General features: G+C 68.5%; 49 protein-coding genes, 2 pseudogenes and 3 riboswitches (1 of these 54 cut by a window edge). Of the genes and pseudogenes, 32 read left to right on the top strand and 19 right to left on the bottom strand.

Features of this window, described 5'->3' with window-relative positions:
• The 8 genes and pseudogenes from FFS49_RS24630 to FFS49_RS43075 form a co-directional block, all read left to right on the top strand.
• Positions 1-1,277: the 3' portion of a non-ribosomal peptide synthetase gene (locus FFS49_RS24630; RefSeq protein ID WP_105815837.1), read on the top strand. It extends 3,724 nt beyond the left edge of the window; 1,277 of the gene's 5,001 nt are visible here — the last part of the coding sequence; its start codon lies beyond the left edge, outside the window; its stop codon occupies positions 1,275-1,277.
• Positions 1,267-2,301 carry a GNAT family N-acetyltransferase gene (locus FFS49_RS24625; RefSeq protein WP_105815836.1) on the top strand — a complete coding sequence of 345 codons (1,035 nt, stop codon included), beginning with the start codon at positions 1,267-1,269 and terminating at the stop codon, positions 2,299-2,301. Before FFS49_RS24630 ends, FFS49_RS24625 begins: the two co-directional genes overlap by 11 nt.
• 32 nt (positions 2,302-2,333) lie before the next feature.
• Positions 2,334-3,710: a lysine N(6)-hydroxylase/L-ornithine N(5)-oxygenase family protein gene (locus FFS49_RS24620; protein ID WP_105815835.1), complete on the top strand. Its 1,377-nt coding sequence runs from the start codon at positions 2,334-2,336 to the stop codon at positions 3,708-3,710.
• A gap of 22 nt (positions 3,711-3,732) precedes the next feature.
• Entirely contained in the window at positions 3,733-5,985 is a 2,253-nt protein-coding gene (locus FFS49_RS24615) for a TonB-dependent siderophore receptor (RefSeq protein WP_105815834.1), read from the top strand.
• 86 nt (positions 5,986-6,071) lie between these two features.
• A complete protein-coding gene (locus FFS49_RS24610; protein ID WP_105815917.1) occupies positions 6,072-6,911 on the top strand; it encodes a formyltransferase family protein in 840 nt (279 codons plus the stop codon).
• Positions 6,911-7,927, top strand: a complete 1,017-nt coding sequence (locus tag FFS49_RS24605; RefSeq protein WP_105815833.1) for a GNAT family N-acetyltransferase — start codon at positions 6,911-6,913, stop codon at positions 7,925-7,927. The genes FFS49_RS24610 and FFS49_RS24605 overlap by 1 nt, the downstream gene beginning before the upstream one ends.
• 249 nt (positions 7,928-8,176) lie before the next feature.
• Entirely contained in the window at positions 8,177-8,443 is a 267-nt protein-coding gene (gene vapB / locus FFS49_RS24600) for a type II toxin-antitoxin system VapB family antitoxin (protein ID WP_105815832.1), read from the top strand.
• Positions 8,440-8,856: pseudogene (locus FFS49_RS43075) on the top strand (PIN domain-containing protein). Before vapB ends, FFS49_RS43075 begins: the two are co-directional and overlap by 4 nt.
• A gap of 48 nt (positions 8,857-8,904) precedes the next feature.
• Here the strand turns inward: FFS49_RS43075 and FFS49_RS24590 are convergent.
• Together FFS49_RS24590 and FFS49_RS24585 are read right to left on the bottom strand one after the other, a co-directional pair.
• A pseudogene (locus tag FFS49_RS24590) lies at positions 8,905-9,144 on the bottom strand (nucleotidyltransferase); the annotation flags it as partial.
• 13 nt (positions 9,145-9,157) lie between these two features.
• Positions 9,158-10,228, bottom strand: a complete 1,071-nt coding sequence (locus tag FFS49_RS24585; protein ID WP_105815831.1) for a type IV toxin-antitoxin system AbiEi family antitoxin — start codon at positions 10,226-10,228, stop codon at positions 9,158-9,160.
• 341 nt (positions 10,229-10,569) lie between these two features.
• Between FFS49_RS24585 and FFS49_RS24580 the strand changes: the two genes are divergently transcribed.
• Together FFS49_RS24580 and FFS49_RS24575 are read left to right on the top strand one after the other, a co-directional pair.
• Positions 10,570-11,733 (top strand): M20 aminoacylase family protein, encoded by a 1,164-nt coding sequence (locus FFS49_RS24580; RefSeq protein WP_039358627.1) that lies wholly within the window; start codon positions 10,570-10,572, stop codon positions 11,731-11,733.
• 25 nt (positions 11,734-11,758) lie between these two features.
• Positions 11,759-11,926, top strand: a complete 168-nt coding sequence (locus tag FFS49_RS24575) for a type II toxin-antitoxin system RelE/ParE family toxin (RefSeq protein ID WP_105815830.1) — start codon at positions 11,759-11,761, stop codon at positions 11,924-11,926.
• Between the two features lie 70 nt (positions 11,927-11,996).
• On the opposite strand, the gene FFS49_RS24570 is transcribed toward FFS49_RS24575, so the two are convergent.
• The 4 genes from FFS49_RS24570 to cobA are packed head-to-tail and all read right to left on the bottom strand — an operon-like array spanning position 11,997 to position 15,067.
• Complete coding sequence (locus tag FFS49_RS24570; protein ID WP_105815829.1) at positions 11,997-13,301, bottom strand: cobyrinate a,c-diamide synthase; 1,305 nt, start codon at positions 13,299-13,301, stop codon at positions 11,997-11,999.
• Between the two features lie 2 nt (positions 13,302-13,303).
• On the bottom strand, positions 13,304-13,906 hold the full coding sequence (gene cobO / locus FFS49_RS24565) for a cob(I)yrinic acid a,c-diamide adenosyltransferase (protein WP_071334446.1): 603 nt from the start codon (positions 13,904-13,906) through the stop codon (positions 13,304-13,306).
• Between the two features lie 37 nt (positions 13,907-13,943).
• Positions 13,944-14,321: a cobalamin biosynthesis protein gene (locus tag FFS49_RS24560; protein ID WP_105815828.1), complete on the bottom strand. Its 378-nt coding sequence runs from the start codon at positions 14,319-14,321 to the stop codon at positions 13,944-13,946.
• On the bottom strand, positions 14,318-15,067 hold the full coding sequence (gene cobA / locus FFS49_RS24555) for a uroporphyrinogen-III C-methyltransferase (RefSeq protein ID WP_105815827.1): 750 nt from the start codon (positions 15,065-15,067) through the stop codon (positions 14,318-14,320). Before cobA ends, FFS49_RS24560 begins: the two co-directional genes overlap by 4 nt.
• Positions 15,068-15,236: 169 nt before the next feature.
• Positions 15,237-15,474: riboswitch (cobalamin riboswitch) on the bottom strand.
• A gap of 297 nt (positions 15,475-15,771) precedes the next feature.
• On the opposite strand from cobA, the gene FFS49_RS42095 reads away from it, so the two are divergent.
• From FFS49_RS42095 to FFS49_RS24510, 10 genes are all read left to right on the top strand, one after another.
• Positions 15,772-16,686 carry a CSS-motif domain-containing protein gene (locus FFS49_RS42095; RefSeq protein WP_171026827.1) on the top strand — a complete coding sequence of 305 codons (915 nt, stop codon included), beginning with the start codon at positions 15,772-15,774 and terminating at the stop codon, positions 16,684-16,686.
• Positions 16,683-17,267, top strand: a complete 585-nt coding sequence (locus FFS49_RS42090) for an EAL domain-containing protein (protein ID WP_232357078.1) — start codon at positions 16,683-16,685, stop codon at positions 17,265-17,267. The genes FFS49_RS42095 and FFS49_RS42090 overlap by 4 nt, the downstream gene beginning before the upstream one ends.
• 82 nt (positions 17,268-17,349) lie before the next feature.
• A riboswitch (cobalamin riboswitch) is annotated at positions 17,350-17,613 on the top strand.
• A 182-nt stretch (positions 17,614-17,795) separates the two neighbouring features.
• Entirely contained in the window at positions 17,796-18,854 is a 1,059-nt protein-coding gene (locus tag FFS49_RS24545; protein WP_105815916.1) for a HoxN/HupN/NixA family nickel/cobalt transporter, read from the top strand.
• Positions 18,855-18,880: 26 nt separating this feature from the next.
• Positions 18,881-19,969, top strand: coding sequence for a cobalamin biosynthesis protein CobW (gene cobW / locus FFS49_RS24540; protein ID WP_105815826.1), 1,089 nt, complete (start codon positions 18,881-18,883; stop codon positions 19,967-19,969).
• 6 nt (positions 19,970-19,975) lie between these two features.
• Entirely contained in the window at positions 19,976-23,785 is a 3,810-nt protein-coding gene (gene cobN, locus FFS49_RS24535; protein WP_105815825.1) for a cobaltochelatase subunit CobN, read from the top strand.
• Positions 23,782-24,867, top strand: a complete 1,086-nt coding sequence (locus FFS49_RS24530; RefSeq protein WP_105815824.1) for an ATP-binding protein — start codon at positions 23,782-23,784, stop codon at positions 24,865-24,867. Before cobN ends, FFS49_RS24530 begins: the two co-directional genes overlap by 4 nt.
• A 68-nt stretch (positions 24,868-24,935) precedes the next feature.
• A complete protein-coding gene (locus FFS49_RS24525) occupies positions 24,936-25,544 on the top strand; it encodes a VWA domain-containing protein (RefSeq protein ID WP_105815823.1) in 609 nt (202 codons plus the stop codon).
• A 61-nt stretch (positions 25,545-25,605) separates the two neighbouring features.
• Positions 25,606-26,058, top strand: coding sequence for a YaiI/YqxD family protein (locus FFS49_RS24520; protein ID WP_071334453.1), 453 nt, complete (start codon positions 25,606-25,608; stop codon positions 26,056-26,058).
• Between the two features lie 174 nt (positions 26,059-26,232).
• Positions 26,233-26,805: a DUF1993 domain-containing protein gene (locus FFS49_RS24515; RefSeq protein WP_105815822.1), complete on the top strand. Its 573-nt coding sequence runs from the start codon at positions 26,233-26,235 to the stop codon at positions 26,803-26,805.
• 31 nt (positions 26,806-26,836) lie between these two features.
• Positions 26,837-27,163, top strand: a complete 327-nt coding sequence (locus tag FFS49_RS24510; protein ID WP_105815821.1) for a low molecular weight protein tyrosine phosphatase family protein — start codon at positions 26,837-26,839, stop codon at positions 27,161-27,163.
• A gap of 21 nt (positions 27,164-27,184) precedes the next feature.
• On the opposite strand, the gene FFS49_RS24505 is transcribed toward FFS49_RS24510, so the two are convergent.
• Together FFS49_RS24505 and FFS49_RS24500 are read right to left on the bottom strand one after the other, a co-directional pair.
• Positions 27,185-27,607 carry an NUDIX domain-containing protein gene (locus FFS49_RS24505; protein ID WP_039358584.1) on the bottom strand — a complete coding sequence of 141 codons (423 nt, stop codon included), beginning with the start codon at positions 27,605-27,607 and terminating at the stop codon, positions 27,185-27,187.
• 150 nt (positions 27,608-27,757) lie between these two features.
• A complete protein-coding gene (locus FFS49_RS24500) occupies positions 27,758-28,018 on the bottom strand; it encodes a hypothetical protein (RefSeq protein WP_046545702.1) in 261 nt (86 codons plus the stop codon).
• 274 nt (positions 28,019-28,292) lie between these two features.
• Here FFS49_RS24500 and FFS49_RS24495 point away from each other — a divergent pair, with 274 nt between their 5' ends.
• The 3 genes from FFS49_RS24495 to FFS49_RS24485 are packed head-to-tail and all read left to right on the top strand — an operon-like array spanning position 28,293 to position 31,446.
• Positions 28,293-29,456, top strand: coding sequence for a CoA transferase (locus tag FFS49_RS24495; protein WP_105815820.1), 1,164 nt, complete (start codon positions 28,293-28,295; stop codon positions 29,454-29,456).
• Positions 29,457-29,475: 19 nt separating this feature from the next.
• Positions 29,476-30,642 carry an acyl-CoA dehydrogenase family protein gene (locus FFS49_RS24490; protein ID WP_105815819.1) on the top strand — a complete coding sequence of 389 codons (1,167 nt, stop codon included), beginning with the start codon at positions 29,476-29,478 and terminating at the stop codon, positions 30,640-30,642.
• A 60-nt stretch (positions 30,643-30,702) separates the two neighbouring features.
• On the top strand, positions 30,703-31,446 hold the full coding sequence (locus FFS49_RS24485) for an IclR family transcriptional regulator (RefSeq protein ID WP_105815818.1): 744 nt from the start codon (positions 30,703-30,705) through the stop codon (positions 31,444-31,446).
• 93 nt (positions 31,447-31,539) lie between these two features.
• On the opposite strand, the gene FFS49_RS24480 is transcribed toward FFS49_RS24485, so the two are convergent.
• Together FFS49_RS24480 and FFS49_RS24475 are read right to left on the bottom strand one after the other, a co-directional pair.
• Positions 31,540-32,895: a chitinase gene (locus FFS49_RS24480; RefSeq protein ID WP_137910443.1), complete on the bottom strand. Its 1,356-nt coding sequence runs from the start codon at positions 32,893-32,895 to the stop codon at positions 31,540-31,542.
• Between the two features lie 259 nt (positions 32,896-33,154).
• On the bottom strand, positions 33,155-34,057 hold the full coding sequence (locus FFS49_RS24475) for a LysR substrate-binding domain-containing protein (RefSeq protein ID WP_105816159.1): 903 nt from the start codon (positions 34,055-34,057) through the stop codon (positions 33,155-33,157).
• Positions 34,058-34,151: 94 nt separating this feature from the next.
• Here FFS49_RS24475 and FFS49_RS24470 point away from each other — a divergent pair, with 94 nt between their 5' ends.
• Entirely contained in the window at positions 34,152-35,360 is a 1,209-nt protein-coding gene (locus FFS49_RS24470) for an MFS transporter (RefSeq protein ID WP_224756033.1), read from the top strand.
• Positions 35,361-35,366: 6 nt separating this feature from the next.
• Here the strand turns inward: FFS49_RS24470 and cobJ are convergent, their stop codons facing one another.
• From cobJ to cobG, 4 genes are read right to left on the bottom strand one after another with little or no spacing between them, the layout of a single operon-like run.
• Entirely contained in the window at positions 35,367-37,094 is a 1,728-nt protein-coding gene (gene cobJ, locus FFS49_RS24465) for a precorrin-3B C(17)-methyltransferase (protein ID WP_105816158.1), read from the bottom strand.
• Complete coding sequence (locus tag FFS49_RS24460; RefSeq protein ID WP_105816157.1) at positions 37,091-37,825, bottom strand: precorrin-2 C(20)-methyltransferase; 735 nt, start codon at positions 37,823-37,825, stop codon at positions 37,091-37,093. The genes cobJ and FFS49_RS24460 overlap by 4 nt, the downstream gene beginning before the upstream one ends.
• On the bottom strand, positions 37,822-38,448 hold the full coding sequence (locus tag FFS49_RS24455; protein ID WP_046545711.1) for a precorrin-8X methylmutase: 627 nt from the start codon (positions 38,446-38,448) through the stop codon (positions 37,822-37,824). Before FFS49_RS24455 ends, FFS49_RS24460 begins: the two co-directional genes overlap by 4 nt.
• Complete coding sequence (cobG, locus tag FFS49_RS24450) at positions 38,441-39,805, bottom strand: precorrin-3B synthase (protein ID WP_224756034.1); 1,365 nt, start codon at positions 39,803-39,805, stop codon at positions 38,441-38,443. The genes FFS49_RS24455 and cobG overlap by 8 nt, the downstream gene beginning before the upstream one ends.
• A gap of 106 nt (positions 39,806-39,911) precedes the next feature.
• A riboswitch (cobalamin riboswitch) is annotated at positions 39,912-40,103 on the bottom strand.
• A gap of 263 nt (positions 40,104-40,366) precedes the next feature.
• On the opposite strand from cobG, the gene cbiE reads away from it, so the two are divergent.
• The 4 genes from cbiE to cobM are packed head-to-tail and all read left to right on the top strand — an operon-like array spanning position 40,367 to position 44,217.
• Entirely contained in the window at positions 40,367-41,629 is a 1,263-nt protein-coding gene (gene cbiE, locus FFS49_RS24445; protein ID WP_105816155.1) for a precorrin-6y C5,15-methyltransferase (decarboxylating) subunit CbiE, read from the top strand.
• A complete protein-coding gene (locus tag FFS49_RS24440; protein ID WP_105816154.1) occupies positions 41,629-42,717 on the top strand; it encodes a cobalt-precorrin-5B (C(1))-methyltransferase in 1,089 nt (362 codons plus the stop codon). Before cbiE ends, FFS49_RS24440 begins: the two co-directional genes overlap by 1 nt.
• Positions 42,714-43,445, top strand: coding sequence for a cobalt-precorrin-6A reductase (locus FFS49_RS24435; protein ID WP_137951022.1), 732 nt, complete (start codon positions 42,714-42,716; stop codon positions 43,443-43,445). Before FFS49_RS24440 ends, FFS49_RS24435 begins: the two co-directional genes overlap by 4 nt.
• Positions 43,446-43,488: 43 nt before the next feature.
• Positions 43,489-44,217, top strand: coding sequence for a precorrin-4 C(11)-methyltransferase (gene cobM, locus FFS49_RS24430; protein WP_105816152.1), 729 nt, complete (start codon positions 43,489-43,491; stop codon positions 44,215-44,217).
• A gap of 220 nt (positions 44,218-44,437) precedes the next feature.
• On the opposite strand, the gene FFS49_RS24425 is transcribed toward cobM, so the two are convergent.
• A complete protein-coding gene (locus FFS49_RS24425) occupies positions 44,438-45,616 on the bottom strand; it encodes an MFS transporter (protein WP_105816151.1) in 1,179 nt (392 codons plus the stop codon).
• Between the two features lie 130 nt (positions 45,617-45,746).
• Here FFS49_RS24425 and FFS49_RS24420 point away from each other — a divergent pair, with 130 nt between their 5' ends.
• From FFS49_RS24420 to FFS49_RS24405, 4 genes are all read left to right on the top strand, one after another.
• Positions 45,747-46,262: a MarR family transcriptional regulator gene (locus tag FFS49_RS24420; protein WP_105816150.1), complete on the top strand. Its 516-nt coding sequence runs from the start codon at positions 45,747-45,749 to the stop codon at positions 46,260-46,262.
• A gap of 185 nt (positions 46,263-46,447) precedes the next feature.
• Positions 46,448-47,608, top strand: coding sequence for an IS30 family transposase (locus FFS49_RS24415; RefSeq protein ID WP_105816149.1), 1,161 nt, complete (start codon positions 46,448-46,450; stop codon positions 47,606-47,608).
• A gap of 239 nt (positions 47,609-47,847) precedes the next feature.
• A complete protein-coding gene (locus FFS49_RS24410) occupies positions 47,848-49,560 on the top strand; it encodes a hypothetical protein (protein ID WP_224756005.1) in 1,713 nt (570 codons plus the stop codon).
• A 405-nt stretch (positions 49,561-49,965) separates the two neighbouring features.
• Positions 49,966-50,775 carry a DUF6602 domain-containing protein gene (locus tag FFS49_RS24405; protein WP_105816148.1) on the top strand — a complete coding sequence of 270 codons (810 nt, stop codon included), beginning with the start codon at positions 49,966-49,968 and terminating at the stop codon, positions 50,773-50,775.
• Between the two features lie 164 nt (positions 50,776-50,939).
• Here the strand turns inward: FFS49_RS24405 and FFS49_RS24400 are convergent, their stop codons facing one another.
• The 4 genes from FFS49_RS24400 to FFS49_RS24385 all read right to left on the bottom strand — a co-directional run.
• Positions 50,940-52,091, bottom strand: coding sequence for an IS30 family transposase (locus FFS49_RS24400; RefSeq protein WP_105816147.1), 1,152 nt, complete (start codon positions 52,089-52,091; stop codon positions 50,940-50,942).
• 185 nt (positions 52,092-52,276) lie between these two features.
• Positions 52,277-52,981 carry a glutathione binding-like protein gene (locus FFS49_RS24395; RefSeq protein WP_039355004.1) on the bottom strand — a complete coding sequence of 235 codons (705 nt, stop codon included), beginning with the start codon at positions 52,979-52,981 and terminating at the stop codon, positions 52,277-52,279.
• Positions 52,982-53,153: 172 nt separating this feature from the next.
• Positions 53,154-54,278, bottom strand: a complete 1,125-nt coding sequence (locus FFS49_RS24390) for a porin (protein ID WP_105815944.1) — start codon at positions 54,276-54,278, stop codon at positions 53,154-53,156.
• A gap of 223 nt (positions 54,279-54,501) precedes the next feature.
• A partial coding sequence (locus tag FFS49_RS24385; protein WP_137951021.1) for a LuxR C-terminal-related transcriptional regulator occupies positions 54,502-57,124 on the bottom strand: 2,623 nt, incomplete at its 5' end.

Here is a 57,124-nt window from a genome sequence, read left to right as displayed (position 1 = left end):
GCGTGCTGCGGCTCGACGCGGACGACCATGTGCTGTCGATGACGATTCATCACATCGTGTCGGACGGCGAATCGATCGAGCTGTGGCTCGATGCGGTTCGTGCGCGCTATGTTGCGCGTGTGCAGGGCGGCGCCGGCGCCGTGCCGGCCGACGAGGCCGTCCAACCGGCCGCCCGACCGCTCGTGCTGCCCGCACCGTGCCATCCGGCCCGCGTCGCCTACTGGCGTGACGCGCTGGCCGATCTGCCGGCGCGCGTGCTGCCGCAGCGCGCGGACGCGCCGGCCGTGCCGCAATGGCGCGCGGCCCGCATCGCGTTCGAATTCGACGGCGCGCTGATCCGCGCCGCACGCGACACGGCGTCGGCCGCGCACGCGACGCTGCCGATGCTGCTGCACGCGGCGCTCAACACCGCGCTGTTCCGCGCGACGGGCGCGGCCGACCAGCCGGTCGGCGTGCTTGCGTCGACGCGCGAGTTGACGGGCGATGCGGCCCGCGACGCGCTTGGCCTCTTCATCAATTCGGTCGTCGTGCGCACGCGGATCGACCCGGCCGCGCGTCGCGCGGACGTGCTCGCACAAGTGCGCGATACGGCGCTCATGGCCTACGCGCACGCCGACGTGCCGTTCGCGGACGTCGTCGCGGCGCTGCGCGCGCCGCGTGCCGCGCAGGCCAATCCGCTGTTCCAGGTGATGTTCAACTACCTGCGCCCGACGGGTGCCGCGGCGCGCGACTGGGCCGGCCTGTCGCTGGCCGGGTTCGACGACGTTCGCCATCGCGTCGTGTTTACGCTGGAGCTGGACGTCGTCGAGCATCCGGATGGCCGCGTGAGCGCCGCGTTCTCGTATGCGGACGAACTCCTCGATCGCGGCTTCGTCGATGCGCTCGTCGATCTCTATCACGACGAAGTCGCGCGTTTCGCCGGCGCGTCGGAAGCGGTGCTCGGTGCGCCCGACACGCGTGCCGTTGCGCAGGCGTCGCATCGCGCACGGACCGGAAGCAATGCACGCGCCGCAACGCCGCGCCGTGCGCCGCATGCGGCTGCCTTGCTCGCGGCACTGTGGTCCGACACGTTCGCAACGGCTGCGCCTGAACCCGATGCCGACCTGTTCGAAGCCGGTGCGACGTCGTTCGACGTCGTGCGCTTCGTCGACGCGGCCAGCCGCGCCGGCCACGCGCTGACGGTCGCCGACGTGTTCGCGTCGCCGACGCTCGCCGAACTCGGCGCGCGGCTCGATGCGCACATGGAAACGGGGCGGGAGGCGCGCCATGCTGGCTGAAGTGCGTCCGGACGGATTCACGATGCTCGATACCTACCGCCTCGCGTTCGCGGACGGCCTGTTCGCCGTGCGTGACGGCGTGGAGATCCGCGTCGCGCAGGGCGACGGCATCGGCGCGCAGTTGCTGCGCGCGCAACTCGGCGACGACGGCGCGCTGCGCCTCGTCGCATACAACCATCGCGCGGCACCGGCCGACCAGCGGCGTGCGCTGCTGGCGGCCCTGGCCGCGGCGTTTTGCGACAGCGCGGGCCACGCGGCGATCCGGCTCGACCCGGCCGCGTGGCCCGCAGTCGCGCTCGATGCGCTGCGCGCGAGCGGCGTGCTCGCCGACGGCGGCCGCTGCATGCGTGAAGGCTGGGCGCAGCAGGCCGATCTGTGGCGCGTCGGCCCGCATCTGCCGTGCGCGACGTTGCCGACGTTCACCGACGGCCGCCGTCACCCGCGCCGGCCGCCGGCGCCGCGCGGCGACGTCTACGCGCGCGACCTGCCGGCGCTCGGCGTGCGCTTCACGCTGCGCGGCTGGCAGCCGGCCGAGGACACCGCGCGACTCGCGCGCTGGTTCGACGAACCGCGCGTGCGCGACGGCTGGCCGGGCACGCAGCCCGGCACGGACGGCACGCAGGGCACCGCGCCCGGCACCGATCCGCACGTGATTCCGCTCGTCGGCTGCTTCGACGGCGAACCGTTCGCGTATGTCGAGGCGTACTGGCTGAAGGAAGACGCGCTCGCGCCGCACGTCGCGGCACGCGACTACGACCGCGGGCTGCGGATGCTGGTCGGCGAGTCGCGCTGGCGCGGCCCGCATTGCGTGGCGGGCTGGCTGCCGTCCGTCGTGCATTACCTGTTTCTCGACGACCCGCGTACCGAAGCGGTCGGCTGTGCCGTACCGGCCGGCCACGCGCGGGTTGCCGACCATCTCGCGCGGCACGGCTTCGCACGGCAGCGCCGTCTCGCGCTGGCCGACGCGCAGCCGCTGTGGATGCGCACGCTGCGCGAGACGTTCTTCTCCGGCCGTCACGTCTGACGCGCCGGATTCACCGACAAGGGAGCTGAGACATGCAGAGAGAAACCGTATTCGACCTGATCGGCGTCGGCTTCGGGCCGTCGAATCTGGCGCTGGCCATCCGCCTCGAGGAGCGGCGCGCGGCGCGCCCGCTCGCCCATTGCTTCGTCGAGCGCCAGCCTGAATTCGGCTGGCATCGCGGCATGCTGCTCGACGATTGCCGGATGCAGATCTCGTTTCTGAAGGATCTCGTCACGATGCGCGATCCGAAAAGCCGCTACACGTTCATCAACTACCTGTTCGAACGCGGCCGGCTGAACGAATTCGTCAACCTGAAGAACTTCTATCCGACCCGCGTCGAATTCCACGACTACCTGAGCTGGGTGGCCGAGGCGTTCGACGATCGCGTCCATTACAGCGAGACCGTCCTCGCGATCGAACCGGTGCGCGGCGACGGTGCGAGGATCGACGCGCTGCGCGTGCTGTCGCGCGACGCCGGCGGTCACGAGCGCCAGCGCGTCACGCGCGCGCTGTCGGTCGGCGTCGGCGGCACGCCGGCGGTGCCGGACGCGTTCGCCGCGCTCGGCCGCGACCGCGTGATCCATTCGTCGTCCTACCTGACCGACATCGACCGGCTCGTCGCGTCGCCGGACGGCGAGCGCCGCCGCGTCGCCGTGATCGGCGCGGGGCAGAGCGCGGCCGAGGTGTTCATCGATCTCGCGCGCCGCTTCCCGCACGTCGACGCGAGCCTCGTGATGCGCGCCGGCGCGCTGAAGCCGGCGGACGACAGCCCGTTCGTCAACGAGATCTTCAGCCCCGAGTTCACCGATGTCGTCTATGCGCAGCCGCACGACGCGCGCCGCGCGCTGCTCGAGCGCTATCGCGACACGAACTACGCGGTGGTCGACCGGCCGCTGATCGAACAGATCTACGAAATGCTGTACCTGCAGCGCATCGACGGCACGCCGCGCCATGCGCTGCTCGCGAACAGCGCGATCGAGGCCGCGGTGCGCACCGCCGACGGCCGCATCGAGCTGACGCTGCGCGACCGGATGAGCGGCGACACGCGCGTCGAGCGCTTCGACGCGCTCGTGCTGGCCACCGGCTACCGCCGCGACACGCATTCGGCGCTGCTCGAAGGGCTCGCGCCGCATCTGGGCGACGCGCTGGCACGCGGCGACGTTACGCGCGACTACCTGCTCGCGACGCCCGAGCACTTCGCGCCGCGCATCTACCTGCAAGGCTGCTGCGAAGACAGCCACGGCCTGTCCGACACGCTGCTGTCGGTGCTGGCGCGCCGCGCGGACGAAATCTGCGCGTCGCTCGAAGACGGGATCGCACCCGCCCATGAAGAAGGCGCGGCCCGGACAACACAGGAAAAACGGCAGGAAAACGGGGCGAGCGCGAGCCGGATGGCTTTCGCTCTTTGACAAAGGCGCGGTCGGAGACCGCATGAAAAAAGTGGAGCAGAGAACGATGGAGTGGGCAACAGGCACGCGTTTGCGTGCGATCGCAGCCGCGGCGAGCGTGGCGTTCGGTGTGGCGGCAGGGCAGGCACATGCCCAGACGGCGCCGGCCGTGAACGCAGGCGCAGCGGCGTCGGCCAGCAGTGCGCAGAACGGTGCGGCGGCGAGTGCGGCGGCCGGCACGCTGCCGACGATCAGCGTCAACGCGGCCTCGGAAGGGGACGGCGCAGTCGGCCTCGTCGCGAAGCGCAGCCGCACCGGCACGAAGACCAATACGTCGATCAACGAGATCCCGCAGACGATCAACGTCGTCACCGCGCAGCAGATCGAGATGACCGGCGCGACCGACGTGAACGCGGCGCTGCGCTACGTGCCGGGCTTCTCGTCGTACGGCTCGGACAACCGTTCCGACTGGTACGCGGCGCTACGCGGCTTCACGCCGACCGCGTACGTGAACGGGCTGCAGGTGCCGAACACGCTGAACCTGTCGAGCTGGCGCGTCGATCCGTACATGATCGACAGCATCAGCGTGCTGCGCGGGCCGACCTCGGTGCTGTACGGCGCGGGCGACCCGGGCGCGATCGTCGACGTGCAGACCAAGCTCGCCGACGGCGAGCGCGTGCGCGAGGCCGGCGTGCAGATCGGCAACTACGCGCGCAAGCAGTTCATGATCGACGTCGGCGACAAGCTCGACCCGGACGGCAAGTATGCGTACCGCTTCGTCGGCGTCGCACGCGACGGCAACGCGCTGACCGGCCCGAACAACGACCAGCGCGTCGCGCTCGCGCCGTCGTTCCGCTGGCGCCCGAACGCGGATACATCGCTGACGCTGTCGGCCACCTATCTGCAGGACTGGGGCGACATCTCGTCGAACTTCCTCCCCGCGCAGGGCACGGTGCTGCCGAACCCGAACGGTCAGATCAACAAGGACGTGTACGAAGGCGATCCGAGCTTCAACTACTACCGCAAGAAGCAGTGGTCGGTCGGCTATCAGTTCGAGCGGAACCTGACGCCGGCGTGGACGTTCCGCCAGAACACGCGCCTGATGCACCTGTCGCTCGACAACGGTTCGGTATTCGGCAACGGCTTCGTCGACGGCAGCACGACCGACGTGTCGCGCTGGGCGGGCGTGTTCCAGACGAACTACAGCCGCTTCGACATCGACAACAACCTCGAAGGCCGCTTCGCGACGGGCCCGCTGCAGCACACGCTGCTGCTCGGCTTCCAGTACAACCGCCAGACCGCGACCGACAGCGAATGGCTCGCCGCCGCGCCGCCGCTGAACATCTACAACCCGGTCTACACGCCGGTGAGCACGGCCGTGTTCTCCGATCCGAACGCCACGTTCCGCACCAACACGTACACGACGATGAACACGTTCGGCCTGTACGCGCAGGACCAGATCAAGTGGAACCGCTGGACGCTGACGCTCGGCGGCCGCGAGGACTGGGTCAACATGCGGATGGACGACCGTGCGGCCGGCACGTCGACGAAGGCGGACGTCACGGCGTTCACCGGCCGCGTCGGCCTCACGTACCAGGGCGACTACGGGCTGTCGCCGTACGTCAGCTACGCGACGTCGTTCAACCCGCTGATCGGCGTGAACCTGGTCGGCGGCGGGCTGCCGCAGCCGACGCGCGGCAAGCAGATCGAGGCCGGCCTGCGCTGGCAGCCGCCCGGCAAGAACCTGATGCTGAACGCGGCGATCTACCAGATCAACCAGACCAACGTGCTCACGTCGGCGCTGCCGAGCCAGGACCCGACCGGCACGAAGTCGGTGCAGACCGGCGAAGTACGTTCGCGCGGGATCGAGCTGAGCGCGACCGGCAAGGTCACGCGCAACCTGTCGGTGATCGCGTCGTACGTGTATCAGGACGTGAAGAACGTGAAGGCCAACGACGCGTCGCTGAACAACTGGCCGGTCGACATTCCGCGCCCGCGCCAGATGGCGTCGCTGTGGACCGACTGGACGTGGCACACGGGGCCGCTCGCGGGCTTCGGCCTGGGCGGCGGCATTCGTTACCAGAGCGCATCGGCCGGTGCGGCCGACAACTCGCTGACGGTATCGAGCGTCACGCTGTTCGACGCGGGCGTGCATTACGACACGCGTAACTGGCGCTTCGCCGTGAACGGAACGAACCTGGCCAACCGTCACTACATCAGCGGTTGCCAGTCGGCGAACGTCTGTGTGTTCGGCACCGACCGTACCGTGATCGCGACCGCGAAATACAACTGGTGACGATGCGCGCCGCGGCGCGCCGGCCGGCCTTCGTGGCCGGCGCGGGCGGGCCGCGGCGCCTTCGTCCGCTTTTCCACGACGCATCCATGCCGAAGAAAAATCTCGTCTACATCCAGTCGCTGCGCAACGGCGCGGCCGATCGTGCCGGCCAGCCGGTCGCTTATCAGGGCGGCACGCGCTACATGAAGGCGCCGCTCGAATATCTCGTCGAACGCCTGAACGATTCGCCGCTCGGCGAGCGCTACACGCTCAAGGGCGTGATCGTCGATGACGACGACGGTTCGCCGGCCGACCGCGCGAAAGTCGCCGACTACGGCTTCGCCCGCACGCCGGGCCGCCCGTGGATCCTGCCGGAAGGGTTGACGGTGCAGGGCCGGCCGGTCGACGACCTGTTCTGCACGATTGCGTCGACGTACCGGCGGCTGCCGCGCGACGCGCGCGAGCGCGTGGCCGGCAAGCAGGCGTTCGAGCGCCGCCTGCTCGAGCGCCTGCTCGAACTCGACGCCGACGTCGTCGTGCTCGACGGGCTGCTCGTGATCCTCGACGAACTCGTGCGGCCCGGCGCGCGCTTTCACCGGCGCATCGCCAACATCCACCCGGGCATCACGGCCGTCGGTTCGCCGTACCAGCGGCGCGGCGCGTGGGCGACGCTCGACGCGCTGCACGGCGCGCGCGGCGAACGGGTCGACTGGTCGAACGGCACGACGTCGTCCGTCGAGCCGGTGATGATGACGGGCGCGTCGTTTCACTATGTCGACAACGGCATCGATTCCGGCGAGGTGATCTGCGACGTGCTCGACACGCCGATCGCGCCGGATGACACGATTCTCGAACTGCGCTGGAACAACTTCCAGCGCAGCCTGTTTCCGGCACTCGAGCGGGGGCTGCATGTCCTTGCCGATCGCCACGACGCGGGAGCACTGTGATGCAGGACACGCTGACGAAACCGGCCGGCGCCGCGGACGCCGTCGAAGGTGAAGTGGCCGCCGCGCTCGACGGCGCCTCGCACGGGCAGGCGATGGCCGTCGCCGAGCACACGCTCGACGCGTGGCGGCCCGACGACTCGCCGGACGAACTGCTCGCGGCATTCGTCGCGCTGTTCAACACCGACACGCGCTACGACGCGGCGACGATCACGGTGCCGCTCGGCGGCGCCGATGCGGCAGCCGTTGCGGCGTACGTCGCGCGCGCGGTACGCGAGGGCGTGATCGACGGCGCGCAGGTTGCCGGCGACGCGCTGCGCTTCACCGTGTCGCGCGCGACGTTCTGGCAGAACCCGCGGCCGTGGCTGAAGGCGCCCGCATCGGGTGGAATGCCGCTGCGCCATGTGATCACGAACGGCCACCGTCACCCGGTGCGGCCGCCGTCACCGGCCGGCGAGATCTATGCACGCTACATGCCGCAGGTCGGGATGACGTTCAGCCTGCGCACCGTCGACGTCGACGCGCACGCGGACCTGTTCAGCGGCTGGATGAACCTCGATCGCGTCGCGCATTTCTGGGACCAGCGCGGCACGCGCGACGAGCACGCGGCATATCTCGCCGAGCGGCTCGCCGATCCGCACATGCACCCGATGATCGGCTATTTCGACGACACGCCGTTCGGCTATTTCGAGTTCTACTGGGCGAAGGAGGACCGCCTCGCGCCGTTCTACGACGCGCACGACTACGATCGCGGGCTGCACCTGCTGATCGGCGATTCGCGCTTCCAGAGCGCCGGCAAGCTGCATGCGTGGTGGAGCGGGGTGCTGCACTACATGTTCGTCGACGAACCGCGCACGCAGCGGCTCGTGGGCGAACCGCGCGTCGATCACGTGCGGCACATCGCGTACATGCACCGGCTCGGGTTCTACACGCTGAAGGAATTCGACTTCCCGCACAAGCGCGCGGCGCTCACGGTGATCGAGCGCGATACATTCTTCGACACTTTCAAATTGCCGTAACGGAGCGGGTGCGCGGTGCGGCGCGAGGTTGCGCGCGGCGCCGTGGCTCGCGGGCATCGGCCGTCCGGGATATGGACCGCGCGGCCTGCGTCGTGAAGAATGGATCGCTCTCCTCATCGACGACAGGCCCACGACATGGCAAAAACATCCGCGACGGCATGGGGCGCGGCATCCGTGTTGCGTGCCCCGAAATTGACATATGCCGGCATATGTCCAGAATGGGCGCATCATACTCCCATGGAGTGGCTCATGCGCACCGTTTCCATTTTCAAGAATGCTCGTAACCAGGCAATCCGCATCCCGAAGGACATGGAGTTCGAGGGGGTGACCGAACTCGAGATTCGCCGCGAGGGCGACACGCTGCTGCTGCGGCCGGTGCGGCCCACATGGCTCTCGTTCGCGAGCGAACCGCCGGCCGACGCCGACTTCCTCGCCGAACGCCCGGCCGTCATCGAGCCCGGCCGCTTCGACCTGTCCGACGGTGGCGGCGCCGCACCGACGGAGTCCGGCCAGTGACCACACTCTACATGCTCGATACGAGCATCTGTTCGTTCATCATGCGCGAGCGGCCGCCCGTGGTGCTGTCCCGGTTGCAATCGTGCGTCAATGCGCAGCACCGGATCGTCGTCTCGGCAATTACCTATGCCGAAATGCGATTCGGCGCGGCCGGCTAGAAGGCATCGCCGAAGCATGCGGAACTCGTGACGGCCTTTGTGTCGCGGCTGGATGGCGTGCTGTCGTGGGACACGGCGGCCGTCGATGCAACGGCCGCGATCCGTGCCGATCTCGCCGCGCGCGGCACGCCGATCGGCGCGAACGACGCATCGATCGCCGGCCAGGCGATCGCGGCCGGTGCGGTGCTCGTCACGCACAACAGCCGCGAGTTCGGTCGTGTGGCCGGGTTGTCGCTCGAAGACTGGGCGGCCTGAGCGCCGTTCGGGATCTGTTCGGTCGCTCGGCTGTTGCGCATCGGCGCGTCAAGCGCGTGACGCGGGTTCGTCTGCGAGAAAGGCGTTGCGGAATGCGTCGAGATACCGGTCGGCGTCATCGCTGAATTCACCGGGCAACAGCGCAAATGCACGTGCCAACAGATCCTGGCCGAGCACGGCACAAGTTGCTTCGTCCGACAACAGCGCACGGATCGCGTCACGCGTTTGCGGCGAAGCGATGCGTTTCGCCTGTCGCGCGAGCAGCGCGGCAGCGGCGAATCCCGGCCGGCGTGCGTCGACCTCAAGCGGGCGGTTGGGCGAGGTATCGGCCATGGATGCGATCGGCGATGGCGAGATTGCGGCTGTCGCCGGACGAGACGAGATCCGCGTAGATCAGCAGCGGCGGCACGACCGGGACTTCCTGCTCGCGCCAGTCGAGTGCGGCAGACGGCGGCCAGAACGCTTCGACGAGTTCGACCTCGCCGCGCTCGTCCGGACGCAGGCGGCCCTGGAGCAGCAGCCGATTCGACGCGGTACCGTGCGTATAGACGGTGATCGCCGCCGGCTTCAGGTCGTGCGTCAACAGGTCGGCCGCCGGCTCGCCGCCGAGCCGCGCATCGAATGCCGCGAAATCGAAGCTGCGCCACCAGTCGGGCGCGAGGCTGGCAAACCGGCGGCTCGGCAGTTTCGCGCGCAAGCGGCTCGGATAGAGCGCGACCCATTCCTGTACGAGGCGCGGCCAGTCGGGCATCAGGCGCTCGCCGTTGCGGCGTTGCCCGACGAGGCCACGCGCGATCAGGTCGTCCATCGCAAGATTGACCGTGCCGAGCGCGACGTCCGACGCGGCGGCGATCGCCCGATACGGTTGCGCGACCAGGCCCGGCTGCGTCGCGAGTGCGAACATCACGGCCAGCCCCTTCGGCGTCGTCGCGCGCGACGCCTGTCGGCGTGGCGTGCGTGCGGGCTTCGGCCGGCCCGCGATCATCACGGTCGCCTCCGGTTCGATCAGGCATGCGTTGCCGGCGGTATCGAGAAACGGGATGCCCTGGTCGGTCAGGCCGGCGGCCAGTTCCGCCGAAAGATACGGGGCGACCAGCATCAGCGACCGTTCACCGGGCGCTGCGGTGTCGCCGCGGCGGCGCAATTCCGCGAGCGCGCACGCCAGCGATTCGACGCGCAGGCTCACGGCGACCGGCATCTCGAATGCCTGCCCGGCAACGTCGAAGCGGATCATGGCGTCGGCGCGCGCCTTCCAGGCGGCCGACACACGCACGGGCCGGGCACGAAAGCGCCGGGTCGCGCTTTCGAACGCGGCGCAGGCTTCGTCGAGCACGTGCTGTTCCGACACGGAGAGGGAGGTGTTCACGGGCATCAAAGGGAGTCGCTTGTTCACTTTTTTATCAGCGTACACAAAAAATGTACAAGCGTCAAAAAGTGAACAATCATTCGCAAGATATTGATGCGTATTAACTATTTGATGATTCTGAACGATAGTCACCGCGGCCCTCACACGCAAGAAATCGATGGATGGCACACAGTGTTGCGCGTTCGGCTCCTGGGCGGCAGTCGTCCGGATGACCAGCTTGCGCGCCTCGCGCATCGTTCTCAGTATGGCAACTGCCGGTTGCTACCGTGACGACTTTCCATCTGCCCGGTTGCCGTCGAACCCACTATCCTTGCCTGCACATTCCCCCCAGGACAGGAGACGACACCGTGACGCACAGCGTGATTCCCGCAGGCCTCGCCGACGAAATGATCGAGATCCGGCACCGCATCCATGCCCACCCCGAGCTCGGCTTCGAGGAATTCGCGACGAGCGACCTCGTCGCGGAGCAATTGCAGTCGTGGGGCTACACGGTGCACCGCGGGCTCGGCGGCACGGGCGTCGTCGCGCAGTTGAAGGTCGGCGAAGGCACGCAGCGACTCGGCCTGCGCGCCGACATGGACGCGCTGCCGATCCACGAGGCCACGGGCCTGCCGTACGAGAGCAGGATCGCCGGCAAGATGCACGCGTGCGGCCACGACGGCCACACGGCGATGCTGCTCGCGGCCGCGAAGCATCTTGCGCGCGAGCGCCGCTTCTCGGGCACGCTGAACCTGATTTTCCAGCCGGCCGAGGAAGGGCTCGGCGGCGCGAAGAAGATGCTCGACGAAGGGCTGTTCGAGCTGTTCCCGTGCGACGCGATCTTCGCGATGCACAACATGCCCGGCTTCCCGACGGGCAAGTTCGGCTTCCTGCCGGGGTCGTTCATGGCGTCGTCGGATACGGTGATCGTCGACGTGCAGGGCCGGGGCGGCCACGGCGCGGTGCCGCACAAGGCGGTCGATTCGGTGGTGGTCTGCGCGCAGATCGTCATCGCGCTGCAGACGATCGTGTCGCGCAACGTGTCGCCGCTCGACATGGCGATCGTCACGGTCGGCGCGATCCACGCGGGCGAGGCGCCGAACGTGATTCCCGATCGCGCGCAGATGCGCCTGTCGGTGCGCGCGCTGAAGCCGGAGGTGCGCGACCTGCTCGAGACGCGCATCAAGGAAGTCGTGCATGCGCAGGCGGCCGTGTTCGGCGCGACCGCGACGATCGACTACCAGCGCCGCTACCCGGTGCTCGTCAACGATGCGGAAATGACCGCGTTCGCGCGCAACGTCGCCCGCGAATGGGTGGGCGACGCGAACCTGATCGACGGGATGGTGCCGCTCACCGGCAGCGAGGATTTCGCGTTCCTGCTCGAAAAGCGGCCGGGCTGCTACCTGATCATCGGTAACGGCGACGGGGAGGGCGGCTGCATGGTGCACAACCCCGGCTACGACTTCAACGACGCGGCGCTGCCGACCGGCGCGTCGTACTGGGTGAAGCTGGCGGAGACGTTTCTGGTTTGACGTCGGAGACGATCTGATCGGAACAATGGAAGCGCTGGCGCGCGGTGAAAAGGCCGGCCGAACTTGCATTGTTCGCGATGGATATTTCCGGTACGCAGTGGGCTCCCACGGCGTGTTCTATCGCGAAACGGAATACACGATCGATGTGATTCGGGTCCTGCACCAACGAATCGACATCGAACAACATCTGTAGTCGCACAAAGCGGGCGGGTGATCGTCGCGAAGGCGCCCGCATTCCCCGTACGGCTTGAGCCACCCCAAGGCTAGAACACTTCCCCGCTGAACATCGCCACGACCACATTCGGATTCGACGGCCAGTACATGTGCATGTACGTGGCGACGATCGCATCGCGTCGATAGACGGCTTCGCCGCTGCCCGATGCGCCGTCGGGACGCACGGCTCTGGCGACCGGTTCGAGCGGCGTCGCGAGCCGCGAGTAGTGGAAAGTATGGCCGCGCATTGGACCGGTACGTGTATCGAGCTGCTGCATCCCCAGCGCCGCGAACCGGCGCTGCATCGTCGCGTGACCCGGCAACAGCCCGAGCATCGGCGTCGTCACGCCGTCCACGTCGGTCAGCGATTCGCACAGATACACCATCCCCCCGCATTCCGCGACGATCGGCCGGCCGGCCGAGGCGTGCGCGCGAATCGTTCGCGCGGTCGCGGCATTCGCCGCGAGTGTCGCCGCATGCAGTTCCGGATAGCCGCCCGGCAGGAACAGTGCGTCGCAATCGTCCGGCAAGGGTTCGTCGGCGAGCGGCGAGAAGAACCGCAATTGCGCACCGAGCGCGTCGAGCAACGCAAGATTCGCCGGATAGATGAACGAAAAAGCCCCGTCGCGCGCCACCGCGATCCGCTTGCCGGCGAGCGCACGCGGCAGCGGCGCCGTTGCATCCGGTTCCGCGAACGCAACGGCCGGCGGCAACTCGGCAAGCGCCGTCTGTGCGAGCACGTCGGCCGCGCGATCGAGCCGCGCATCGAGATCGTCGATGTCGTTCGGCTGGTGCAGGCCGAGATGCCGCTCCGGCAGCGCGATGCCCGCATCGGCCGGCACGTGCCCGAGCCAGCGCAAATCGTCGGGCATCGCCTGTTGCAGCAGTTCCGCGTGTCGGGCCGACCCGACGCGATTCGCCAGCACGCCGTGAAACGGCAGTCCCGGCCGGAACCGCGCGAGCCCGAACGCGATCGCGGCGAACGTCTGCGCCATCGACTTCGCGGAAATCACCGCGACGACCGGCACGCCGAACGCGGCCGCGAGGTCGGCGCTGCTCGGCGTGCCGTCGAACAGTCCCATCACGCCTTCGATCAGGATCAGGTCCGCATCGCGCGCGGCATCGGCCAGCAGCGCACGGCAGCCGGCCTCGCCGACCATCCCGAGATCGAGCGCATGCACGGGCGCGCCGCTCGCGCATTCGAGCAGCATCGGATCGAGAAAATCGGGCCCGGTCTTGAACACGCGCACGCGCCGGCCGAGCCGGCGGTGCAGCCGTGCCAGGCCAGCCGTCACCGACGTCTTGCCCTGACCCGACGCGGGCGCACTGACGAACAGCGCAGGGCAGGCGGGCATGCTCAGAACTCCACGCCGCGCTGCGCCTTCACGCCTTGCTCCTTGTACGGATGCTTGACGAGCCGCATTTCGGTGACGAGGTCGGCCGCGTCGATCAGCGCATCGGGCGCATGCCGCCCGGTCACGACGACGTGCACCGAATCGGGACGCGCGGCGAGCGTCGCGAGCACTTCGTCGAGCGGCAGGTATTCGTACTTCAGCACGGTGTTCAGCTCGTCGAGGATCACCATCCGGTAATCGCCGCTCTCGATCATCCGGCGCGCCTCGTCCCAGCCCTTGCGCGCGGTCGCGATGTCGGCGTCGCGGTCCTGCGTGTTCCACGTATAGCCGTCGCCCATCGTCACGAAATCGCATTCGGCCACCGCGCCGAGGAAGTCGCGCTCGGACGTGTGCAGCGCACCCTTGATGAACTGCACGACACCGAGCCGCATGCCGTGGCCGAGCACGCGCACGGCCATGCCGAAGGCGGCCGTGCTCTTGCCCTTGCCGTTGCCGGTGTTGACGATCAGCAGGCCCTTTTCGTTGACGGCGGCGGCCTGCTTCTTCTCGTGGCCCGCACGGCGGCGTTCGGTCATCCGTTGATGGGATTCGGCGTCGGTTTTCATCGGATTCGTCCTGTCAAAAGAAAGCGAAACAAAGAGTTCAGAGCGGGCCGGCGAGTGCGACCGTCACGCCGTCCCGGATGGATTTGGGGCCCAGCAGCCGGCCGTACGGCGCCGCGAGCTGTGCGCAAGGCTCGGCCACGCCCGCGACGCCGAAGCGGGCAAGCGCGGCATCCGACGGGCCGCTCGCGGCCAGCTCCGGGCGGCTCGCGAGTTGCGCCGCATCGAACGCGACGAGCGGCCAGCCGCGTCGCGCGCACAGCGTGCGCAGCGCACGGGCGCGCGCCTTGTCGGCGAGCGTGGCCACGAGCGCCGGTTCGGCGGCCGGGTACGGCATCAGCGCCGCGCGGATCGCGGCATCGAGTTGCGCGGCCGTCACGCCGGCACGGAAACCGATGCCGAGTGCGACACGCATCATGCGCCGCCGCCGAGCGCGGCACGTACCGCGGGATCGTCGGCGAACGCCGCGACGCGGCCGATCACGACGATCGCGGGCGAACCGATGCCGGTGGCGTCGATACGTTCGACGAGCGTGTCGAGCGTGGCGAGCACGTGCCGTTGTTCGACGCGCGTCGCGTTCTCGATCGCCGCGCACGGCGTCTCGCCGGGCAGGCCGCCATCGCGCAGCGCGGTTGCGATCGCGTCGAGCCGGCGGATGCCCATGTAGATGACGATCGTCATGCGCGTGGCCGCGAGTGCGCGCCAGTCGGGTTCGTCGGCGCCCGCGCCGTGGCCCGTGACGAAGATCACGCCCTGCGCATCGCCGCGCTGCGTGACCGGGATGCCGATGGCAGCCGGCGCGGCGATGCCCGCGGTAACGCCGTTCACGACCTCGACCGGGAATCCCGCCGCGCCGATCGCGGCCAGCTCCTCGCCGCCGCGGCCGAACACGAACGGATCGCCGCCCTTGAGCCGCGCGACGCTGCGGCCCGCGCGCAGATGCGCGAGCATCGCGGCGACGATCGTCTCCTGCGGCGTCGATGCATGGCCGCCGCGCTTGCCGACGTGCTCGACGTGCGCATCGGCGCGCGCATGGCGCAGCACGTCGGGATTCACGAGATCGTCGACGAGCAGCACGTCCGCCGCGCCGATCGCGTGGGCGGCCTTGAGCGTCAGCAGGTCGGCGTCGCCCGGGCCGGCGCCGATGAGCCAGGCGCGGCTCATCGGGCACGGCACGGCGCGCACCGTGTCGTAACGGGGGAAAGGGGCAGGCGGGCGGTCCGGCGGCGGCCGGCGGACAGGTGAACCATGACGAATCGAACGAAGCTCGCGCGGACGCGGGCGGAATGCGCACCTCATCCGTCCCCCGCGGATCGGGCGTTCGGCGAGCGTCGCGCTCGCCCCTTGCGTCGGCCGGTATCCGGGCTGGCCGCTTGCCGGGCCGCAGCCTTCCCGCCCGGCTGAAGGGCAGTGGCATCGAGGGCGGCCTGGGCGCGTGCGCGGGGAAGCGCGTCGCGCGGGCGGCGTACCGTTGCGGGGACAGCACAGGCCGGGCGGTGGTCCGCCTCCTGTTTCCCGTTTAACTGCACGCGCGGAATGCGCATGCGAGCACCGAACGCGGCGCTACGATAGCACAGCGCACATTGGGCACGGCGCCGACGAACCGGGCCCGTATCCGTTCGGTACTCGATCCGGCGGCGCCGCGTTGTCCGGCCGTAATATTGGTGTGCGATCCTCTGGCCAACGTCACGACCAAGGCGCGGGCTTCGGGCCCCCGGTCGCACGAGGCTGACGAAATCCATACCAAAATCGGCTCGCTCTGCCGGACCTGCAGGGCGATGACCACTACATCGCAAAGCGCTGCACCTATGCCGAACGTACGCAGGTGGACAACCTCCCATGGGGCCGGCCATGCACTCGCTATCTGCGTGCTGGTCGTTTCGGCAGGACTGGCGTTGGCAGTGTGGCCACAGGTCACGAAGATCGTGCTGGCGCGATCGGTTGCCGCGCTGGGGATGCAAGTCGTCCAGCAGATCGACGTTGTATTCGACTCGGCGGCCAGGACGCTTGCCGACGTCGATGCCTCGCCGTACGCCGCCTGCTCGCCCCAGGATCGGCGCCTGTTGCGATCGGCTTCCGTGCAGTCGAAGTACATCAAGGACGTCGGACGCCTGTCGGGCCCCGATCTGCTCTGCACGACGATGCTGGGCGTGCTGCCCAGGCCCTTTGCGCCGAAGCGGCAGCCATTCCGGCTGACCGACGCGATGTCGGCCTTCTGGACTGTGCCGTTGTTGTCGAGCCCCGACACGCTGGGGCTGGTGGTCGCCGGGGGGAGGGCGAACCTGCTGATGGATCTGGACGCCTTCAGGGTGCCGCCGCCGCCGGGCCTGCACTACGTGATCGAACTCAAGGACCACCCGGCCGCGCTCGTCATCGGACTCGACAAGCGCGGCGTCCCGGCGTACGTCGATGCCGGCCAGGTGCCGGGGTTTCGGGACGGCAAACCATTCTGCTCGGCGCGGGTGCCGCTGTGCACCGTCGTCGTCGTGACGCCGCAGGCGCTCGCGAACGCGAGTCGGCGCGCCGGCTGGCTGCTGGGGATCGCCGCCGGCGCGGCGGGCTGCTGTCTGGGGCTCGGCGCGCGGGTGCTGCACCGGCGCTGGGCCGCGCTCCCGGCGCAGATACGTCGAGCGCTGGCAAACGGGCAATTCGTCCTGCGCTATCAGCCGATCGTTGCGCTGGGCGCGTCATCGCGAATCGTCTCCGCCGAAGCGCTGATCCGCTGGACCGGCGGGCCAGCCGCCCCGACGTGTTCATTGCCGAGGCCGAACGCGCGGGCATGATCGTCGACGTCACGGCGTTCGTCGTGCGCACGGTCCTGCGGGAGATGCGCGTGCTGTTCGACAGCAGGCCGGACTTTTGCGTCACCATCAACGCCAGCGCGCCCGAATTGCGGGACGGCAGCCTGATGGCGACGCTGAACGGCTGCTGGCCGGCCGGATTGCCGCGCCGGCATGTCGGCGTCGAACTGACCGAACGGTCGACCGTGGAACTGCCGGAAATCGTGCCGGCACTGCGGCAATTGCGCGAGCTCGGGCATCCCGTCTACATCGACGATTTTGGCACCGGCTACTCCAGCCTGAGCCTGCTGCAGCATCTTCCGATCGACTACATCAAGGTCGACCGTTCGCTGCTGCCGGTCGCGCCGCAGCATGACGGCACTTCGTTCATTCCGGAGATCCTGGCGATCGCCCGCCGGCTCGGGGCCGGCCTGGTCTTCGAGGGCGTCGAGACCCGTGAGCAGGCGGACATGCTCGACATCCCCGGGCAGTCGATCCGTGCACAGGGCTGGTATTTCGGGCGTCCCGATACCGTCGAAGCGCTGCGCCACGCGATCGCGGCGCAGTCGCCGGAAACCGGCTGAGCCGCTGGACCGAAAAGCCGGCCGCGACGCGCGCTCGCACGGGCTCGCGGGCCGTCGTCTTGACGCTCTCGGCCCACCCGCCTACACTCGCACGCGTTTTGGTGCTCGCGCGTGCCGCTCCGGCGCGCGCAGTTAAACGGGAAACAGGGAGCCTGCCTGCACCGCAGTCGAGCCAACCTGTGCTGCCCCCGCAACGGTAAGCGAACGCGTCGTGCCTGCCACGACGCAGCGCCGCTTCGCCGCATGCCTGCCGCATGCGGACGACCGCCACTGGATGCCGCGCATCCGGGAAGGCGAAGCGGCGTGTTCGTCAGCCCGGATACCGGCCAGGACGTTGGATCCAGCGCCGCGGGGAGGCGGCGCATCGTCCACGGCCGCAGTACGCCCAGACGTCCGAGTGTTTCCCGCTTCCTCCGCCGAACCGTCCGCTGCATGCGCGCGCCGGCGTGGCGTGCGGCGGGCGGCACGGGCAGGGCACGCGGCAGCCGTGTTGGCATTCACCCTGTCGACCGTTCGCAAGGGAGCATCATGCTCGACTCGTTCCTCCGCCTGTTCAACGACAGCCCGTCCGGGCTGCGCGGAAAAATCGCCGCGATCTACTCGCTGCTCGTCGCGTTTAACGTCGCCGCGTGGATCTGGGCGTTCGTCGCGTTCCGCGACCAGCCCGTGCTGCTGGGCACCGCGCTGCTCGCGTACGTGTTCGGGCTGCGCCACGCGGTCGATGCCGACCATATCGCCGCGATCGACAACGTCACGCGCAAGCTGATGCAGGGAGGCCGCAGCCCGCTCGGCGCGGGCCTGTTCTTCTCGCTCGGCCACTCGACCGTGGTGATCGTGATGTCGGCGGCGGTCGCGCTGACCGCGGCGTCGCTCGCGCGCTTCGAGAGCGTGAAGACCTGGGGCGGCGTGATCAGCACGAGCGTGTCGGCATTCTTCCTGCTGGTGCTCGCGGCCGCGAACCTGCTGATCCTGATCTCCGTGTACCGCACGTTTCGCGCGGCCCGCCGCGGCGAGGCGATCGTCGATGCCGATCTCGACATGCTGATGAACCAGCGCGGCGTGCTCGCGCGCCTGTTCCGGCCGCTGTTCCGCCTCGTGTCGCGCAGCTGGCACCTGTATCCGGTCGGCTTCCTGTTCGGCCTCGGCTTCGATACCGCGACCGAGATCGCGCTGTTCGGCATTTCCGCGACGCAGGTGCAGGGCGGCATGTCGTTCTGGTCGGTGATGGTGCTGCCGGCGCTGTTCACCGCGGGCATGACGCTCGTCGACACGACCGACGGGATCCTGATGATGGGCGCGTACCGCTGGGCGTACGTGCGGCCGATCCGCAAGATCTACTACAACATGACGATCACGTTCGTGTCGGTGCTGGTCGCCGCGCTGATCGGCGGCATCGAGGTGCTCGCGCTGCTCGCCGAAAAACTCTCGCTGCAGGGCCCCGTCTGGGCATTCTCGACGCTGGTCGCCTCGCATTTCGGGATGCTCGGCTACGTCGTGATCGGCCTGTTCCTCGCGTGCTGGATCGTATCGGCCGCGATCTACCGCCTCAAACGATACGACGAGATCGACGTGACGCTCTCGGCCTGACTCCCTCATTCGACACAGGACCTACCATGACCCTACGCAAGCTTCCCGTCACGATCGTCACGGGCTTTCTCGGCAGCGGCAAGACCACGCTGATGCGCCACATCCTGCAGCACGCCGAAGGCCGCCGCATCGCGGTGATCGTCAACGAATTCGGCGAGCTCGGCATCGACGGCGAAATCCTCAAGGGCTGCGGCATCGGCTGCGAGGATGCCGACGGCGCGCAGGGCGAAGCGGCGGGCCAGCTCTACGAGCTCGCGAACGGCTGCCTGTGCTGCACCGTGCAGGAAGAGTTCTATCCGGTGATGGAAGCGCTCGTCGAGCGCCGCGCGGACATCGACCACGTGCTGATCGAGACGTCCGGCCTCGCGCTGCCGAAGCCGCTCGTGCAGGCGTTCAACTGGCCGACGATCCGCAACAGCTTCACGGTCGACGCGGTCGTGACCGTGGTCGACGGGCCGGCCGCCGCCAGCGGCCAGTTCGCGGAAAACCCGCAGGCCGTCGACGCGCAGCGCCGCGCCGATCCGAACCTCGACCACGAATCGCCGCTGCACGAGCTGTTCGCCGATCAGCTGTCGTCCGCCGATCTCGTGATCGTGAACAAGGCCGATCTCGTCGGCGACGCGGAATTCGCGCAGATCGAAACCGCGATCCGCGACGAGATCCCGCCGCAGGTGAAGATCGTGCGCGCGACGCGCGGCGAGCTCGACCTCGCGATGCTGCTCGGCCTCGAATCGGCATCGGAAGAAACGATCCACCTGCGTCACGACCATCACGGCTCGGCCGACGACGGCGATCACGATCACCATCACGACGATTTCGACTCGGTGGTCGTGTCGGGCGATGCGGGTACGCGCGAAGCGACGATCGCCGCGTTGCAGCGCGTCGTCGAGGCGCACACGATCTACCGCGCGAAAGGCTTCGCCGCGCTGCCCGGCGCGCCGATGCGGCTCGTGATCCAGGGCGTCGGCCGCCGCTTCGACAGCTATTTCGACCGTCGCTGGCAGGACGGCGAAACGCGTGCGAGCCGCTTCGTGCTGATCGGCGAGGATCTCGACGCGGCCGCGCTGCAACGCGCGTTCGACGCCGCATGCGCGGCCGAGCCGCAACAGGCGTAACGCACGATGCATCTGCTGCGCACCACGCCGGGCGGCTTCGTCGACGATACGCAGGGCGTCGTCCGGATCGACCAGCAACCGGCCGACATCGTGATCCTCAGTTCGGCCGACACGACGCTGTCGCTCCTCGCGAGCGTCGTGCCGCGCCTGCCGGCCGGGTTCCCGAGCGTGCGGCTCGCGAACGTCACGTTCCTGCGGCAGCCGGCGTCGGTCGATTTCTACGTCGACGACGTGCTGCAGCATGCGAAGTCGGTCGTGATCGATCATCTCGGCGGCGAGGCGTACTGGCCGTACGGGATCGAGCAGGCCGTGTCGCTCGCGTCGAAGCGCGGGCAGCAGCTCGCGATGTTCTCGGGCGACCTGCAGGAAGACCCGAACCTCGTCGCGAAAAGCACCGTCGCGCCCGACCTGTGCCGGCTGTGGTGGCGCTACCTGCGTGAGGGTGGCGTGCACAACGCCGAGGCGCTGTTGCGCAGCATTGCCTTCCACACGCTCGGCTTCGGCGACGAACCCGAGCCGCCGCGCCCGCTGCCGGCCGCCGCGCTGTATCACCCGGCGCGCGACCGCGCGAGCGTCGACGACTGGCGGCCGCGCTGGACACCCGGCGCGCCCGTCGTCGCGATCCTGTTCTATCGCGCGCACTGGCAGGCGGCAAACACGGCCGTGTTCGATGCACTGGCCGACGCGCTCGTCGACGAAGGGCTGAATCCGCTGCCGATCGCGGTCACGTCGTTGAAGGACGCGGTCAGCCGCGAAGTCATCACGCAGCTCTGCGACACGCACGGCGTCGCGCTCGTGCTGAACACGACCGCATTCGCGGCGGGCTCAATCGACAGCCCCGAGCACGACGTGCTCGCCGGCGACGCGCCGGTATTGCAGGTGATCCTGTCCGGCGGCAATCGCGACGCGTGGATGGCCGACAACCAGGGCCTGCATGCGCGCGACATCGCGATGCACATCGCGCTGCCCGAGGTCGACGGACGCATCGTCACGCGCGCGGTGAGCTTCAAGGGGCTCGCGTACCGCTGCCCGCACACCGAGGTCGACGTCGTGCGCTACCAGCCGGATGCCGAGCGGATCGCGTTCGTCGCGGCGCTTGCGCGCGGCTGGTGCCGGCTGCGCACGCTCGACCACGCCGACAAGCGCGTCGCGCTGATTCTCGCGAACTATCCGCAAAGCGAAGGGCGCATCGGCAACGGCGTTGGGCTCGACACGCCGGCGTCCGCGCTGCGCGTGCTCGCGGCGCTGCGCGACGCGGGCTACACGGTGGCCGACCTGCCGCCCGACGGCGACGCGCTGATCGCGCGGCTCACCGAAGGCGTGACCAACGACGCGGCCGTGCATGCGTTGCGCCCCGCATTCCAGAGCTTCCCGCTGGCCGACTACGTCGCGCGTTTCGCGCGGCTGCCGGCGGCCGTGCGCGATGCGCTGAACGAACGCTGGGGTCCGCCCGACGCCGACCCGACGCTGCGGCAAGGGCGCTTCACGATCGCCGGCTGGCGCGCGGGCAACGTGTTCGTCGGCATCCAGCCGTCGCGCTCGCGCGGCGAGAACGACTACGCGAGCTATCACGACGCGGATCTCGTGCCGCCGCATGCGTATCTCGCGTTCTATTTCTGGCTGCGCGATGCGTATCGCATCGACGCGGTCATCCACCTCGGCAAGCACGGCAACCTCGAATGGCTGCCGGGCAAGAGCGTCGCGCTGTCCGACGCGTGCTGGCCCGACCTGACGCTCGGGCCGCTGCCGCACCTGTATCCGTTCATCGTCAACGATCCGGGCGAGGGCAGCCAGGCGAAGCGCCGCGCGCAGGCCGTGATCGTCGATCACCTGATGCCGCCGCTCACCCGCGCGGAAAACTACGGTCCGTTGCAGGATCTCGAACGGCAGGTCGACGAATACTACGAAGCGCTGATGGTCGATGCGCGGCGCGCGAAGCTGCTGCGCAAGACGATCCTCGCGACGATCGCCGAGCATCGGCTGCACGACGAACTGAGCGTGTCGCCGCCGCGCGACGCGGGCGACGAGGATGCGCTGCTCACGCGCGTCGACGCGTGGCTGTGCGAACTGAAGGAGGCGCAGATCCGCGACGGGCTGCACGTGTTCGGCGAATCGCCGGCCGAGCGCCAGCGTCGCGACACGCTGCTCGCGCTCGCGCGTTTTCCGGTCGGCGACGGCAAGGGGGCGCGCGCCGGGCTGATCGGCGCGCTCGCACGCGATCTCGCGCTCGGCGACGACTTCGATCCGCTCGCGGCCGACTGGGCCGCGCCGTGGGTTGGCCCGCGCCCGGCGGTCCTGCAGGCGCTCGACGCATCGCCGTGGCGCCATGCGGGCGATACGCGCGAGCGGCTCGAACGGCTCGCGCAGCAATGGCTCGACGGGCTGTGCGCAGCCGACGGCCGCGACACGTGCACCGGCACGCCGCCGCCCGGCGACTGGCCGCATACGCTCGCCGTCATCGAACGCGTCCGCGCGACGCTGTTGCCCGCGCTCGACGCGTGCGGCGGCGAGGAAATGCGCCAGCTGCTGCGCGGGCTCGACGGCCGCTTCGTGCCGCCGGGGCCGAGCGGCTCGCCGTCGCGCGGCCGCCCCGACGTACTGCCGACCGGCCGCAATTTCTACTCGGTCGACACGCGTGCGGTGCCGACGCAGGCCGCGTGGTCGCTCGGCCTGAAATCCGCGCAGCAGCTGATCGAGCGCCATCTGCAGGATCACGGCGACTATCCGCGCGCGATCGGGCTGTCGGTCTGGGGCACGGCCACGATGCGCACCGGCGGCGACGACATCGCGCAGGCGTTCGCGCTGCTCGGCGTGCGGCCGAAATGGGCGCACGGCAGCCACCGCGTGACCGACTTCGAGATCCTGCCGATCGAGATCTTCGACCGGCCGCGCATCGACGTGACGCTGCGCGTGTCGGGCTTCTTCCGCGACGCGTTCCCGAACCTGATGCACCTGTTCGACGCGGCCGTGCAGGCGGTGGCCGCGCTCGACGAGCCCGAGGAGCTGAACCCGATCCGCGCGCGCATCGAGCGCGAACGCGAGAAATGGGTGGCGCAGGGCGTGGCGCCGGACGAAGCGCGGCGCCGCGCCGGCTGGCGCGTGTTCGGCGCGCGGCCGGGCAGCTACGGCGCGGGCCTGCAGGACCTGATCGACCAGCGCCGCTGGCAGACCGACGCCGATCTCGCCGATGCCTACCGCCAGTGGGGCGGCCATGCGTACGCGCAGAACAGCGCGGGCGACGCCGCGGCCGACGTGTTCGGCGAGCGGCTCGCGACGATCGACGTCGTCGTGCAGAACCAGGACAGCCGCGAGCACGACATCCTCGATTCGAACGACTACTACCAGTTCCAGGGCGGGATGACCGCGGCCGTGCGGCACCTGTCCGGGCAGCAGCCGAGCATCTACCACGGCGACCACGCGAACCCGGCCGCGCCGAAGATGCGCACGCTGCGCGAGGAAATCGCGCGCGTGATCCGCTCGCGCGTCGTCAACCCGAAATGGCTCGACGGCGTGAAGCGCCATGGTTACAAGGGCGCGGCCGAGCTGGCCGCGACGGTCGACTACCTGTACGGCTATGACGCGACCGCGCGCGTGCTGTCCGACCACCAGTACGCGCTCGTCGCCGACGCGTACCTGTTCGACGACGCCACCCGCGCGTTCCTCGAGCGCCACAATCCGAAGGCGCTGCACGGCATCTGCGAACGTTTCGTCGAGGCGATGCAGCGCGGCCTGTGGCAGCGGCCGGGCGACTATCGCGAACGGATCGAAGCGGTCTGGCTCGCGAGCGAACAACTTCAGGAAGGGGGACGGCGATGACCGATCCGACGACGCACCGCGCCCGCGCGGTCTTTCCGTTTGCGGCGCTGGTCGCGCAGGACGCGTTGCAGCAGGCGCTGCTGCTCGCCGCGATCGACCCGTCGCTCGGCGGCGTGCTCGTGAGCGGGCCGCGCGGCACCGCGAAATCGACCGCGGCGCGCGGCCTCGCGGAGCTGTTGCCCGAAGGGCAGTTCGTCACGCTGCCGCTGTCGGCGAGCGACGAGCAGGTGACGGGGACGCTCGATCTCGCGCATGCACTCGCCGAAAACAGCGTGCGCTTCCGGCCGGGCCTGCTCGCGCGAGCGCATCTCGGCGTGCTGTATGTCGACGAAGTGAACCTGCTCGCCGACGGGCTCGTCGATACGCTACTCGATGTCGCCGCGAGCGGCGTGAACATCGTCGAACGCGATGGCGTGTCGCACGCGCACGATGCGCGCTTCGTGCTCATCGGCACGATGAATCCGGAGGAGGGCGAACTGCGTCCGCAACTGCTCGACCGCTTCGGGTTGATGGTCGAGCTGGAGAACTGCTTCGACGCCGCGCAGCGCGAGCGGATCGTGAAGGCGCGGCTCGCGTTCGATCTCGATCCGGATGCGTTCCGCGCACGTCATGCATCCGCCCAGCGCGAACTTGGCGGCCGCATTCATGCGGCGCGCGCCCGGCTGGCGGCGCTCGATTTCGACGATGCGGTCCATGCGCGCGTCAGCGCGCTGTGCATCGCCGCGGCGGTCGACGGGCTGCGTGCCGATCTCGTGATGCTGCGCGCGGCGCGCGCGCTCGCCGCGCTGGAGCAGGCCGACGCGGTGACGGTGTCGCATGTCGAGCGGGTGGCCGACGCGGTGCTGCGGCACCGGCGCCACGCGGGCGCGCCGCCCTCGTCCGGCGCGCCACAGCGCGACGACGAACGCAACGATCGCCCTGCGCCCGATGTGCCTGATGCGCGCGATCGCCCCGACGATTCGTCGGATGTCGCGAAGAACGATGCCACCGCACCGCAGGGCGACTGGGGCTACCTGCCGCCCGAGCCGGCCGGGCTGCGCGACGTGAAAGGCGTGGTGCCGCTGCCGCTAAAAAAACGCTGAGCCATCGAGCCGGCGCCGCCGCGAACCCCGTTCGCGGTCCTCGATGGCAATCAGGCGCAGCCGCGCGCGTGCCGGGCACGGTGCGCGCCGGCACGGCCGTGGCATGGCCCGCGACGCTCGCCGCGAAACGCGGCAGCGCGCTGCATCGCGACCATCTGCGCTTCCGGAAACACGCCGGCACGCCGCACGCACTGCATTGCTTCGTGCTCGACTGTTCGGCGTCGATGCTGTCGCACGCGCGGCTCGCGTTGGCGAAGGGGCTGATCGTCGCGTATTTCGACCAGGCCGCGCGCGACCGTGTCGAAACCGCGCTGATCTGCTTCGGCGGCCATGGCGCCGTGCGGCGCTTCGGCCCGGCCGTGCCGCGCTGGTGGAATGCGCGCTGGCTCGAACCGGTCGAAGGCGGCGGCGGTACGCCGCTCGCGGACGGCATCGCGGCCGCCGCGCAATTGCTCGCGCGCGCGGCGCGGCGTGAGCCGGCCACACAGCGCTGGCTGTGGGTGCTGTCCGACGGACGCACGCGCGAGACGCCCGCGAAACCCGCGGCGGCCGATCACGTCGTGTTCGTCGACTTCGACGATGCGGCCGTGCGGATCGGGCAGGGCGCGCGGCTCGCCGACGCGTGGGGCGCGCAGTGGGTGACGGCCGACGCGCTGTGCACGGGCCGCGCCGGCTGATGGCCGGCCGGCGGTGCGCTATGATCGCCGCTTCCGCTTCAACCCATTGGGAAACCCCGCCATGCAAGTACTCGTCGATGCCGACGCGTGTCCCGCCGTCATCAAGGACATGCTGTTTCGCGCCGCGCGTCGTGCCGAAATCCGCGTGACGCTGGTCGCGAACCAGTTTCTGCGCACGCCGCCATCGCCGTTCATCAAGGCGGTGCAGGTGCCGGCCGGCTTCGACGTGGCCGATGCGCGCATCGTCGAGCTGGTGGAAGCGGGCGACCTCGTGATCACCGCCGACATCCCGCTGGCCGCCGCCGTGCTCGACAAGGGCGCGCATGCGCTCGACCCGCGCGGCAACTGGTTCAGCCGCGAGAACATCGAGGAACGCCTGTCGACGCGCGCGATGATGGACCAGTTGCGCAGCGCGGGCATCGACACGGGCGGGCCGGCGCCGTTCAGCGCACGCGACGGCAAGGCGTTTGCGTCGCAGTTCGACCGGTTCCTGGCGCGACAGGGCAAGCCTTGAGGTTGCGTCGCGGCGGCCAGGTGTCGTGATCGCCCTGCGTGGGGCTGCGCCTGCGCGCCATGCGCTACCTCACCGAATCCGCATCGAATCGCGCGTGCCCCACAGGCGGGGATGCAGGTTTGTCCCTGCGCTGCTATCGTGGCAAAAACCACAACACAGCATAGGAGCGCACGCGTGTCACCGACTCAACTCCTCGTTCCGACCTTCACCCAGATGCTGCGCGCGCAGTCCGCGTGGCTCAACAAGGCCGCCGCACATCGGCAGGCCGCGGGCGACGCGCCCGACGCGGCGATGTCGCTGAAGCTCGCGCCCGACATGTATCCGCTCGCGGCACAGGCACGCTTCTCGTGCTTCCAGGCGATGGAGCCCGTCCACCGGCTGCGCGGCGAGCCGCTGCCGGACGCCCTGCTCGCATTGCGCGAGGCGGGATGGAATGCGGATGCGCAGCCCGGCACGCTCGCCGATGCGCAGGCGATCATCGCCGGCACGCTCACGTTTCTTGGCGACCTCGCGCCAGATGCGCTCGATGGCGGTGCCGCGCTGCCGATCGCGCTCGAGTTGCCGAACGGGATCGCGTTCGACATGACGGGCGAACAGTACGCGCGCGACTGGGCGCTGCCGCAGTTCTACTTCCACGCGATCACCGCGTACGCGATCCTGCGCCACCACGGCGTCGAACTCGGCAAGGCCGACTACGTGCCGCACATGCTCGCGTACGTCCGGCCGGGCACGATTCCGCAGGGTTGATCGGGCAGGCGCCGGGCATCTGCGAAGCGACATGACGCGGGCACTCTTCCTCTGTAGCCGCAACCGGCTGCGCAGCCCGACGGCCGAAGCGGTGTTCGCCGCATGGCCGGGCATCGAAACCGACTCGGCGGGCCTCGCCCCCGATGCGGACACGCGCGTGTCCGCCGAGCAGCTCGACTGGGCCGACGTCGTATTCGTGATGGAGCGCGCGCACCAGGCGCGGCTGGCGGCGCAATTCGGCGCGCATCTGCGGCACAAGAAGATCGTCTGCCTCGACATTCCCGACCGCTACGCATACATGCAGCCGGAACTCGTCACCTTGCTCGAACGCAAGGCCGGCCCGTTGCTGCGCGCGTGACCAGAGCAGGCGCTATCGACGTCAGCGCAGCCGGCCGTTCGCGATCGCCGAAAAACCGTCGAGACGCAGCAGCTCGATGATCTTGCGCGTCGGCACGCTCGCGCGCAGCGTGTCGAGCCGGTCGACCGTGAACCACTTGCAGCGGGCGATCTCGTTGCTCGCGCGCGGCGTCAGGTGCGCCGGCACGTCGGCCACGAACACGTGATGAAGCTTCGTCAACCCGCCGAACTGCACCGCGTAGTCGAGCGCGAGCCCCTCCAGCCGGGTTTCCTCGGCAAGCTCCCGCAATGCGGCATCGAGCGGCGTTTCGCCACGCCGGATCGTGCCGCCCGGCAGCGACCAGCGCGACGCGACGCGGGCAACCAGCAGCACGCTGCTGCGCTGACGGCACACGATCGTGGCGCGTTCCTTGATGACGGCGAGAGTGTCCGGCCCGGTACTCATGTTCGGTAAAACAGGTGCTGAATCGTGGAGAAATTGCGTGTCGGCGGCGCGTTGCCCGGCAGCAGGCTACAGCGGCGTACAGGCACCCGTAGCGATCTTAGCGGTCGTTCATGACAGTTCCATGCACGCCTTCGCGGGACGACCGCCGGGTCACGCGTGCGTATAGATGCCGCTGCGCGCGGGCTTCGCGTGGCGCGGCTGGCGGCGCTTGTGAACGGCGCGCCGATGGTGGGACGGCGGCGGCGTGACGTGCCGCCGTGCGGGCGCGGGCCGTGCGGCCGGTGAGGCCGACTGCGGCGCGCCACCCGGCATCCCGGTCTGTCCTTCGCCGAAATGGAACGTCCGGGTTTGCGCATGTCCGACGCCCAGCGTCGACGCCAGCACGAAGGCCGCGAGCAACATCCGTTTCATGAATGATCCGTCCGATTGTTTTGAGATGAAGATGGCCCGCCAGCTTACGAAAGGCGGGGCGCCGCCGCAACCGGCCCGTGCCGGGTGCCGCCCCACTTGCGCGCGGCGGCGTCTTCCGCTCCGCCTCAGCGTGCCGCCGGAGTTGACAATGTAATTCCTGAGTGTGAATATAAATTCACGTACAAGAATTATTCGCCGAATCCGGAAGATCGCGCCGCAGGCGCGGGACCACCGGGGCCGGCCGTCCGATCAACCGGAACCAGGAGCGGGACGCATGGCGGAACACGAGCAGCAGGGCGCGCTGGCGGGATTGCGCATCATCGATCTGTCGCGGGTGCTGGGTGGCCCCTATGCCACGCAGATCCTGGCCGACCACGGCGCGGAGGTGATCAAGGTCGAACCGCCGTCCGGCGACGAGACGCGCACCTGGGGCCCGCCGTTCGACGGCGACACCGCGTCGTACTTCCTCGGCGTGAACCGCAACAAGCTCGGCATCGCGCTCGACCTGACGCAACCGGCCGACCGCGAGCGGCTGCTCGGCCTGCTCGAACATGCGGACGCGATCGTCGAGAACTTCAAGATCGGCACGATGGAGCGCTGGGGCCTCGGCTTCGACGCGCTGCATGCGCGGTTTCCGCGCCTCGTTCATTGCCGTGTATCGGGCTTCGGCGCGGACGGCCCGCTGGGCGGGCTGCCCGGCTACGACGCGGCCGTGCAGGCGCTCGCGGGGCTGATGAGCGTCAATGGCGAAGCCGGTGGCGCGCCGCTGCGGGTCGGCGTGCCGATCGTCGATCTCGTCACCGGGCTGAACGCGGCGCTCGGCGTGCTGATGGCACTGCGCGAGCGCGATGCGAGCGGCCGCGGCCAGTTCGTCGAATCGACGTTGTTCGACTGCGCGCTGTCGATCCTGCATCCGCATACGCCGAACTTCTTCCATTCGGGAAAGGCACCCGTGCGCACCGGCAATGCGCATCCGAACATCACGCCGTACGACAGCTTTCCGACGGCGAGCGTCGACATCTTTCTGGCGGTCGGCAACAACGGGCAGTTCGCGGGCTTGTGCGACGTGCTCGGCACGCGCGACTGGCTCGACGATCCGCGTTTCGCGGACAACCGCGCGCGCAGCGCGAACCGCGCCGCGCTGCGCACGCTGCTCGAAACGGCGCTGGCCGGACACGACGGCGCGGCGCTCGCCGAGCAACTGATGCGCCGCGGCGTGCCGTGCGCACCGGTGCTCGGGCTCGATGCGGCGCTCGACCATCCGCATGTCGCGCATCGGCAGATGAAGGTCGAGCTGGGCCGGCATCGCGGCATCGCGTCACCGATCAAGCTCGGCCGCACGCCGGCCACGTACCGGCGGCCGCCGCCCGCGCTGAACGAACACGCGGCGCAGGTGTTCGCCGACGCAGGCAACGATCACGACATACGCCAGGACTGACCGGACGGGAGGGCATGCCATGCAGTTCGACCTGACCGATGACCAGCGCGCGATCGAAAGCGCGATCGAGAAAATCTGCGCGCGCTTCGGCGACGACTACTGGCTCGAACGCGATCGCGCGGGCGGGTTTCCGGCCGATTTCCACGCGGCGCTCGCCGAGGCCGGCTGGCTCGGCATCGCGATGGATCCGGCCCACGGCGGCGCCGGGCTCGGGATGACCGAGGCCGCGCTGATGATGCGCACGATCAGCGCATCGGGCGCCGGCCTTTCTGGCGCGTCGGCCGTCCACATGAACATCTTCGGGCTGAACCCGGTGCAGGTGTTCGGCACCGACGCGCAGAAGGCGCGCTTCCTGCCGCCGCTGATCGCCGGGCGCGACAAGGCGTGCTTCGCGGTGACGGAACCCGATGCGGGCCTCGACACCACGCACCTGAGCACGCAGGCGCGCCGCGACGGCGACCATTACCTGCTGAGCGGGCGCAAGATCTGGATCTCGACCGCGCAGGTTGCGAACAAGATGCTGATCATCGCGCGCACGATGCCGCTCGACCAGATCGCGAAGCCGACCGACGGGCTGAGCCTGTTCTATACCGATCTCGACCGCTCGCGTGTCGAGGTGCGCGAGATCGACAAGATGGGCCGCAAGGCGGTCGATTCGAACATGCTGTTCATCGACAACCTGCGCGTGCCGGAAGGCGACCTGATCGGCCACGAAGGCGACGGCTTCCGCTACCTGCTGCACGGGCTGAATCCCGAGCGGATCCTGATCGCCGCGGAGGCGATCGGGCTCGGGCAGGCCGCGCTGCGGCGCGCGACGCAGTACGCGTGCGAGCGCGTCGTGTTCGGCCGGCCGATCGGGCAGAACCAGTCGATCCAGCATCCGCTCGCGCAGGCGTGGATGCAGCTCGAGGCCGCGTGGCTGATGGTGATGAAGGCCGCGACGCGCTACGACGCGGGGCAGCCGTGCGGCGCGGAGGCCAACGCCGCGAAATACCTCGGCGCGGAAGCCGCGTTCCACGCGTGCCAGACGGCGGTCGCGACGCACGGCGGGATGGGCTATGCGAAGGAATACCATGTCGAGCGCTATCTGCGCGAGTGTATGATTCCGAGGCTCGCACCCGTGAGTCCGCAACTGATCCTGTGCTACATCGCGGAGAAGGTGCTCGGGCTGCCGAAGTCGTACTGACCGTACCGACCCGGCGCCCGGCCCGGTGCGCGGTTTCCCGTTCCGATTCAAGCGCTCGTCATGGACGTCAAACTCGTTGCCCGCACGCTCGACCTGTTCGAGCTGTTCGCCGCCGAACGGCGGCCGCTGCCGCTCACCGAACTCGCGCGCCTGCTCAACGTGCCGGCGTCGAGCTGCCTCGCGATGGCGCGCACGCTCGTGAGCCGCGGCTACCTGTACGAAGTGCGCAAGCGCGGTGGCTACTACCCGACGCGCCGCCTGCAGACGATCGCCGCCGCAATCGACGCGACCGATCCGGTCGTCGACATCGTCCATCCGCATCTCGTCGCGCTGCGCGACGCGAGCCACGAGACGGCCGTGCTCGGCAAGATCCAGGGCGTATCGGTCACGTATCTCGACGTCGTCGAATCGGAGCAGGCGATCCGCTACACGCGCGCGCCGGGCGAACTGCGCCCGCTGCATGCGAACTCGATCGGCAAGGCAATTTTCGCGGAACTGGCGAGCGACGCGCAGCAGGCGCTCGGCATGCAGCTGCCGTTCGAACGCCTCACCGATGCGACGGTGGCGGATCTGCCCGCGCTCGTCGCGCAAACCGCCCGGTTTCGCGAAGTCGGCTGGGCCGAGAACGTCGGCGAGAGCGCGCCCGAGCTGTCGGCCATTGCGGTCGCGCTGACGCTCGACGGCGACTGGTACGGGCTATCCGTGGTCGGGCCGACCGAGCGGATTCGCCAGCATCGCGACATGCATGCCGCGCTGCTCGTCGACGCGAAGGCCAGACTGCTGGCCGAGCACGCGCGCGGCTAGGGCGGGCCGTCCGCCGGCGATCCGGTACTGGCGATCGCCGTGAACGGCCCCAGATGCACAGGCCTGAAGCCTAGCGACGGCCGTTCCGCCGCATCACGACTTCACCCACACACCGCCCGCACTCGGGTTGTCGCCTTGCGTCCACCATTTCGCGCAGTATTTCGCGCCCTGGTACATCACGCAGGTGCCGCCTGAATACGCGGTGGTCGCCGACCACGTGGCCGTGCCGCCGCCCACCGCCTTCCACACGGCGGCCTGGCCGGGCACGTCGCCCTGCGTCCACCATTGCGCCTGGTACGTCGTGCCCTGGTAGGTGACCGTCGCGCCGGCCGTATAGACCTGGCCGGCCGACCAGGGCGCGCCCGGCTGCGGCGTGCCGCCGTTCGAGCCGCCGCCGTAGTTCGGATCCTGCGTGACGCCGCCGCCCCACTTGCCGTCGAGCTGCTTGAAGATCGTCGCGAACGCGTACGGCTGCTGCGCGACGCCCGAGCAGGTCGGCGACGCATACGTGCCGCCGGAAGGGCACGCCTGGTCGCGGCCGACCGACCAGTTGCCGAAGAAGCCGTAGCCGTTGCTGAGCGCCGCGTTCAGCACGCTCTGCGCATTCGCGAGCGTGAAGGTTTCGCCCTGCACGTCGTTCGCGCCGATCATCGGCGTGACGCCGACCATCTGCCAGAGTTGCGCGTTGGTCTTCGGCTGGCCGGCCGACTTGAACGCGGTATCGAGCTGCGAGTACAGCGCCTGCGCGGCGCTGATCGCGGCGGCGCCCATGTCGAGGTTCGCGGGGCCGTAGTCCATCGCCATCACGTTGACCGCGTCGAACGTGGTCTTGTTCGCGATGGCCGCGTTGACGACGTTTACGCCGTCCTGCGTGAGGCCGGTCGGCATCGTCGGCAGCGTCAACGTGACGTGCAGCGGCTTGCCTTTCGCCGCATAGCTCGCCTGCAGCTGCGTGACCGCCTGGAAGTTGCGCGCGACCGCGGCCGTGTCGGTTTGAGACGCGCCTTCGATGTCGAAGTCGATGTGGGTGAGACCGTACGTGTCGATCACGGTCTGGTACGCACTCGCCAGCGCGGGGACCGTCGAGCATGCCTGCATCAGCGGCGTGCCGTTCGCACCGCCGAACGACACGGCGACTTCGCCGCCTTTCGCGCGGTAGCTCGCGATCGACGTCGACAGCGCGGTGAGCAGCCCGCCGCTCGCGCCGTTGCCGATCGGCTGCACGCCGCCCCACGACGGCACGCAGCCGTTGCCCGCGACCACGAACGCGAGCGTGAACTGCTGGATACCCTGGCGCACGCCGATCTGGTCGACGAGCGGTGTCGGATAGAGCGTCACGTCGACGTAGGGCGCATAGACGCCGGCGCCCTGGGACACGCTCGCCACGGCAAGCAGGCAACCCGCCGCCAATGCGCGCGGGATGAAACGCGGCAACACATTGTTGTTCATTGTGTTCTCCAAGTGGAAGAGGGATACGCTGGCCCGCGTATCGCCGCCGGTCGGGCGATCGGGCATGCCCGGCCGGCGGCGTGCCCATCTTGGAGGATTCACGCCGAATAGTGAATGGTCAGGAGTTCTTTTTGTTATTTGATTCCCGATACGTAACGATCTTGCCGATTCGACACAGTTGCGGAATGCGTGATGCGGGTGTTTTTTCCGATCGATCGTGCCGATCGCGCGTGGCCTCACGCGCGTCGTTCGCGACGCATCAGGCCGATGGCGGCTGCACGAGCGAGCGTGCCAGTGCGACGAAGCGCTCGACGCACGCCGACGCGAACGGCTCGTTCCACGACACGATCTGCTCGACCGCGCGCGTGCCGGCGAGCGGCACGTAGGCGACGCCCGGACGCTGCAGCGTGGCCGTGAAGCCCGGCACGATCGCGATGCCGCGCTCGGCGGCCACCAGCGACACGAGCGTCGTGATCTGCGCGGCGGTCGCGCCGATCCGCGGCGCGAATCCGGCTTGCGCGCACAGGTCGTCCAGCGCCGCGGTCAATGCCGAACCGTAACCGGGCGGAAAGGTGACGAAGGTTGCGTTCGCAAGCTCCGCGACGTCGACGCTCGCACGGCCCGCGAGCGGATCGCCGGCCGGCACGGCCGCGACGAGCGGTTCACGCGACACGACCAGCGACGCCACCGGCACGCCGGGCGCACCGTCCCACGCCCAGCCGAAACCGATGTCCATCGTGCCGTCCGCAATCTGCTGGCGCTGGCTCGCGGTCGCCGCCTCGCGAAACGCGAGTTCGACGTCGGGCATCGTCCGGCTCGCGACGCGGATGACGTCCGGGAACGTGTCGGACATCGGAATCGAACTCGCATAGCCGATCACGATGCGCCCGGCGATGCCCTGCGCGATCTTGCGCGCGCTCGCCTCGGCCTCGGCGGCCGCGCTGACGACGTTGCGCGCATGGTCGAGGAACGCGGCGCCTTCCGGCGTCAGCCGCACCGCGCGCGTCGAACGTTCGAACAGGCGGACGCCGAGCTCGCTTTCCAGCGCGGCGATATGGCGCGTCAGCGGCGGCTGCGCGACCCGCAGGCGCAACGCCGCGCGGCCGAAGTGCAGTTCGTCGGCGACGACCACGAAATAGCGGAGGCGGCGCAGGTCGAGCATTGTTGTGGTTCCGGTATCAATGACGTTGAAAACGGTATTGGCGTGCCTGCGGCGCACTCGTCAGACTGTCGGCATCGACGAACAGGCCGCTCCGATGAACGACAGGACCACGCGCATCGCGTTCTTTCTCTGCGGCTTCGCCGCGTTTCTCAATCTGTATTCGACGCAGGGCATCCTGCACGAACTCGCGGGCACCTTCGGTGTCAGCGCGGAGCGCGCGGGGCAGGGCGTGAGCGCCACCACGACGGCCGTCGCCATTATCGCGCCGTTCGTCGGCGTGCTGGCCGCGCGCATCGAGCGGCGCGTCGCGATCTCGCTCGCGGCGGTGGCCGTCGCGCTGCCGGTCGTGTGGTCCGCGCATGCGGGGAGTTTCGCGTCGTTTCTCGGCGCGCGCTTTGCAGCCGGCCTCGTCATGCCGTTCATTTTCGCGCTGTCGATCGCCTATATCGCCGAGCGCTTCGATCGCGGCACGTCGGCCGAGATCAGCGCGCTGTTCGTCGCCGGCACGACGCTCGGCGGTTTCGCCGGCCGCTTCGCGACCAACCTGATGACGTCGATCTGGGGCTGGCGGCATGCGCTCGACGTCGTCGCGGCGCTATGTCTCGTCACGGGCATCGCAATCTACGCGAGCCTGCCGGCGTCGGGCGGGATCGCGCGGCACGTCGAGCACGATGCGGATAGCGGCGCGGGGCCGTCGTGGCGCATCGTCACGCGTGGCACGCTGCTCGCGTCGTTCGCGATCGGCGCATGCGTGCTCGCGTCGCAGGTCGCGACGTTTACGTTCGTCGGCCTGCGCCTGGCCGGCGCGCCGTTCGGCTTCGGCACGGTCGGAATCGGCGCGATCTACGCGGTGTTTCTGGTGGCGGTGGTCGTGACGCCGCTGGCAGGACGCGTCGCGCGGCATCGCGGCCCGCGCGCGCCGGGGCTTGCCGCGGCCGCGCTCGCGATCGGCGGGGCGCTGTTCACGCTGTCCGACAACGTACCGGTGATCCTGACCGGACTCGCGCTCAGCTCGACCGCCGTGTTCGTCGAACAGGCGTCGGCCAACACGTTCATCTCGCAGGCGGCGTCGAGCGTACGCTCGACGGCGATCGGCATCTACCTGTCCTGCTATTACTTCGGCGGCAGCCTCGGCTCGATCCTGCCGGTGCCCGGATGGCATCGGTGGGGATGGGCTGGCTGCGTCGCGTTCGTGGTCGCGGCGCAGGCGATCGTCGGCGTGCTCGTGTACCGGTTCTGGCATGCCGACGGCGCAGCCGGCACCGCGCAGGCCGACGCACGCAGCGTCACGCTGATGCGCTGACCCGGTTCAGCGATACCAGCGCGGCGTATAGACCCACTCGCGTGCGTTGCCGATCGCGAAGCGCCGCGTCGTCGACGAACCAATGATCACCATCGTACGCATGTCGACCTGATCGCTGCGCAGCGCGCCGAGCGTCGTCGTCGTGAGCGTCGCGCCCGGCCGGCCGATGTCGCGGCCGAGCACGGCCACCGTATCGGCGTGGCGGTGCGTGCGCACGACATCGAGCGCACGATCGAGCTGCCACGGCCGCGCGCGCGAGATCGGGTTGTAGAACGCCATCACGAAATCGGCCTGTGCCGCATGGCTCAGGCGCTTCTCGATCACGTCCCACGGCTTCAGGTTGTCCGACAGCGAGATCGCGCAGAAGTCGTGGCCGAGCGGCGCGCCGGCCTGCGCGGCCGTCGCGAGCGACGCCGAGATGCCGGGTTCGATGCGCAGGTCGACCGCGGCCCAGTGCGGATCGCGCGCTTCGTCGAGTGCTTCGAGCACGGCCGCGGCCATCGCGAACACGCCCGGGTCGCCCGACGACACGACCGCGACGCGTCGGCCCTCGGTCGCGAGTTCGAACGCATGGCGTGCGCGCTGCATCTCTTCGCGATTGTCGGTGCCGTGCACGCGCTGGTCATCGCGGAACGGGCCGGCCATGTTCACGTAGGTCGTGTAGCCGAGGATGTCGGTTGCGTCCGCAAGCGCGGCGCGCGCGGCCGGCGTGAGCCATTCAGCACCGCCCGGGCCGAGGCCGAGCACCGTCAGGCGGCCGCGCGCACGGCCGAGCGTGGAGGGATCGACCGGATACGACGCGACCGCGCATGCGATGCCGTTCGTCGTGGCGCGCAGCGTGTGTGCGACGCGCAACGCGCGGCCGAGCAGGGTGGCCGCATCATCGGTTGAGTCAGCATCAGCGTCAGCGTCGGTTCCGGCATCGACGAAGCGCAGCGGCACGTCGAGCGTTTGCGCGGCGTCTTCCAGCACGGCATCGCCGATTTCCGATGCGGGCGCAACGATGGCCGCGAGCGCCAATCGTGCGAGACCTTGCGAATCGAGCGCTGCATCGATGCGTGCGGCAAGCGCTTCATCCGCGTGGATAGCCAGCGCATCGACGCCGACCACCACGCTGCGCGGGTGAATCACGAGTTCGTCGCGCGCACCGCGCCATGCATCGGGGGTTACGCGGATCGCATGCATGGCCGCATCGTCGCGCGGCAGCGCGACATCGTCGAGCCACGGCGCCGCGCCGTCGATGCGCGTCGACGCGCCTGCGAGCAGATCGGATACGAAGCGCTTGCCCTGGCCGAGATCGGCAAGCGCATAGCCCGCCGGCGGATTGAGCACGCACGCGCCGAAGCGCAGTTCGCCGCTCGTCGTGATCGCCGGCGCAACGCCGATGCATGCGGCGATTTCCCGCGCGATCACGTTCACGCCCGTCAGCCCGCCGAGCAGCGGCACGACCGCCGAGCCGTCTTCCGCCACCGCGAGCACGGGCGGCTCGACGCCCTTGTCGGCCAGCGCCGGGGCGATGCAGCGGATCACGATGCCGGCCGCGCACAGCGCGACGATCGGCAGGCCGCGCGCGTAGAGTTCACGCAGGTGCGCGCCGAGATCGTCGAACGGCACGTCGGCCGCGACGCGCGACGCAAGGCCATGCACGCGCGCACCCGGATAGCGCGCCTGGATGCGCCGCGCGGTATCGAGCGCGCCCGCGCCGAGAATCACGATCGCGGGCGGAGTCGTCATCCTTGCCATTTTTCCCCCGGCACGACGAGCAGCGAAAAATACGGCGACGCCATCGGATCGACTTCGTCGAGCGGCACGATGCGCTGGCTCGCCATCGTCGCGCGCTCGACATACAGCGCGCGCTTCGCGAGCCCCAGTTCGTCGAGCACCCGTCGCACCTTGTCGAAATTGCGGCCGAGCTTCATCACGACGGCCGCGTCGGCCCGCGCGAGCCGTTCGCGCAGTTCGGGCTCGGGCAGCACGCCCGACAGCACCGACAGGCTCTGGTTGCGATAGACGAGCGGTTGGCCGAGCACCGCGGTGCCGCCGAGCATCGAACACACGCCGGGGATCACCTCGGTGTCGTAGCGCGGCGCGAGGCGGTCGTGCAGGTACATGTACGAGCCGTAGAAGAACGGGTCGCCTTCGCAGATCACCGCGACGTCGCGCCCCGCGTCGAGATGCGCGGCAACGATCCCGGCGGCCGTGTCGTAGAAGTCGGCGATCACCGTCTCGTAGCACAGCGGCGGCGGCAATGCCTCGGTCGTCACCGGATAGACGAGCGGCAGTTGCGTCTGCCCGTCCTGCAGGTGCGCTTCGACGATCCCGTACGCATTGCCTTTCTTGCCCTTCGCGACGAAGTACGCGACCACGGGCGCGGCCTGCAGCACGCGCAGCGCCTTGATCGTCATCAGTTCGGGGTCGCCGGGGCCGACACCGACCCCGAACAGGCGTCCGCGCGCGGTCGTCATTCGACCTCCGTCGCGAGGGCGTTGACCGCCGCCGCCGCCATCGCGCTGCCGCCGCGCCGGCCGAGCAGCGCGACGTACGGCACGCCGCGGCTGTCGGCATCGAGCAGCGCCTTCGATTCGGCCGCACCGATGAAGCCGACCGGAAAACCGAGGATCAGCGCGGGGCGCGGCGCGCCGGCGTCGATCATGTCGAGCAGGTGGAACAGCGCGGTCGGCGCATTGCCGATCACGACGACGCTGCCCGCGAGGTGCGGACGCCACAGCTCGAGCGCGGCGGCCGAACGCGTGTTGCCGAGATGCCGCGCGAGATCGGGCACCTCGGGCTCGCCGAGCGTGCAGATCACGCGGTTGTCGGCCGGCAGCCGCGCGCGCGTGATGCCTTCGGCGACCATCCTCGCGTCGCACAGGATCGGCGCGCCGGCCGCGAGCGCCGTGCGGCCCGCCGTGCCGGCGCCGGCCGAGAAGCGCAGGTCGTAGACGACGTCGACCATCCCGCACGCATGGATCACGCGCACCGCGAGTTTCTCGAGGTCGGGCGGAACCTGCGACAGGTCGGCCTCGGCGCGGATCGTCGCGAACGACTGGCGGTAGATTTCCTGCCCGTCGCGAATGTAGTCAAGCATCGGTGGTGTCCTGGCTGTGCCGTGCGCCCGTCAGTCGGGCCGCGGCCTGGTCAATCGTCAGATGGCGCGCGAGCGGGGCGCCGAGGCCCGCAGCGGCGTCGCGCCGGTAAAGGTCGTAGTGCGCGGGCGCAACCGCGACGAGCGTGTGCGTCGCGGGATGCGGCAGCGCGCAGTGGCGCTCGCAACCGGTCAGGTGCACGTCGACTGCGTGGCCGATGCGGGCGGCGAGCGCGAGTGCGTCGTGCTTCGTGTCGGCGCGCGCCTTCGTGCAGCCCGCGCTGCCGGTGCACGCGACGAGCGCAGCGAGCGGGTCGGACGACGCGCAGACGAGGCCGAGCGACGCGAGCGCATCGAGCGTGGCCGGTGCGCGTACGCGCGATACGTCATGCAGGAACACGCCTTGCCATGGCGTCATCGACAGCGTGCCGTCGCCGTCGGTTTCGGCCAGCGCGGCGAGCCGTTCCAGTTGGGTCGCATCGAGCCGGCCGAGCACGAATTGGGCGCCGACGTTGCAGCGCGCCGCATCGAGCGACGGGCGCACGCCGAAACGCAGCGTCGGGTCGGTGCGCGTGCGGCGCCAGCCGGCGAGCGCCGGATCGGCTGCAAGCGGGAAGGGCACGTAATGCTGCGCGCGTTCCAGCAACGCGCGTTCGCTGCAGGTGGCGAGCAGCGCGCGTAGCCGCGTGACGTCCGCCGGTGCGAGATCGAGAAACGCGAGCAGCAGCGCGCGAACCAGCGCAGCGACTTGATCGGGCGCGACATCGACCGAAGCGGGCGGGTCGTCGTGTGCAACCGGCGGGCAGCCTGCCAGCCCGGCTGCGATCCGCATCGCGCCGTCGCCGCGACGCCAGGCGGCCAGCCAGATGTCGTGCGGATGATCGAGCGCCGCAACCGATTCGCCGCCGTCGAGCTGGATCGAGAATTTCGGCGACAACTCGCCACGGCGGGGCTCGCGCGCCAGCATGTCGAAGAGCGGCACGGCGAGCGCGCGGCTGTCGACGAGCGCGGCGGGGTCGTGGCCGGCGAGCGGGCTGAGCATCAGGTTGCGCACGTCGTCGCTCGCGGCGAGCGCCGCCGCGTCGGCGGCGGCATTCGACGTGGCGTCGACGGACGGGCCGAGACCCGCGTCGAGCAACGCGCGCGTCAGCGCGTTAGCCGCGCCGTCGCGAACGCCGCGCAGCTGGAGATTCGCGCGATTGGTCGCGTCGATCGCGCCGGAGCCGAATGCCCGCGCGGCGGCGGCGATCGCACGCGCCTGGCGCGCGTCGAGCCGGCCGCCCGGCAGCTTGATCCGGCACAGTCCGCCGTCGGCGGCCGCAACCACGCGCACGAGCCCCGGGCAGGCCGACGGGCGCATGACGGGCGTTGCAGGAATCGAAACGGGGGCGGAACTCAACGGGGTACCGGGGCAGTGTCGCGCCGCGGCCAACGCATCGGTACACCCCGCCCGACGCCGACTGGCACGCACGCACTTTCTGGCCGGCAGGTCTCCTGGCTGACAGGTCGGCGCCGGCTCCCGGCCTTCCCGGTGGAACCAGTGGCATGAGGGGGAGATCGGCTCGCTGTCTACAGTTGCGGGGGCAGCCACAGCGGCGCGTGGCGCGCCCTGTGTTCCCTCTTCGGCCCCGAGGGGCACCGGCGAACGAACGGCCGTAGGATACCCGATTTTCGCGACGATCCGGCATCGGCGATGCGTCGCACAACCGCGTCGCAGCACGGCTGCAGCCGGTTTTGTGCTGTCGCGTCAATGGTACGATTGGCGGCTCGGCACCCGACATCCGGGCCGTATCGCACCGGCGGGCGACGCGCACGGCGCGGAGGCGGATCGGGATCGGAATCGGCAACGAATCAACGCGCGGCAGCCCGGCCGCCGCGCATCGCAACAAACGGCAGGAAATCGAACGATGGGGAAGGGTGCATGACGGCGTGGCTGACAGTAGTGGGCATCGGCGACGACGGTTACGCGGGGCTCGGGCGCAGCGCGCGTCGCGCGCTGCTCGACGCGACGCTCGTCGTCGGCGCGAAGCGGCATCTCGACATGCTGCCCGCGCGGCTGCCGGCCGCGCGCGAAGCGTGGCCGTCGCCGTTCGACCTGGCGGGCGTGCTGGCTCGACGCGCGTCGCCCGTCTGCGTGCTTGCCAGCGGCGACCCGATGCTGTTCGGCGTCGGCGCCACGCTCGCGCGCCAGCTTTCCCCCGACGAATGGCGCGTCCTGCCTGCGCCGTCGTCGCTGTCGCTCGCGGCCGCGCGCCTCGGCTGGGCACTGCAGGATGTCGGCGCGGTCTCGCTCGTCGGCAGGCCGCTCGCGACGCTTGCGCGGCACTTGCTGCCCGGCCGCCGCCTGTTCGTGCTGAGCGCCGACGGCCGCACGCCGGCCGCCGTCGCGGCCGAACTCGTCGCACGCGGCTTCGGGCCGACGCGCATCAGCGTGTTCGAACATCTGGGCGGCCCGCTCGAGCGCCGTCTCGACGGGCTCGCGCAGGACTGGCGCATCGACGAAACGGCCGCGCTCAACCTCGTCGCGCTCGACTGCCAGGCCGGCCCCGATGCGCCGCGCCGCGCGCTCACGCCCGGCCTGCCCGACGATGCGTACCGTCACGACGGCCAGCTCACCAAGCGCGACCTGCGCGCGATGACGCTCGGGCGTCTCGCGCCCGCGCCCGGCGAGCTGCTGTGGGACGTCGGCGCCGGCAGCGGCTCGATCGGCATCGAATGGATGCGCGCGCATCCGTCATGCCAGGCGATCGCGATCGAAGCGCATGCGGAGCGGCAGCGCTTCATCGAGCACAACCGCGACGCGCTCGGCGTGCCGGGCCTGCAGCTCGTCGCGGGCCGCGCGCCCGATGCGCTCGCGGGGCTCGCCGCGCCCGACGCGATCTTCATCGGCGGCGGCGCGACCGCGCCCGGCGTGCTCGACGCGTGCTGGGCAGCGCTGAAGCCCGGCGGCCGGCTGGTCGCGAACGCGGTCACGCTGCAGGGCGAGATGACGCTCGCCGCGTGGCGCGATGCGCACGGCGGCACGCTCACGCGCGTGTCGCTCGCGCATGCCGAGCCGCTCGGCCGCTTCGATACATGGCGACAACCGTTGCCGGTCACGCTGTACGACGTGCGCAAGCCCGACCCGGCCGACACACCCGCGTCGTCGGCCACGGCAAACACGACGAACCCAACGGACGCGTGATGCGCGACGAGACCCCCGAACAGCCCGCACCGCTGCGCTTCGGCTATACGACCGGCAGCTGCGCGACCGCGACGTCGCTCGCCGCCGCGCGGCTGCTGCTCGCGGGCCGGGCGGACGACGCGGTCGAGATCGTGCTGCCGAAGGGGCAGCGCGTGATGATGCGGCTCGAGTTCTGCCGGGCGACGGCCGACGGTGCCGAAGCCGGCACGATCAAGGATGCCGGCGACGATCCGGACGTCACGCACGGCGCGCTGATCTTCGCGCGCGTCGCGCTCGCGGCGGCGCCCGGCGTGCGGTTTCATGCGGGGCCGGGCGTCGGCACGGTCACGCGCGCGGGGCTCACGCTGCCGGTCGGCGAACCGGCGATCAACCCGGTGCCGCGCCAGATGATGACGACGCACCTGGACGCGCTGGCGGCCGAGCATGGCTATGCGGGCGGCTTCGACGTGACGATCGGCGTCGAAGGCGGCGAAGCGCTCGCGCTGAAGACGATGAACCCGCGCCTCGGCATCGTCGGCGGGCTGTCGATCCTCGGCACGACCGGCATCGTGCGGCCGTTCTCGTGTTCGGCCTATATCGCGTCGATCCACCAGGGCATCGACGTCGCACGCGCGAACGGCATCACGCACATTGCCGCGTGCACCGGCAACGCAAGCGAGGACGCGATGCGCGCGCACTATCAACTGCCCGACATGGCGCTGATCGAGATGGGCGATTTCGCGGGCGCGGTGCTCAAGCACCTGCGGCGCGCGCCGGTCGCGCGGCTGTCGATGTGCGGCGGCTTCGGCAAGCTCAGCAAGCTCGCGGCCGGCCATCTCGACCTGCACAGCCGCCATTCGAGCATCGACCTGCCGCTGCTCGCGCAGTGGGCGGCGGAGGCCGGCGCAAGCGACACGCTGCAGGCCGCGATGCGCGCCGCGAACACGAGCCAGGAAGCGCTGAAGCTTGCGCACGCGGACGGCGTGCCGCTCGGCGATCTCGTCTGTGCACAGGCGTTGCGCGTCGCGCGCGACATCGTGCCGCCGTCGGTGGCCGTCGAGATGTTCGCGATCGACCGCCAGGGCCGCTTCGTCGGGGAGGCGCGATGAGCGCGCGCATCCTGCTGCTCGGCGGCACCGGCGATGCGCTGAAGATCGCTCGCGCGCTCGGCTCGCATCATGTGTACAGCCTGGCCGGCCTCGGCAAGGTGCCCGACGACCTGCGCTGCGACGTGCGCGTCGGCGGCTTCGGTGGCGCGGCCGGGCTGGCGACCTATCTGCGCGACGCCGGCATCGGCCTCGTGATCGACGCGACGCATCCGTATGCCGCGCGGATCAGCGCGAACGCCGCAGCCGCCGCGCGTGAAGCGGGCGTGCCGCTGTGGGCGCTGCGCCGCGCGGCGTGGGTGCCGCAACCGGGTGACGACTGGCGCATGGTCGACGACTGGGCCGGCATCGAGGCCGCGCTCGCGCCGTTCAGGCGGCCGCTGTTCACGCTCGGCCGCGAACCGCTCGCGCATCTCGACGCGATTCCGCCACACCAGTTCTGCCTCGTGCGCTGCCCCGACGCGCCTCCCGGCAATGCGCGCGCGCAGATCGTCGCCGCGCGCGGGCCGTTCACGCTCGAAGGCGAGCGCGCGCTGTTCGCGCTGACGGGCATCGACGTCGTCGTCAGCAAGAACAGCGGCGGCGCCGCCACGGAAGCCAAGCTCGATGTCGCGCGCGAACGCAGGCTGCCGGTCGTGATGCTGCGCCGGCCGCCGCTGCCCGGCGCCGATCGCGTGTTCGATTCGGCCGCGGCGCTCATCGACGCGCTCGATCCGGCCGCACGCGCGTGACGCCGCGCGGCCGGTCATCCCATGAATTGACGGAGATTTTTCGATGACGGTGTATTTCATCGGCGCGGGCCCCGGCGACCCGGAGCTGATCACGGTGAAGGGCCAGCGCCTCGTGCGCACGTGCCCGGTGATCCTGTATGCGGGTTCGCTGGTACCGGCGGCCGTGCTCGACGGCCATCGCGCGGAGCAGGTCGTCAATACCGCCGAACTCGACCTCGACGCAATCGTCGCGCTGCTCGCCGGCGCGCACGCGAAAGGGCAGGATGTCGCGCGGGTGCATTCGGGCGACCCGTCGCTGTATGGTGCGATCGGCGAGCAGATTCGCCGCTTGAAGGCGCTCGGGATTCCGTATGAAATCGTGCCCGGCGTGACGGCCACGGCCGCGTGCGCGGCGACGCTCGGCGTCGAGCTGACGCTGCCCGGTGTCGCGCAGACGGTGATCCTCACGCGCTTCGCGGGCAAGACGACGATGCCGGAAGGCGAATCGCTCGGCGCGCTCGCCGCGCACCGCGCGACGCTCGCGATCCATCTCGGCGTGCGCCATCTCGCCCGCATCGTCGACGAAGTGTTGCCGCATTACGGCGCCGATTGTCCGGTCGCGGTGATCTATCGCGCGAGCTGGCCCGATGAAGCGCGCGTGACCGGCACGCTCGCCGACATCGTCGGCAAGGTGCAGGGCACGCAGATCGAGCGCACCGCGCTGATCCTGATCGGGCGCGTGCTCGACGCCGAAGGGTTCACGGATTCGACGCTGTACGCCGGCGCAGGCTGATCACGCGCGGGCCGGCCCGGGTTCGGTGCAGCGTTCGCGCAGGTGCTTGGGTGCGTGTGGCGCGCCACGCCGATCGTGATCTCGGCGCCGATGAAGTCGATCGGCGACGCCGATTCGCCGAGGATCGGGATCGACGCCGCGATGCCGACGACGGGGCTGAGGTCGAGCACGACCACCGCCGTATCCGATCGCGGCGCGGCCACATGCGGCGGGACCCGCGCTACGCACGCGCGGCCTGCAGCACCCGCTTCGGCGCAAACCCTGCCGCCAGCGCGAACAGCGCGACACACAGGCAGGCCATCGCGATCCAAGCGGGCGTCAGGTCCGCGAGGTGCTGGCGCACGATGCCCGCCCCGAACGGGAACAGCCCGGCGATCAGGTAGCCGATGCCCTGCACGAACCCCGTCAGCGACGCGGCATCGGCCGGCGTCGCGGCATGGTCAACGGTGACGATCAGCGACAGCGGAAACAGCGCGCCGATTCCCGCGCCCAGCAACAGCGCGGCCGGCAACGCCAGCGCCTCGGGCGCGGCCAGCATCACCAGCAAGCCGACCAACAGCGACGCGATCGACGCGTACAGCGCGGGGCGGCGATCGGGCAGGCGGTCGATCGTCGCCGAGATCGTCAGCCCCGCGACGACTTCCGCGAGCGTCACGCCGCCGAGCAGGCTGCCGGCCGCCGTCGGCGACCAGCCGAGCCGCATGTAGTACGGCGGCAGCCACGCGAGCACGAGCGTATACGCGCCCGTCGCGATGCCGAAGAACAGCGCGAGCCGCCACGCGCGCGGCGAGCGCGACGGCTGAGCGTTCGACGCCGACGTCGGCCCGGCGGCGAGCGCGTCGCCGCCGCGACTGGCCAGCGGCCACGCCAGCGCGGCCACCACGGCCGGCAGCGCCCAGCCCGCGAGCGCGGGGAGCCAGCCCCAGCGCGCCGCGGCGAACGGCGCGACGACGCTCGCGAGCACGGCGCCGCCCATGATCGACGTCGAATAGACGCCCATCGCACCGCCGATCCGCGTCGCGAAATGCGCCTTCACGAAGCCGGGCAGCAGCGCCTGCACCATCGCGATCCCGACGCCCGCGCAGCAGGCGCTCGCGAGCAGCAGCCACGCGTGCTGCGCGCCGAGGCGCGACACGCAGGCGAGCCCGATCAGCGCGACGCCCAGCCAGACGCCGCCCGCAATCCCGGCCAGGCGCTGCAGGCGCCGCGCACTCAGTGCGCCGAGGCCCATCAACAGGATCGGGATCGTCGTCAACAGGCTGGCCGCGCCGTCGCTGAGGCCGGTCGCGCGCTGGATCATGTCGAGCAGCGGGCCGACCGCGGCAAGCGCCGGCCGCAGGTTCAGCCCGACAAGGACGATGGCGGCGAGCCGCCATCCGGGGGAAGTGAAGCGATTCATTGCAAGGCCCTCGATATCGGTACGCGGCCCCCGGTGAGGCGCCACGCGCATTTCATGTAAAGTATCTCGACATCAAGATAAATGCTGATTTATCTCGACGTCAAGATAACTGGTGAACCGAGGAGGGTTAATGGATCGAGCCGCGCATGCGCTCGCGCAATGGCGCGCCGAGCGTCCGGATCTCGACGCGTCGTCGATGGTGGTGATGGGGCGGCTGCAGGAAGCGGCGCTCGTGATCGCGCGTGACCGTCTCAATCCGCTGTTCGCGCGCTACGGAATGCAGCCGGGCGAATTCGACGTGCTGGCCACGCTGCGGCGCGGCGGGGCGCCGTTCGCGCTGACGCCGACGGCGCTGTACGACGCGCTGATGATGTCGTCGGGCGGGATGACCGCGCGCATCGACCGGTTGCAGAAGGCAGGGTGGGTGGAGCGCCGGCCGAACCCGGCGGATGGGCGCGGCACGCTTGTGGCGCTGACGGAGAGCGGCCGCGCGCTGATCGATGAGGCAGTCGTCGCGCATATCGACAATCAGCGCGAGTTGCTGGCCGTGCTGTCGGATGCGGAACAGGCGCAGTTGTCGGAACTGCTGGGAAAGTTGCTGGCGGGGCTGGGAGACGGCGCGTCGAACGCAGCGGACGGAAAGTAGCGCCGCAGAAAGCGTGATGCGAACGCGCGAGGCGGACGAAACAATCGTCGTGAATGATCATGGACGTCGCTTGCCGACCCAGCGCTGCCTCTCAACCCTGAGTTCCTTCGACGGCCGATTTCGAGTGCGGATTCAACCCGTCGATGCAACACACTTGAGGCTGCATAGCAGCAAGGAGTGTTGCCATGAAGCAGAGACGGCGGATCTACTATACAGACACCCAGAAGGCGTTAATGTGGGAGCGCTGGCGCAAGGGCGAGTCGCTGCAGCAGATCGCTCAATTGTTTGATCGGAACCATTCCTCGGTACAAGGGATTCTGGCCGAAACGGGCGGCATACAACCAAAGCAACGGCGCCGTTCGAGCTTGGCACTGACCCTTGCCGAGCGGGAGGAGATCTCGCGCTCAGTGGTTGCTGGCGATTCGATTCGCGCGATTGCGATTCGGCTCGCACGTGCTCCGTCCACCATTAGCCGCGAGCTCAAGCGGAACGGCGGTATGCAGGGTTATCGGGCGAACAATGCTGACGAACTTGCGTGGGAGCGAGCCCGTCGTCCCCAAGTCTGCAAGCTCGTCAGGAACCGGGAACTCGCCCAGGTCGTGGCAAGCAAGCTCAGGCTGCAGTGGTCACCTGAGCAGATCGCTGGTTGGCTTAAGCACGTATATGCGGTCAACAGGGACTATCAGGTGTCGCACGAAACTATATACCGCAGCCTCTACATACAAGCTCGCGGTGCACTCAAAAAGGAATTGCTCGAGCATTTACGGCGCTCGCGGGCTATGCGTCGTTCGCGTCATCACACGATGAAGACCGACGACCACGGCAGAATCTGCGACACCGTCCCGATTAGTGAACGCCCCGCGACCGTTGATGACCGTGCGATACCGGGCCACTGGGAAGGTGATCTGCTGTTCGGCAGCGCGAACAGCCAGATTGCCACTCTTGTCGAGCGTCAGAGCCGCTTCGTGATGCTGGTGAAGGTTGCCAGTAAGGATACGGAAACGGTCTTCAACGCATTGATCCGACACGCCAGCAAGCTTCCTCAGGAACTATACAAATCACCGACCTGGGACCGAGGCAAAGAGATGGCCGATCACACGCGGTTCACCGTGGCCACCGACATCAAGGTCTATTTTTGTGATCCGCAGAGCCCTTGGCAACGTGGCTCGAACGAGAACACAAATGGGCTTCTCAGACAGTATTTCCCCAAGGGGATCGATCTCTCGGCCTATTCGCAGGCTAAGCTCAACACTGTAGCCAGGCGGCTCAATGAGCGTCCGCGAAAGACACTAGACTTCGATACACCGGCTGAGAGATTTCATCAATTCGTTGCATCGACGGGTTGAATCCGCAAGGTACACGGGCCATTGGAGCAGTCGATCGGGATGGCAAGTGCTCGGCCCTCTGACATTGAGACGGGCTGAGTTCTACGTCAGCAATGTGCCGGATTGTTGAGCATGGGGGCGTCGAGCGGCCGTACCCGCCGTGGTAACTGGACGGCCAAGCCCCCCCCTGTTTCGCGTCCTTGGTTTTTGACGTCTCGGCTCGAGCACAATGGATCAACACGCGTCTAGGAGAAGAGTATATGGATATTGATAGAGGGATCGATTCCGCTCAGAAAGCAGAGAAGGTTCTCGATGCGTTGGAATCGGGAAAACTGAAGTTGCGTCCACAAGATAGGTTCTGGGCTGACCAGCTACGCGTTTTACCGAGAGGTATTACCGGACTCCTTAATATTTCAAAGCTAACACCAGACGTGCTGGCGATTATTCGAGCCACTGCCCTGGCGTTGACTCATCTGGAACAAGCGGAAGAAAAGGTAGACAATGAATCACCTCTTCCAATTCTTGACGCCCAGTGCATGCTGTTTCGACTCTACGAAGAGCTCTTTGTAGCGCTGACGGGTGTGCCGTCCGGCAAGGTCGGTTCAGAGCAGGAAATTAAACTGCGAATGCTGGCACGGTTCGGAGATGGCAACATAGCCCATTTTGACGAAATCAATGCGGCAGCTGGTGAACTAGAACAGTTCTACCGCGAAAATTCAGCGTCAATGTTTCGTGCCGGAAAATCACTTGGTGGTATTAAAGTGGTATCGGGCGGTCAGCGGCGCTACGGGCCGTCAGCACTTTCGGCAACTCGGATCGCTGGTCTGTATTGCGACACCCAATTGATACCCGATCCGGTTTGGCCTTTTTTTGCAGAAAACCTTCACCTCAATGCGTTGCACTTACAACTAGCTATCGCGTTATTTTGTATTCTGCAACTTCGTCCACTGGTGGACGCACGACTTTCGGTACCTCCAATCTTGGTCTTCCCTAGTTTCGAGGAGAGATTGGAGGCAAATGACGCAATGACTCAGGCTGGCATCGCATCTCTTGCCGTAAAAGTTATCGTCCCCGCTTGTAACGCGAATATGAGTACGATCGACGAACTGTTCGAGTACGTCAAAAAATACGAACAACCGTTCCTCGACGCAATAACGCGTGAAAGGCTGTTCGTACCGCCTGGAGTTGAACCTACCGCTGTAGGCACAGCAGAGGAGGCGGCAGCCATCTATCTGCAAGAGTTAAAGGGAGTGCGCGACCAGGAAATGCTTGGAAAAATGGAGAAGCTTCCGCGAGGCGTCCTTGTTCTTAACGGAATTCTGGAAAGATTACGCCCTCAATACCACCTTGCAGAGAACGCTGAGGAGCTTAATAGTCAACCAATGCTCAGCACACCCGTGCATTGGTACTACTTCGAGCTTTGCGCACGGGCCGAAGCGCGAGAACTCATAAAGCAACAAGTACTGTCTAGGGAAGCATTCGATATTCTTCGAGCACTTCAAGATGACAGTTTGACCTGGCTGGGCAACGTGCCTATAGCAGGTCTCGTTGAGCTTCGAGAACGCATGGAGCACGCGGAACTTCGCGAACAATTGAAGAAAATCACAACTCAGTTGACTGCGGCGGGTCCCGCCGAACTTGAAGCTGTAGCGCGGGAAGTCCGGCATGGGTTGGACTTGCTGATTCAGCGCCAGAAGAAAGCAATAAAGGACATCGAAGACAAATACTCACCGAAATACTGGGCTGCAGGAACAGGTAGCGTTATTGGAATCGCCGCCGGTGCAAGTATGTTTTTCATGCCAGCTCTCGCAGCTGCCGCCGGCGTTAGTGCTCCAATCGCGAGTGTGGTGGGTGCGATTGGTGGCGGAGGTATCGCGATGGCGAAGGACGCAGTCGGCCAATTTGTAGAAAAGCGCAGAGCACGAAAAAGTATGCTCGGTATCCTCGCAACGGCGCGAGCGACTTCAAAGTAGTACCGCACACGGAGCGGTGCCGACGCTTGAATGTCCGACCGACTACGGATCAGAACGGCGGCTTGTGGCCGATCGTGGCCTGCCGCCGCCCTGCAACGCGCGACTGGCGCAGATCGACCCACTTCGGTCGTTTACTTCCGTGTGGCCTCAGGGACCGCTTCCAAGGTACAACAGTCTTTCCGGGTGTGGACCGCGTCGGCACGTCCACAACCTGAGCAGACTCTTCAATGCCAATCTCGTTCAAGCGGAGCCAGGTTGTTTTTTCGCCATTGGGACAGCCCCATTCGCTGAGCGGTCAATACTGGAAGTACGTTGGCATGTCTCGGTCTGAGACTGTCTTGCTATCATCACTCTTCGCGGGGCCCACCCGACCGATGGACAAAATAGACCGATTGGAACATTGCTATGCTTTTCGCCCATATGGCAGCAGTAGAGGATCAACTCCTGGCCACTTCCAAAATACCGGCCAATAGTGGTCACTCCCTCCACAAAGGAACCCCGCGCGAAGCTTTCATCAAGGAGTTTCTGGAGGCGCACCTTCCATCTACCCTCGCGATAGGTTCGGGAGAATTGATTGACAGCGAATCGCAACCGTCCGAAGCAAGGCGGCAGTTCGATCTCGTGATATACAAGCGAAGTTTGCCCAAGCTCGATTTTGGGGGCGGCATAAGTGGTTTCTTAGCTGAATCGGTAATCGCTACGATAGAGGTGAAGTCCACCCTCGACAAGGCCGGTATGCAGCAAGCAATCACGGCAGCAAAGACCGCAAAGCAGCTTAAGAAGAGCGAAACATGGTCGTTTAGCAGCGGTTATGTTCCGCCGGCGATTCTGAGTTTTGTGGTGGCGTATGACGGTCCGCGGCAGATAGAGACCGTTCTCAATTGGATCACCGAAATAGAGGCGGCAGAGGGAATCGGCGGTCCGCGCCTTCCCATTGGTGAAGAAAGAATAAAAACACCCAGCCAATCGATCGACGGTGCATTCCTTCTCGGAAGAGGGTTCGTAACGTTTGATAATTTTCCCGTCGGCTTCCTTAATGATAGTGCTCGCAGTAGCGCTCCTGACACACGATGGGTCGCAGCATCAGCAACCCACGGTTCACTGTTGTGGTTGTTTCAAATGCTCACGCAAGCGTCTATGAACATCAACGGCACGTTTCTGAACATGGTTCCATACATGAATAAGCTCCGTGTGGGGATCAAGACGGGAGGCTAGCTGTTCTGCACGGCGAAGACCTTCGGGGCGCAGTTGTCCAATGCCTAATCTTTGCGCCCAACAACAGCGACGGTCGAGTGGCCGAATAGCCGATGGGGATCGGTGAAGAGACGTTAAAGCGACAGCATCAAGGCGTGGGTGAATGGCCGGAACTGGCGGCGGATTCAACCGGTCGATGCAACAGCTTGATGGAATCGTTCAGCCGGTGTATCGAAGTTGCGTGGACGTTCGTTGAGCCGTCGGGCAATGGCGTTGAGCTTGGCTTGCGAGTAGGCAGAGAGGTCGGTTCCTTTTGGGAGGTACTGTCTCAGAAGCCCGTTCGTGTTTTCGTTCGTGCCGCGTTGCCAGGGATGCTGGGGATCGCAGAAGTAGACCTTGATGTCCGTTGCGACAGTGAAGCGCTTGTGGCCAGCCATCTCCGTGCCCCGATCCCAAGTCAGCGATTTATACAATTCCTGCGGAAGCTTGCCGGCGTGTCTTATGAGAGCGTTGACTACAGCCTCAGAGTCCTTGCTGGCAATCTTTACCAGCATCACGAACCGGGTCTGGCGTTCGACGAGTGTTGCAATCTGACTGTTGGCGTTGCCGAACAGCAGATCGCCTTCCCAGTGCCCGGGTATTGCTCGATCCTCGGCCGTGCCAGGGCGTTCACTGATTGATATGGCATCGCGGATGTTCGTGCGATCCTCGGTCTTCAGTGTGTGTTGGCGCGATCGACGCATGGCTCGAGAACGCCGCAGGTGTTCCAGCAGTTCTCTTTTCAGTGCACCACGGGCCTGAATGTAGAGGCTCCGATAGATGGTCTCGTGCGACACCTGATAGTCCCTGTTGACCGCATACACGTGCTTGAGCCAACCCGCAATCTGCTCCGGCGACCACTGCAATCGAAGCTTGCTTGCCACAACCTGAGCGAGTGTCCGATTGCTGATCAGCTTACATGTCTTTGGTCGCCGTGCGCGGTCCCGGGCGAGCTCGTCGGCCTGGCTCGCCCGATAGTACTGCCTTCCGCCATTTCGCCGCACCTCGCGGCTGATAGTAGATGGCGCACGTCCTAACCGCGCCGCTATCGATCGAATTGACTGGCCGGCGACGACTGCGCGCGATATTTCCTCGCGTTCGGCAAGCGTCAAGGCAAGCTTGGAGCGGTGTCGAGGCGCTGGCTGTATTCCGCCAGTCCTGGCGAGAATCCCCTGAACAGAGGAATGGTGGCGATCGAACAGTTGGGCAATCTGATGAAGCGTGTCACCCTTGAGCCACCGCTCCAACATCAGTGCCTTTTGAGTCTCGGTGTAGTAGATCCTGCGCCGCTGTTTCATTTGCAACACCTCCACTGCTTACGCAGCGTCTAGTGTGTTGCATCGACCGATTGAATCCGCCGCCGGACACCGACAGTCTTCCCAGCGATCCCGAAAAATTCGCGACGACTTAAAATAAAAACCCGCCGCGCAATGCGGCGGGTTTTTCAGATCGCGGCCTGCACGACGTACACCCGCTTGACCCATCAGCCCCGCGCCGGAATATTGAGCCCACGCTCCACAGCCGGCCGCGCAACGAACGCGTCGAGCACCCGCTTGACGTTCCGGAATTCGCTGAAGCCGACCAGGTCTCCCGCTTCGTAAAAGCCAACGAGGTTCCGCACCCACGGGAAAATCGCGATGTCGGCGATCGTGTACGTATCGCCCATCACCCATTGCCGGTTCGCGAGATGCGCGTCGAGCACGCCGAGCAGGCGCTTCGACTCGTCGACGTAACGGTCGCGCGGGCGCTTGTCCTCGTAGTCGCGGCCGGCGAACTTGTGGAAGAAGCCGACCTGGCCGAACATCGGCCCGATGCCGCCCATCTGGAACATCACCCACTGGATCGTCTCGTAGCGGCCCGCGAGATCCTTCGGGATCAACTGGCCCGTCTTGTCCGCGAGATAGATCAGGATCGCGCCCGATTCGAACAGCGGCAGCGGCTTGCCGTCCGGGCCGTTCGGATCGATGATCGCCGGGATCTTGTTGTTCGGGTTCAGCGACAGGAATTCGGGCGAAAACTGGTCGTTCGTGTCGAAGCGCACGAGGTGCGGCTCGTACGGCAGGCCGGTTTCCTCGAGCATGATCGACACCTTGACGCCGTTCGGCGTCGGCAGCGAGTAGAGCTGGAGACGGTCGGGATGCTGGGCCGGCCACTTTTGCGTGATCGGGAAGGCGGACAGGTCGGACATGGAGGGTCGCTCGTCGAAGTGAAGGATCCGCGCCCCGTTCCTGCTGCCGCACGCGCCACGGTCGATGGCGGGACGGCAGGGCGGAGCGCGCCGAAAACGCCCACTGTAGCCGATCCCGGCGATCGATGCCGACGGCGGCCGCACGCGACCGCCGCCGCACGGCCGGAAGCCGTCAGAAGTTGTGCCGCAGCCCGATCATCGCAGCCGTCGTGCCGACGCCCGGCGCGACCGGCTGCCCGTACACGAGCATCTGGTCCATCGTGCCGCGGTTGTTCACGTGCCCGACCTGCGCATAGACCATCGTTCGCTTCGACAGGCTGTAGTCGGCCGCGAGCACGACCGCCGTCGACTTGTTCGCCGAGACGTTGCGGTCCTTCAGGTAATACAGCGCGGACGTCACCTGCAGCGCGGGCGTGAAGCGATAGCCGATGCCGGCCGACAGCATGTCGAGGTTCACCTTGTCCGCATGCGACGGGTTCCGGCCGTTACCGTACGACGCCGACACCGAGAAATCGTGGATCGTGTATTTCGCGCCGAAGTAGATGAAGCGGTTGTTGTCGACGCCGGTCGGCGCGACGCCCGGCGCCGGGCTCGTGTCGTGGCCGTTGTAGTAGACGGCCGAAGCATTGAGCCCATAGTTTGCATACCTGAGCACGACCGATTCGCGCGTGCCGCCCTGGAACTGCCCGGCCACGCCGCCCGGCGCGTATTCGAGCGCGATGGACGCACCCGCGAAGGTCGGCGAGTGGTAGACGAGCGCATTGCTGTCGTACAGCGCGCCGATCGCTGCGTTGGTGCTCGTTCCCGACCAGCCGGCCGCCGTGTTCAGGCCGAGCCACGCGATCAGCACGCTGCCGAAGAACTGCGCGTTGCGCACGTCGGTGTCGGCCATCGCGTAGATCATCGGCACGATCTGTCGGCCGGCGGTGAACGCGCCGAACGGGCCCGACACGCCGAGCGACGCGACCTGGTTGAAGATCGCGACGGCGCCCGGCGTGTCGCTCAGCTGCAGCCTGCCGGTGCCGCTGTCGAACGAGCCCTGCAGCTTGAAGTTGACCTTGTAGCCGCCGCCGATGTCCTCGCTGCCCTTGATGCCCCAGAAGCTCGAGTAGATGCCGCCGTCCTTCATGCGGAACACCTTGCCCGTGTTCTTCGCGGTCGGGCTGAACGACGCCGCCGACGTGCTCTGGTACAGCAGGCCCGAGTCGATCACGCCGTAGAGCGTGACGGAGGATTGCGCGTGCGCGAGCGCCGAACAGCCGGCAAGCGCCGCGAGCGCGGCCAGTTTCGTCTTCATCAAAGTCTCCGGGGTCGGTTTGGACCGGACGGGATCGAGCCTGTCCGGGTGAAGCAGGGAGGCTAGCGGGAAGGTGTGACAGGCAACGCCCGCATGAGCCATGCGGAAAGACTACGCAACGGCGGGCGGCCGCTCCCCCCCATGCGCGGGGGGCAGGGTTGCGGAGAATCGGCGGAAGACGGGCGCGACGATGCGCCCGACTGGCGAAACCGGCGTTACGGCGTCAGGGCGCGCTTTCGAGCAGGCCGAGCACCAGCGCGCGGCGCACCACATGCTTGCGCGAGCTGGCGTCGAGCTTGCCGAACAGGTTCTTCAGGTGCCACTTCACGGTTTCCTCGCCGACGGCGAGCGCCACCGCGATCTCCTTGTTCGACAGGTTGCGCGCGAGCAGCTCGAGAATCGCGCGCTCCTTCGGCGTCAGCACGACGCTCGGCACCGCGCGCGGGCTGGCCGCGGCGCGCGGGGCAGGCGGCACGATGCGCGGTTGCGGCAGCGCGTGCCGCACGGGGCCGGTGCCGGCAGCCGCTTCGTCGCCGGCCCGGCGCGCCCAGTCGGCGATGGCCGGATGCGCATCAGCCAGCGTGCGCGTCAGCCCGAACAGGTCCGCGAGGTTCATCGCTTCGTCGAGCAACGCACGGCCGCCGCCGCCCGACTGTTCGCGCGCGAACGCGCTGAGCGCCATGATCTCGATGCGCGCCTGCCCCATGGTCATTTCGCGGGCCAGCACGGCGGCTTCGTCGAGCGCGGCGCTTGCGTCGTCCCAGCGGCGCGCGGCCAGCGCCGCGCCCGCGTGCGCGGTTGCCTGCAGCAGCACGACGGGGCGCCGCCACAGCGGCCCGTGCGACGGAAACTCGGCCGCGGCGATCGCATCGATCCGCTCGACGAGCGCGTGGCAGGTCGCCTCGCGATAGCGCGCCGCGTGGATGCGCACCTGTTCGGCGAGACTCGCGACCGACAGGCGCGGCAGGCGCCGCGCGACACCCATCGCGTCGAGCGCTTCGAGCAGGTCGATCGCACGATGCTCGACGCCGCGCAGCAGCGCGATGCGCGCGGCGGTGCGATAGCCGAGCAGCACGGTATCGGGCGTGCCCGCATGTTCGAGCACGTCGAGGCGGTTCGCGAGCAGCGCGGCGGCCTGGTCGACGCGGTCGGCCTCGTACGCGAGCGCCGCGCACATCGCCGCGAGCATGCAGGTGAGCGGATGGCGGCGCCCGAGATCGGCTTCCGCACGCGCCAGCGCCGGCGACAGCGTGTCGTCGGCCAGCCGGACCTGGCCCTCGCGCAGGTAGCTCAGGCCCGTGATCAGCTCGCCCCAGCGCGCGACGTAGCCGAACCCGGCCGCCGTCTCGCCGCGCGGCGCGGCGTGCTGGAAGCGGCGCGCCTGCGCCGGTTCGCCGACGATGATCGCGCGCGCCGACAGCCGGTTCGCGTGCATTTGCGCGAGCCACGTCGCCGCCGGCGGCGTGAAGTCGGCCCACGGTTCGAACAGCTCGACGAAACGGTCGATTTCGTCGGCGTAATAGGCGGCCGCGCTGAGGATCAGCGCGCATTCGTAGCGCATCGCCGCGGGCGTGCCGGGATCCGCGAGGATGCCCGCGATCTGGCGCCGTGCCTCGACATGGCGCTCGCCGAGCGCCAGCGCCCATGCCACCGCGACGCGCAGCGTCGGGCGCTTGTCGAGCTCCGCATCGGGCAGCAGCGCAAGCCAGTCGAGCACGTCGTTGATGCGGCCCTGCTTGATCGCATCCTCGAGACAGCGCTGCGCGAGCGCATACGCCACCTCGAACTGGCCGGCCGCGTATGCATGGCGGGCGGCTTCCTCGGTCATCCCGTGCGCGTCGAGCCACGCGGCCGCGCGCGCATGCAGCGTGCTGCGCTCGGCTTCCGGGCCCGCGGCCAGGCGGTCGCGTAGCGTGTCGCGCACGAGCGGATGGAGCCGGCACCAGTCCGAATCGTCCGACGAAATGAACAGCGGCGTGTCGCGCGCGAGCCGCGCGAGGCGGTCGGGTGCGTCTGCGTCGTCGAGCAGCGCGGCGCACAGCGACGGATGCAGGCGATCGGCGACGCTCGTGCGGATCAGGAACGCGGTGTCGTCGGCCGACAGGTTCGTGAGCAGCAGCTCGACGAGGCGGTCGCGCGTGCCGTCCACGCGGGCGGCGAGTGCGTCGACCGCCTGGCGCGGATCGGCCGAGCGCGCCATCGCGGCCATCGCGAGCTGCAGGCCGAGCGGCCAGCCGTCGACGCGTTCGAACAGCCGCGCGCACGCGTCGGCGTCGACCCGCTGCGCAAAGCGCGCGCCGACCAGCGCAATCGTCTCGTCGAGCGTGAAGCGCAGCCAGTCGGGGCCCGCGAGCGTGCATTGCCCGCCGGCGAGCAGATCGCCGGCCACGAGATCGAGCCCGCGCCGCGCGGCGACGACGACATGCAGGTTTTGCGGTGCGTTGTGCAGCACGTAGGTCAGCGCATCGAGGCCGGCGGGCGGCAGCCGCTCCGCATCGTCGACGATCAGCAGCGCATCGATCGACAGTTGCGCGACCTCGGCCAGCCACGCGGTCACGCCTTCCAGCGCGCGCGCCGCGTCGGCCGCACCGACCGGGATCAGGCGCCCGAAGCCGGGTCGCGCACAACCGGTCCGCACCGCCTGCACGAGCCCCTGCAGCAACCGCGCCGCATCGTCGCGCTCGTCGGCCGATAGCCATACGACCGCGCGGCCGAGCGCGAGGGTTTCGCGGCGCCATTGCGCGATCAGCGACGTCTTGCCGTAACCGGCCGGCGCCTGCACGAGCGTGACCGGCCGGCCGTCGAAAGCGGGCGCGGCGAGGCTCAGTCGCGCGCGCGCCAGCAAC

This window comes from Burkholderia sp. 4NA327C6 (assembly GCF_005502655.1).
GTDB classification, from domain to species: Bacteria; Pseudomonadota; Gammaproteobacteria; order Burkholderiales; family Burkholderiaceae; genus Burkholderia; species Burkholderia contaminans.
The sequence above is the reverse complement of the archived record's forward strand: the minus strand, read 5'-3'. Positions and strand labels throughout refer to the sequence as shown.

Bases quoted from the DNA above. Each gene is read 5' to 3' on its own strand.
- FFS49_RS24485 (WP_105815818.1), top strand. From the start codon at position 30,703: ATGGACGTCAAACTCGTTGCCCGCACGCTCGACCTGTTCGAGCTGTTC.
- FFS49_RS24495 (WP_105815820.1), top strand. From the start codon at position 28,293: ATGGCGGAACACGAGCAGCAGGGCGCGCTGGCGGGATTGCGCATCATC.
- FFS49_RS24575 (WP_105815830.1), top strand. From the start codon at position 11,759: ATGGAAGCGCTGGCGCGCGGTGAAAAGGCCGGCCGAACTTGCATTGTT.
- FFS49_RS24470 (WP_224756033.1), top strand. From the start codon at position 34,152: ATGAACGACAGGACCACGCGCATCGCGTTCTTTCTCTGCGGCTTCGCC.
- FFS49_RS24390 (WP_105815944.1), bottom strand. From the start codon at position 54,278: ATGAAGACGAAACTGGCCGCGCTCGCGGCGCTTGCCGGCTGTTCGGCG.
- FFS49_RS24480 (WP_137910443.1), bottom strand. From the start codon at position 32,895: ATGAACAACAATGTGTTGCCGCGTTTCATCCCGCGCGCATTGGCGGCG.
- cobO (WP_071334446.1), bottom strand. From the start codon at position 13,906: ATGAAAACCGACGCCGAATCCCATCAACGGATGACCGAACGCCGCCGT.
- FFS49_RS42090 (WP_232357078.1), top strand. From the start codon at position 16,683: ATGATCGTCGACGTCACGGCGTTCGTCGTGCGCACGGTCCTGCGGGAG.
- cobW (WP_105815826.1), top strand. From the start codon at position 18,881: ATGACCCTACGCAAGCTTCCCGTCACGATCGTCACGGGCTTTCTCGGC.
- FFS49_RS24440 (WP_105816154.1), top strand. From the start codon at position 41,629: ATGCGCGACGAGACCCCCGAACAGCCCGCACCGCTGCGCTTCGGCTAT.
- FFS49_RS24625 (WP_105815836.1), top strand. From the start codon at position 1,267: ATGCTGGCTGAAGTGCGTCCGGACGGATTCACGATGCTCGATACCTAC.
- cobM (WP_105816152.1), top strand. From the start codon at position 43,489: ATGACGGTGTATTTCATCGGCGCGGGCCCCGGCGACCCGGAGCTGATC.
- cobN (WP_105815825.1), top strand. From the start codon at position 19,976: ATGCATCTGCTGCGCACCACGCCGGGCGGCTTCGTCGACGATACGCAG.
- FFS49_RS24570 (WP_105815829.1), bottom strand. From the start codon at position 13,301: ATGCCCGCCTGCCCTGCGCTGTTCGTCAGTGCGCCCGCGTCGGGTCAG.
- cobG (WP_224756034.1), bottom strand. From the start codon at position 39,805: ATGCGCCCGTCGGCCTGCCCGGGGCTCGTGCGCGTGGTTGCGGCCGCC.
- FFS49_RS24475 (WP_105816159.1), bottom strand. From the start codon at position 34,057: ATGCTCGACCTGCGCCGCCTCCGCTATTTCGTGGTCGTCGCCGACGAA.
- FFS49_RS24620 (WP_105815835.1), top strand. From the start codon at position 2,334: ATGCAGAGAGAAACCGTATTCGACCTGATCGGCGTCGGCTTCGGGCCG.
- FFS49_RS24610 (WP_105815917.1), top strand. From the start codon at position 6,072: ATGCCGAAGAAAAATCTCGTCTACATCCAGTCGCTGCGCAACGGCGCG.
- FFS49_RS24435 (WP_137951022.1), top strand. From the start codon at position 42,714: ATGAGCGCGCGCATCCTGCTGCTCGGCGGCACCGGCGATGCGCTGAAG.
- FFS49_RS24560 (WP_105815828.1), bottom strand. From the start codon at position 14,321: ATGATGCGTGTCGCACTCGGCATCGGTTTCCGTGCCGGCGTGACGGCC.
- FFS49_RS24455 (WP_046545711.1), bottom strand. From the start codon at position 38,448: ATGCTTGACTACATTCGCGACGGGCAGGAAATCTACCGCCAGTCGTTC.
- FFS49_RS24400 (WP_105816147.1), bottom strand. From the start codon at position 52,091: ATGAAACAGCGGCGCAGGATCTACTACACCGAGACTCAAAAGGCACTG.
- FFS49_RS24410 (WP_224756005.1), top strand. From the start codon at position 47,848: ATGGATATTGATAGAGGGATCGATTCCGCTCAGAAAGCAGAGAAGGTT.
- FFS49_RS24415 (WP_105816149.1), top strand. From the start codon at position 46,448: ATGAAGCAGAGACGGCGGATCTACTATACAGACACCCAGAAGGCGTTA.
- FFS49_RS24500 (WP_046545702.1), bottom strand. From the start codon at position 28,018: ATGAAACGGATGTTGCTCGCGGCCTTCGTGCTGGCGTCGACGCTGGGC.
- FFS49_RS24545 (WP_105815916.1), top strand. From the start codon at position 17,796: ATGCTCGACTCGTTCCTCCGCCTGTTCAACGACAGCCCGTCCGGGCTG.
- FFS49_RS24460 (WP_105816157.1), bottom strand. From the start codon at position 37,825: ATGACGACCGCGCGCGGACGCCTGTTCGGGGTCGGTGTCGGCCCCGGC.
- FFS49_RS24520 (WP_071334453.1), top strand. From the start codon at position 25,606: ATGCAAGTACTCGTCGATGCCGACGCGTGTCCCGCCGTCATCAAGGAC.
- FFS49_RS24530 (WP_105815824.1), top strand. From the start codon at position 23,782: ATGACCGATCCGACGACGCACCGCGCCCGCGCGGTCTTTCCGTTTGCG.
- FFS49_RS24605 (WP_105815833.1), top strand. From the start codon at position 6,911: ATGCAGGACACGCTGACGAAACCGGCCGGCGCCGCGGACGCCGTCGAA.
- FFS49_RS24405 (WP_105816148.1), top strand. From the start codon at position 49,966: ATGCTTTTCGCCCATATGGCAGCAGTAGAGGATCAACTCCTGGCCACT.
- cobA (WP_105815827.1), bottom strand. From the start codon at position 15,067: ATGAGCCGCGCCTGGCTCATCGGCGCCGGCCCGGGCGACGCCGACCTG.
- FFS49_RS24490 (WP_105815819.1), top strand. From the start codon at position 29,476: ATGCAGTTCGACCTGACCGATGACCAGCGCGCGATCGAAAGCGCGATC.
- FFS49_RS24395 (WP_039355004.1), bottom strand. From the start codon at position 52,981: ATGTCCGACCTGTCCGCCTTCCCGATCACGCAAAAGTGGCCGGCCCAG.
- cobJ (WP_105816158.1), bottom strand. From the start codon at position 37,094: ATGACGACTCCGCCCGCGATCGTGATTCTCGGCGCGGGCGCGCTCGAT.
- cbiE (WP_105816155.1), top strand. From the start codon at position 40,367: ATGACGGCGTGGCTGACAGTAGTGGGCATCGGCGACGACGGTTACGCG.
- FFS49_RS24425 (WP_105816151.1), bottom strand. From the start codon at position 45,616: ATGAATCGCTTCACTTCCCCCGGATGGCGGCTCGCCGCCATCGTCCTT.
- FFS49_RS24585 (WP_105815831.1), bottom strand. From the start codon at position 10,228: ATGCCCGTGAACACCTCCCTCTCCGTGTCGGAACAGCACGTGCTCGAC.
- vapB (WP_105815832.1), top strand. From the start codon at position 8,177: ATGCGCACCGTTTCCATTTTCAAGAATGCTCGTAACCAGGCAATCCGC.
- FFS49_RS24505 (WP_039358584.1), bottom strand. From the start codon at position 27,607: ATGAGTACCGGGCCGGACACTCTCGCCGTCATCAAGGAACGCGCCACG.
- FFS49_RS24420 (WP_105816150.1), top strand. From the start codon at position 45,747: ATGGATCGAGCCGCGCATGCGCTCGCGCAATGGCGCGCCGAGCGTCCG.
- FFS49_RS24510 (WP_105815821.1), top strand. From the start codon at position 26,837: ATGACGCGGGCACTCTTCCTCTGTAGCCGCAACCGGCTGCGCAGCCCG.
- FFS49_RS24615 (WP_105815834.1), top strand. From the start codon at position 3,733: ATGAAAAAAGTGGAGCAGAGAACGATGGAGTGGGCAACAGGCACGCGT.